Raw genomic sequence first — 55,584 nt, forward strand, 5'->3', positions numbered from 1 at the left:
GGACACCGAGGCGCAGCCGGAACTGGCGCAGGCCTTCGGTATCCAGTCGATCCCGACCCTGATGATCGTCCGCGACCAGGTCGCCGTCTTCGCCCAGCCCGGCGCCCTGCCGGAGGCCGCCCTGACGGACGTCATCGGCCAGGCCCGCAAGCTGGACATGGACGAGGTCCGCAAGAGCATCGCCGCGCAGCAGGGCAGTGCGCAGGGCGAGTGAGACCCGGTAGGCCGGGTCACAGCTGCTGACGGTCGGCGAAGGGCCGGACTCGCCGCCCGGCCGGGCGCCCCGGTGCCGGAGGCGGCGGCCCGGCCGGAGGCGGGCCACGGAGCGTCGCGCACGGCCCGGTCGCCGGAGCGGACGGTGCGGTTCGCCAGTGCGGTCGGTGCGGGGCGTCCCTACGCGCGATGCCGGTCGCCGGTACGCCCGATGCCCGCCTGAACCAGCGTCAGCTCGACTCGCGCTGCACCACCGCCGCCCCGAGCACCCGGTGCGTCTCCGGTTCGCCGCCGGGGTCGCGCACCACGCGGTCGACCAGCTCCGCGAGGTCCCGGCCGGAGGGCAGGTCGATGTGGATGGTGGAGAGCCGGGGCCGCAGCAGCCGGCCGAGCATCAGGTCGTCGGCGCCGAGCACCGCGGTGTCCTCGGGGATGCGCACGCCCTCGTCCTGGAGGGCGCGCATGAACAGCATCGCGTACTCGTCGTTGTACGCGAACACCGCATCGATCCCCAACTCCGGCCAGCGCGCGGCGAGTTCAGCCGCCGACTGCTCCGTGTAGCCGAGCGGTACCCCGGTCACCTCGGCGTCGGTGCCGCGCAGCGCCTGACGCACGCCTTCCAGACGGGGCCGGGAGTAGGTCTCCAGGCCCGCCTCCTCGGGAACGAGCACGCCGATCCGGCGCCGGCCGCGGGCGTACAGGTGACGTCCGGCGCAGTGGCCGACGGCGTCGTGGTCCATCAGCAGGGCGTGGGCGCCCTCGACGCGTTCGGGACCGAAGGTGACCACGGCACGGGCACCGGCCCGCTTGAGGACCGCGACACCCTCGGGGCCGAGTCCGGCGTCGGGAACCAGCACGGCCACCGGCCTCAACTCGGCCCAGGCGCGGGCGGCTTCGTCACCGCGCAGGCCCACGGTGCCGTACTGGACGACCGTGTAGTCGAGGCGGCTGAGGGCCCACTGGAGGTCGTTGATGAACTGCCCGTACAGCGGGCCCATCGGGATGGCCGGGGCGGGCATCAGGACCATCCGGCTGTGGCCGGCGCGCAGGCTGCGGGCGGCCGCGTGCGGGACGTACCCGAGTTCCTTCGCGGCCTCGTGGACCCGGCGGCGGGTGGGCTCGCTGATCCGGACGGCACTGGTGTTGTTGAGGACGTAGGAGACGGTCGCGCGGGACACGCCCGCCAGGCGGGCCACATCGGCGCTCGTGGGGACCGAGCGCGGGACCGGCGACGCTGCCGAGGGCGGTTTCGGGATGTGCACCATGACGTACGGCATCTTGGCAGAAGCCCGGCAAGGGGGGACCGGCGGGGCAAGGTGGTTGAGGGTTCGACGAGTTGAGCCCTCGGCCACCTCATTCGCGGCCCCGGACTCACGGCTCTGATCCACGGCTCTGATCCACGGCTCTGATCCACGGCTTGGCACACCTTGGGCGAACACGATCGTCCCGAACATGCTCGTCCAGAACTTGTTCGTAACGAACATGTTCGTTACGGTGGAGACATGCCAGCAACCCCCCGTTCCCGCCGGGAGCGTCCCGCCAAGCCCGCCCTGACCAGGGAGGGCATCGTCGCCGCCGCCGTGCGGATCCTGCGCGCCGAGGGCCTGCAGAAGGTCACCATGCGGCGCCTGGCCCAGGAGCTCGACACCGGCCCGGCCTCGCTGTACGTCTACGTCCGCAACACCGCCGAGCTGCACGCGGCGGTCCTGGACGAACTGCTCGGCACCGTGGGCCCGGCCCCGGCGGAGGGCGGCTGGCGGGAGCGGCTGGAGCGGGTGCTCGTCGCCTACACCACGATGCTCCTGGAGCATCCGAGCCTGGCCCGGTCCGCGCTGACGTCCTGGCCGAGCGGCCCGCACTACCTGAACCTGATCGAGACCCTGCTGGGCCTGCTCGACGAGGGCGGGGTGCCGCGGGAGCGCGCCGCCTGGGGCGTCGACCTGCTGCTCCAGCGCGCCACCGCGACCGCCGCCGAGCACGCGGGCGAGGCGTCCCAGGAGGACTGGGACGCCCTCGGCATGGCGCTGGGCGAGGTGTCGGACCGTACCCATCCGCACATCGCCGCCGCCTCCGGGTCGCTGCTGTCGGGCGCGCCCGAGGACCGGGTGTCCTGGGCGTTCCAGGCCCTGATCAACGGCATCGAGCACACCGCCGTACCCGAACCCCGTGACTAGGAGACCCTCATGAACCCCAGGTCCGTTCCGCACCACCCCGTAGCGATCGTCGGAGCCGGTCTCGGCGGGCTCACGCTCGCCCGGGTGCTGCGCGTGCACGGCGTCGAGGCGGCCGTCTTCGACCTCGACGACTCCCCCGCGGCCCGCACCCAGGGCGGCATGCTCGACATCCACGACGACTCCGGCCAGGTGGCGCTGCGCGCGGCCGGGCTGCACGAGGCGTTCCTGGCGCACGTCCACACGGGCGGCCAGGCGACCCGGGTGCTGGACAGGGACGCCCGGGTCGTCCTGGACCTGCCCGACGACGGCGCCGGCGGGCGGCCGGAGATCGACCGGGGCGAGCTGCGCCGGCTGCTGCTCGGCTCCCTGCCCGAGGGCGTGATCCGCTGGGGCGCGAAGGTCACCGGTGCCCGCCCGCTGGGCGGCGGCCGGCACGAGGTGACCCTCGACGACGGCGGCTCCTTCACGACCGGTCTGCTGGTCGGCGCGGACGGCGCCTGGTCCCGGGTCCGCCCGCTGGTCTCGGACGCGCGGCCCGCGTACACCGGGATCTCGTTCGTGGAGACGGACCTGCCGGACGCGGACGTACGGCATCCGGTGAGCGCCGAGGTGGTCGGCGGCGGCATGCTGTTCGCGCTCGGCGCGGGCCGCGGGTTCCTCGCCCACCGGGAGAGCGACGGCAGCCTGCATGTGTACACCGCGGTGGAGGCACCGGAGGAGTGGCTGGACGGCATCGACTTCACGGACGCCGACGCGGCCAAGCTGGCCGTGCTCGACCACTTCGCAGGCTGGGACAAGAGCCTGCGGGCGCTGGTCGCCGACGCCGAGGGCGCACTGGTGCCCCGGCGGATCCACGCCCTCCCGATCGGCCACCGCTGGGAGCGGAAGCCCGGGGTCACGCTGCTCGGCGACGCCGCGCACCTCATGTCGCCGTTCGCCGGCGAGGGCGCCAACCTGGCACTGATCGACGGTGCCGACCTGGGTCTCGCGCTCGTCGCGCACCCGGACGACACCGAGGCCGCCCTGGCCGCCTACGAGGAGAAGATGTTCGCGCGCGCCGAACGGTCCGCGGCGGACTCCGCCCAGGGCGGGGACATGCTGTTCCGCGCCGATGCGCCGCAGGGCCTGGTCGACATGTTCACCGGGGGCCCGGCGGACGTCAGCGGGGCGGCGCCGTCCGTGTGACGCGGTCGACCAGGTCGGTCCAGCCGGCCTCCAGGCGCTCCATCGGCATCCCGCACTGCCTGGTCAGATGGTGGATCTGGGCGGGGTCGAGGTAGGCGAGCAGCGTCTGGGCGAGCAGTTCGCAGTCGGCGTGCGGGTCTATCTGCCGCAGCAGCATCGTGAGGTGGGTGCGCAGCGCCTGGATCGGCGGATTGGCGTAGCGCCGGACGGGCTCGGGCTGGGCGGCCAGCTGGAGGTCCAGCTGGTCGGCCGAGCGGTAGAGGACCGCGACACCGAACGCCCGCAGCCGGTCGACCGGCGGGGCGCCTGGGCCGAGGGGCGGCGGGCCGCCCAGGAAGTCCGCCTGGAGCTGCCGCGAGGAGTGGTCGAGCAGCGCCATCAGCAGTCCGGTGCGGTCGCCGAAGCGGCGGAAGACCGTGCCCTTGCCCACCTCGGCCGCCGCGGCCACCGCCTCCATGGTCACGCCGGCCACCCCGTGCTCGGCGATCAGCCGGGCGGCGGCCTCCAGCAGCCGGGCGCGGTTGCGGGCCGCGTCGGCGCGCAGGCACGGCTCTTCGGGAGCGGGCCCGACTTCGAGCAACTGTGGGGTGTCGAAGGGCTCCTGGGGCTGCGGAAGGGGCGGCAGGACGCTGGACATGAAGACAGCGTAAAGCATCGGGAACAGAACTGGACCGAGGTCCGTTTAGAGTGTTAGAAATTAACCGGACCTCGGTCCGGATTCGTAACAGCAGTGTTTCAGCCCCCCTCTGGAGTTCCCCATGTCTGTCCGCATCCTTGCTCTCGTCGGTAGCCTCCGCGCCGGTTCGCACAACCGCCAGCTCGCCGAGGCGGCCGTCAAGCTCGCCCCCGAGGGTGCCGTGGTCGAGGTCTTCGAGGGCCTGGCCGACATCCCGTTCTACAACGAGGACATCGACGTCGCGGACAGCCTCCCGGCCGCCGCCGCGAAGCTGCGCGAGGCCGCCCAGGCCGCCGACGCGTTCCTCCTCTTCTCCCCCGAGTACAACGGCACCATCCCGGCCGTGCTGAAGAACGCCATCGACTGGCTGTCCCGCCCGTACGGCGCCAGCACCTTCGGCGGCAAGCCGGTCGCCGTCATCGGCACCGCCTACGGCCAGTACGGCGGCGTGTGGGCGCAGGACGAGGCCCGCAAGGCCGTCGGCATCGCCGGCGGCAAGGTGATCGAGGACATCAAGCTGTCCATCCCCGGTTCCGTGGTCCGCTTCGCCGAGACCCACCCGGCCGACGACTCCGAGGTCGCCGCCCAGCTGACCGAGGTCGTCGCCCGCCTGCACGGCAACGTGGGCGTGGCCGCCTGAGGCACCCCTTGAAAAGGGCCGGCACTTCCGCCGGCCCTTTTCGCGTCTCCCGGGCCCCGTCTCCCGGGCCCCTCCTCCTGGGCCCCTTCTCGCGGGTCCCTCCTCTTCGCTCCCGCCCCGTCACTCGATCCCGGCGAGCCGCTGGACGGCCGGAGCGGCGAAGGTCTCCATCCACCCCGAGGTCTCGCCCAGGCGCGGGGACAGGATGACGGTGTCGACGCCGAGCTTGGCGTAGCCCTCGATGTCCCGGGTGAAGGCGTCCAGGTCGCCCGCGGTGACCGGCTCGGCGCCGTACGCGATGGTCTTGCGGATGGTGTCGTAGTCCCGGCCGACGGTGTCGCAGTGGCCGCGCAGCACTTCGAGCTTGTGCCGCAGCTCCTCCGGCGAGGACGGGATGAGGTTGCAGGCACCGGCGTACTGGGCGACCAGGCGCAGGGTCTTCTTCTCGCCCTGGCCGCCGATCATGATCTCGGGGTGCGGGGTGCTCACCGGCGCGGGCACGCAGAGCGTCTCGGCGAGCTGGTAGTACCGGCCCTCGAAGGGGCCGTTGTTCTCCGGGTCCCACATCTGCAGGCAGATCCTGAGCGTCTCCTCCAGCCACTCGAAGCGCTCCGCGAGCGGCGGGTAGGGCACGCCGAGCCCGTGGTGCTCACGGTCGTACCAGGCGGCGCCGATGCCGAGGGTGGCGCGGCCTCCCGACACCACGTCCAGGGTGGTGGCGATCTTGGCGAGGAGTCCGGGGTGCCGGTACGTCACCCCGGTCACGAGGGCGCCGAGCCGCACGGTGGAGGTGCGGCCGGCGAGGTAGCCGAGGGTGGTGTAGGCCTCCAGCATGGGGTCCTCGGCGCCGCCGTTGAACTCCATCTGGAAGTAGTGGTCCATCACCGAGACCCAGCTGACGCCCGCCGCCTCGGCCGCGGCACCGGCCGCGGCGAGCTCGGCGCCCAGGGCGGGTCCGCCGCCGGGGTGGTTGAACCGGTTGATGTGCACGCCCACGCGCATGGCCGTTCTCCGTTCCGCGCCGATCGTCGTCCGCCTCCACGACGCTAGGTCCTGGAGCGCGCTCGAAGTCAAGCCCCGGCGCCGGCGGCCCGGCGTGTCCGGGCGGGTTTCCGGACAGGCACCCGCCGGATGGCGGGGAGCTTCCGCCGTCCGGCGGCCCCGGGGAGCGCACGACCGCGCGGATCATGGGTGCACGAGCCGCAGCGCACCACCGCGAGGAGCCGACATGACCTCCGTACCGCCCCCGTTCGACCCCGAACTCTCCGCCGCCCTGGAGCTGATCAAGGACGTGATCTCTCCGTCGTTCACGATGGCGGACATCACCACGATCCGGCAGGGCGCGGGGATACAGCTCCTCGCCGAGCTGGACCTCACGGCGGAGGGCACGTTCGAGGTCGAGGACCGCACGGTGCCCGGCCCGGCGGACGCACCGCAGATCTCGCTCCTGATCTGCCGCCCGGTCGCCCCCGCCGCCTCCGGTCCCCTCCCGGTGATCTACCACGTGCACGGCGGCGGCATGGTGCTCGGCAACAACCGGGTGGGCGTGGACGTCCCGCTGGCCTGGGCGAAGGAGCTGGGCGCGGTGGTGGTGTCGGTGGAGTACCGGCTGGCGCCGGAGCATCCGCACCCGGCGCCGGTGGAGGACGTGTACGCGGGCCTGCTGTGGACCGCGGAGCACGCCGAGGAGATCGGCGGCGACCCGGAACGGATCGTGATCGCCGGTGCCAGCGCGGGCGGCGGTCTCACCGCGGCCCTGGCCCTTCTGCTGAGGGACCGTCAGGGTCCGTCCGTGATCGGCCAGATGCTGCTCTGCCCGATGCTGGACGACCGCAACGACACCCCCTCCAGCCACCAGATGAAGGGCCTCGGCGTCTGGGACCACACCTCCAACGAAACCGGCTGGACCGCCCTGCTCGGCGAGCACCGGGGCGGCCCCGACGTCTCCCCCTACGCGGCCCCGGCCCGCGCCGCCGACCTCACGAACCTCCCCCCGGCCTTCCTCGACGTCGGCTCCGCCGAGACCTTCCGCGACGAGACCGTCACCTACGCCTCCCGCATCTGGCAGTCCGGCGGCATCGCCGAACTCCACGTCTGGCCCGGCGGCTTCCACGGCTTCGACGGCTTCGCCCCCCAGGCCGCCGTGTCCCAGTCGGCGCGCGCGGCGCACGTGGACTGGCTGCGGCGGGTGCTGGCGCGCTGAGCGGGCGTCAGCCGGCGGGCGCGGCCTGGCGTTCGGGGGTCCGCCGGGGCGTCGCCCGGTCGAGGTGAACGGCCACCGTGCCGTAGAACCGCTGCACGGCGTCGTCGACGCTGCGGATGAACCCGGTCTCGGCGTTGCCCCGGCCACTGCCCATGCCCTTCAGCAGGGAGAGCCGGAAGCCGGTGATCCGCGCGCCGTCCCCCTTCGGCAGCAGGTCGGCCGGTTCGGGCCGGAGCCGTTCGAGGGTGCCCCGCGGACCGGCCGCGTCGCCCTCCACCAGGGTCTCGACGTGCAGGTCGGCCGGCGCCTCCGCGAGGGACCGCACCAGGCGCTTGGCCCAGCTCAGCGGGTAGCCCTGCTCGGGGGCCGGCACCTCCAGGGACGTACGGAGCCTGCCGGTGCGCAGGTCGGCGGTGACCGCGAGGACGCCGGCCGCGCCCTCGATGCGCAACTCGGCCTGGAGCCGCCCGTGGCAGCACAGTTGCTCGGCGAGGAGGCCACGGCGCTCCCGTGGGTCCCGGCCGCCCCTGGAGCCCCGGACCGGGAGCACCTTCTGCCCGAGTTCGCCGCCCAGGCCCAGACAGACCTGCCGGATCAGCCGTTCCCAGCTCTCGACCACGTCGAGGGCGCGCGGGTCGCCCTGGCACAGGGTCTCGTCCTCGATGCCGTTGCGCACCGGCACCCAGGCGGGGCCCATGTTCTGGAAGCCGTGGCAGCCGGAGTTCTCGTGCTGGAGGTACCGCAGCAGTTCCTGGAGGAGCCAGGCGTGCGCCTTGTTGCCGACGCCCTCGTGGCGGATCAGCATCTGGGCCTGATGGGCGACCTCGGCCCAGGCGAGGTGCCGCAGCGCCACCTTGTGCTTGCGGCGCCCGTCGATCCTGACGTCCACGAGCGGGCTGCCTTCGAGGGCGACGTCGTTCGACAGCGTGATCACGGCCTCGTAGCCGCGCCGGGCCGCGATGTCCATGTACGCCTGTACCTGGTCGGACCTCAGGGCGTTGCCGTTGGTCTTCGTCTCGACCAGCGCCGTCCACAGCTTGCCGGCCCGCTCGACGCGGACCACCCCGTCGGGCCGCCGCGGGGTGTCGCCGTGCGGCAGGGACACCTCGGTATAGGTCTCCATGCGTCCGGCCGGGGCGCCGAAACCCGCGGTGAGCCGTCGCCCGAACTCGGGTACCTGGGCCATCACCGACAGCAGGACGGAGGTGGCGCGCGTCTCGCGGTCCCGGTCGCTCTTGAGGGCGGAGACGGGGAAGAGCCGGGCCTCCCGCCAGGACTCGTTCTCCGCGAGGGACCTCCTGGCCGCCTTCGGCAGGATGACCTTCTTCTTCGCGGTGCGGGGCCGGGCGGCCGGCTTCCTCGCCGCGGCGTCGTCCGCGGGCGGGCGCGGCGCCGGGACACCGTCCAGGCTCGGCGCCGCCTGCTCTACCGCCGGTGCGGGGTCGTCGCGTTCGTCGTCGGCGGGGCCGGCCGGCGCGTCCTGCGGCTCGGCGTCGTCGTCGACGTCCACCCCGAAGTCGGTGGCGAGACCGGCCAGACCGGCGGCGTACCCCTGGCCGACAGCCCGGAACTTCCACTCGCCCGCCCGCCGGTACAGCTCTCCGAAGATGACGGCGCTCACCGCGTCGGCGTCCTCGACCGTGAACCGGAGCAGGGGATCGCCCACCGCATCGGCCAGCGTGACCGTGAGGTTCTCCAACTCGCCGAAGCGCGCCTCCTGGTACCGGCTCGCCGCCACGACCATCCGGTCGACGTCCTGCGGTACGGCGGTCAGGTCGAAGCCGATCCGGTCCTCGTCCCCCGTCTCCGTGGGCGTCTTGCCGAGCAGTTGCACGCTGCCGTCGGACGCCACCGGGTTGTTGTAGAAGTAGAAGTCGGAGTCCCCGCGCACTTTGCCGTTCGAGCCGACCAACAGGACGGACACGTCCGCGTCGCCCTCGCCGCTCGGGCTGACCCAGCCCAGGCTGACGACCACCGAGCCCACGTTGTCACTCAGGGCCGACAACGTGACATTCGACCCCTTCGCCATTTCCTGCATGAATCCCCCCAGAAACCCCACCGTTGAGCGCGGCCAACTGTAGTGCGCACCGAGCTCGACGGTGACTTCGGTACGAAACCGACCGATTTTTTGCGATCCTGACCGATCGGGCGAGGGCGGTCGCGGGGGGCGTCGGCCGACCGTCCATGCCCGGGTGCCTTCGGTCGCCGTCCGCGCGTCGGGAGGAGGAACGGGTCCGGGGCTCAACCCCCGTTCGCCGCCGCCTTCTTGATCGCCTCCCTGATCCTGGAGTAGGTGCCGCAGCGGCAGACGTTCTCGATGGCGTCGATGTCGGCGTCCGTCGGGTGCGGGGTGCGTTTCAGGAGGGCGGCGGCCGCCATGATCTGGCCGGGCTGGCAGAAGCCGCACTGGGCCACGTCGCAGTCCAGCCAGGCCTGTTGGACGGGGTGCAGGGTGTCGCCGTCGGCAAGGCCCTCGATGGTGGTGACCGTGCGGTCCGCGCAGTCGGCGACCGGGACCGTGCACGGCTGGATCTCCGCCCCGTCCAGGTGGCTGGTGCAGGCGCGGCAGACGCCCACCCCGCAGCCGTACTTGGGGCCGGTGACGCCGAGCAGGTCGCGCAGGACCCACAGGAGGGACATGTCGGCGGGGGCCTCGACCGTCACCTGCTTGCCGTTGAGGACGAAGGAATACGAACGCATCGGTGCCTTCCGGGAGTCGGGGGTGCGCTGGGTCAGAAGTCGAGAGGGAAGCTGCGGGGCTTGCGGCCGGTGGCGCGGGCGTAGGCGTTGGCGACCGCGCCCGCCGCCGCGGGGACGCCGAGTTCGCCGGCGCCGCCCGGTTCCCCGCCGGACGGGATGATGTGCGCCTCGAACTCCAGCGGGGCGTGCCGCTGGCGGGCGTAGTGGAAGTCGGCGAAGCTGCCCTCGCGGACCGCGCCCCGGTCGATGTGCAGCCCGGCGCGCAGCACGGTGGAGATGCCGTCGACGGCGGTGCCCATGAGCTGCGCCTGGAGGCCGCGCGGGTTGACGGCCGTACCGACGTCGGCGGCCATCACCACCTTGGTGACCCGGGGGTTCTTCGGGTCGGTGGCGTCGATCTCGGCCAGGCAGGCGACGGCGGACCCGTACTCCTCGTGGACGGCGACGCCCTGGGCGGTGCCCGCGGGCATCCGGCGCCCCCAGTGCCCGGCGGCGGCCGCCTTGGCGAGGACGGCCTTCACTGCCTTGCTGCGCAGGGTGGTGCGGCGGAAGGCGACCGGGTCCCGGCCCAGTGCGCGGGCGACGTCGTCGACGACGATCTCCTCCGCCGTGCGCATGGTCCCGGAGTCCACCGAGCGCCAGGCGCCGAGCGGTACCGGCAGTTCGATGCCGCCCGAATCGCCGCCCACCCGGCCGAAGTTGTAGAGCCCGCTGTCGCTGGGCAGCGGCCGTACCGCACCGGACTTGGCGGTCAGACCCTGTTCGTCGGAGGACTCCCCCACCGAGGCCGACATGTGCTGGAAGGCCACCACCCGGCCGCCGGCGACACTGGCCCGGATCCGGTGGTGGTCGGCGGGGCGCATCCTGCCGTGCCGGATGTCGTCGTTGCGGCTCCACATCAGCTTCACCGGCCGCCGGGCCGCCTTGGAGACCAGGGCCGCCTCGATCGCCTGGTCGAAGTTGAGCCGCCGCCCGAACGAGCCGCCGCCGCGCAGCACATGGACCCGTACGGCGGTCTTCGACAGCCCCAGCAGGTCGGCGACCGCCTCGCGGGCGTCCATCGGCGTCTGGGTGGCGAACCACAGCTCGGCCCGGTCGGCGCGGACGTCGGCGACGGCCGTGAGCACCTCCATCGGGGCGTGGCTGACGAACGCGAACGCGAACTCGCCCTCGATCTGGGTCGTTCCGTGCGGCGGGGTGCCGAGCCGGGGCACCGCGGCCCGCAGCCGGGCCCGGATCTGCTGGTCGGACAGGGGCACCAGCGGGCCGTCGGCCCAGGTGATCCGGAGCGCGTCCCGGGCCTGGAAGGCGTGGTGGAAGGTGTCCGCCACCACGGCGACCCCGCCGGGGATCTTCACCACCTCGTGGATGCCGGGCAGGGCGCGGGCCGCCGCGTCGTCGAGGGAGACGAGCCTGCCCCGCAGGGTCGGCGGCCGGGCCACCACGGTCGGCTTCGCGCCCGCCACCGCCAGGTCACCGGCGTACTTCGCGGCGCCGGTGACGATGTCCCGCGCGTCGATCCTGGTCGTCGGCTTCCCGATCACCCGGTGCCGGGAGGCCGGCTTGGGCTTGCTCGACACGTCCGGGGTACGGATCCGGGCCGCGCTCGCGGTGAGGGAGCCGAAGGTGGCCGTCCGGCCGTCGGGCGCCACGACCATGGTGTGCCAGGTACGCAGGGTGCGCGCGGGAAGCCGCCAGCGGCGGGCGGCCGCGGTCACCAGCCGGGCGCGCGCGGTGGCGGCCAGCTGCCGGGCCGGGCCGTACAGCGAACTGACCGAACTGGAGCCGCCGGTGTACTGGTTGCCCTTGCTGCGGGCGTCGGCGAGCGGGATCCGGACGTCGGCGAGGCGGGCGTCCAGTTCCTCGGCGATCATCATGGCGACGGCGGTGGTGATGCCCTGGCCGACCTCGACCCGGGGCAGCCGTACGACGACCTCGTTGGCGGCGGTGACCTCCAGGACGAGCATCTCGTCGTCGGTGCCGGTGACCAGGACGTCGGACGCCGGGGTGGCGCCGTCGGCCCGTGGGGTGTCGCAGCCGAGCGGGGCGGCGACCGTGAGGGTGGCCGCGGCCACCGTGTAGACCATGAAGCCGCGGCGGGACGGTCCGGCGGCGGCCCGCGGGGGCTCGTTGCGGTCCAAGCGGGGCTCCTGTCGGTCGGTTCCTGTGCCGGCGCTGTACGCCGCCGGGTCTCGACAGTAGGAGGGGCGGGCGCCCGCGTCGGTTGCCTGCCGTGCCGGGCTCTCCTCCCCGTACCGCCGGATGGCGCATCATGGCCGTATGAAAGAGCTGGCGGGGCGGCTGGCCGCGGTGGACCCGGATGCCGGGGCCGCCGTCGCGGTCATCGCCTACTTCGACCGGCTGGCCGAGACCCGGGCCGGTCTGGAGGCGCTGGTGCGCGGGGCCGCCGTGCTCGCCGGGTGTCCGGCCCGGCTGGCCGACGAGGAGCGGCGGGTCCAGGTGCGGGTGGAGCCGGACGGCCGGCGGACGGACCTGGTGGGCGCGCCCGAGCCGGGCTGGCCGTCCACGCCGCTGGTGCCGGACGGGCCGCCGGCGCTGTGGCTGGAGCGGGCCGGCGCAGACGGTCCGAGCGTCGTGGACGCGGTGATCCTGGAACGGGCCTCGGCGGCCGTGCGATCCGTGCTCGACCGCACCCGGGGGCGGGCCCCGGGGCCGCCGGTGGACGACCCCGCGCTGGTCGAGACGGTCCTGGACGCCGGCGCCCCGCTGCCGGCCCGGCTGCACGCGGCCCGCAGGCTCGGTCTGGACACCGCCGGCCCGGCGGCCCGGTACCGGGCGGTGGCGGTGGCCGACGGGCCGCCCCGGATCGTGGCCGACGGCCGGCCGCCGGTGCTGCCGCCGGCCGGGCGCGCGGGGGTGGGAACGGCCGTGGCCGTCGCGGACCTCCCCGAATCCTGGGCGGCGGCCCGTACCGCGCTGCGGTTCACCTCCGACGGCGGCGCGCAGGACCCCGGCGGGCCGCCCGTCGCGCACGCCGACGAGCTGGGCGGGGTCGCGCTGCTCGCCGGTCTCGTCGTACCCGGTGCCGAACCGGCACCGGACGTCCGTGCCGTGCGGGCCGCCGCGGCGGACGCGCCCTGGATGCTGCGCACGCTGCACGCGGTCGCGTCGACGGCGAGCCTGCGGGCGGCGGCCGCCGACATCAACGTCCATCACTCCACGCTCCAGGACCGGTTGACGCACGCCGAGCATCTGCTGGGCTGGTCGGTGCGCACCCCGCAGGGCCGGTTCCGGCTGCAACTCGCCCTCACCATGCACCACCTGATGGAGAGTCAGTAGACGTCCCGGAGGTAACGCCGGTCGGCGGCGAGCTGCTTGACGTACGCCGTGGCCTCGTCCGCGGTCAGTCCGCCGTGCACGGTGGCGATGTCCTTCAGCGCCCGGTCGACGTCCTTGGCCATCCGGGAGGCGTCGCCGCAGACGTAGAAGTGGGCGCCGTCCTGGAGCCAGGACCACAGCAACGGGCCGTGTTCGCGCATCCGGTCCTGGACGTAGACCTTGGCGCGCTGGTCACGGGAGAAGGCGGTGTCGAGGCGGCTCAGGGTGCCCTCGGCCAGCAGGGCGGTGAGCTCCTGCTCGTAGTAGAAGTCGGTGGCCCGGTGCTGTTCGCCGAAGAAGAGCCAGTTGGGGCCGCGGTGGCCGCGCGCCCGGCGCTCCTCCAGGAAGCCGACGAACGGCGCCACACCGGTGCCGGGGCCGACCATGACCATGGGGGTCGCCGGGTCGGCGGGCGGCCGGAAGTACGGGGAGCGCTGGACGTGCACCGGGACCGGCGTGCCGGGTCCGGCGTCGGCGAGGAACGGCGAGCAGACGCCCTGCCGGGGCGTGCCGCGCAGGTTCTCGTAGCGGACGACGGAGACGGTGAGCGAGACCTGGTGGGGGTCGGTGAGCGGGCTGGACGAGATGGAGTACAGGCGCGGCTGGAGCCTGCCGAGGACGCCCGCCCACTCCTGGGCGCCGGCCCGGAGCCCGAACTCGGCGACGACGTCGACCGCCTGCCGGCCCCAGGACCACCTGGCCAGCTCGTCCTTGTTGTCGGGGCGCAGCAGCTTGCGCAACTCGCGGGGGTCCCGGGCGCGTTCGGCGGCGAAGCGGAGCAGGTCCGGGGTGACGCGGGTGATGTCCAGATGGCGGGAGAGGGCTTCGGCGAGGGGCACTTCGCCGACTCCGTCGACGGCGACGCCGGTTGCGGCGTCGAGGCCGGTGACGTCCAGCCATTCCGTGACCAGGGCGCGGGAGTTGAGGGGGCGGACGCCGAGCGCGTCGCCCGCCTCGTAGACCAGCGGGGTCTCGCTGTCGCGGGTGTCGAAGGTGAAGCGGCGGACCTCCTTGCCGGCGCCGGGCAGGCTGAGCGACCGGTTGCCGACGAGACGGGCGGTGGCGGGGGAAGGGCGAGCGGTGGCCTGGGCGGAGCGAGCGGTGGCCGGGGCGGGGCTCCGGGGGTCGGCGGGCGCGGGGTCCGGTGCCGCGGAGCCGTCGTCGAGCGCGGTCAGCACCTGGTCCAGCCAGGCCGCCGCCCGGGTCTCGTAGTCCGGTTCGCAGTCGGTGCGCGGCGCGATCCGGACCGCGCCGAGCTCGTCCATCCGGCTGTCCAGGCGCCGCCCGTGCCCGCAGAAGTCGTCGTAGCTGGAGTCGCCGAACGCCAGCACGGCGTACCGGCGGCCGTCGAGGCGCCCCGCGTCGAGGGCGGCGAGGCCGTCCCAGAAACCGGCGCCGTTGTCGGGGGCGTCGCCGTCGCCGAAGGTGCTGGTGATCAGGAGCAGGTCGGCGCCCGCGGGCAGGGCGGCCGGGTCGGCCTGGTCCATGGCGACGAGGGAGGCCGCGTGGCCGCCCGCGGTGAGGCGCTCGGCGGTGGTGGCGGCGAAGTCCTCGGCGTTGCCGGTCTGCGAGGCCCAGAGGACCACCACCTGGCGGGCGGGCGTGGGCGGCGGCGCCGGGGACGCGGCGGACCGGGAGTACATGCCGGCGAGGGTGCCGTTGACCCACAGGGCGTGCTCGGGGCTGAACGGCGCGTCCGGCGGCAGCACCGGGACGCCCGGGGCACCGACCGGGATGCCGGCCAGGAAGCCGACCAGGTACTGCCGTTCGGGTGCGGTGAGGACCGGCGGCGGGGCGGGGTCGAGGCCGAACACGGCGGCGGCGGAGACGGAGACCGCACCGGCGGCGGAGGCGGCCCCCGGCGCGACGGCGGCCGCACCGGCCCCACCGGTGGCGGTGGCGGCATCGGGTACCGCGATGGCGGCACCGGACACGAGAGCGGCGGCCGGGGTCTCCTCCGCACCGGGCACCTGCACGCTCACCGGTGTCGAAACCCTGGTCAGCGACACCGCGCACACCTTCAGCTCGGGCTGGAACGACAGGGGGTCGACCGCGTCGCTGGTCACCGCGTTGACGCTGAGGTACTCGCCGAAGCGGTCGTTCCAGTGGAACGGCGCGAAGCAGGACCCCGGCAGCACCCGGTCCGTGACGACCGCCGGCAGCACCGCCCGGCCGCGTCGTGAGGCGACCTCCACGGAGTCGCCGTCGGCGATCCCGAGTGCGGCCGCGTCCTCGGGGTGGACCTCGACGAACGGGCCGGGGTTGAGCTTGTTCAGCTTGGCGACCTTCGCCGTCTTGGTCAGGGTGTGCCACTGGTGCTGGAGGCGGCCGGTGTTCAGGACGAACGGGTAGTCGGCGTCCGGCATCTCCTCGGGATCGAGGTGCGGCCGGGCGTGGAAGACGGCGCGTCCGGAGGCGGTGGCGAAGGTGAGGGAACCGTCGGGGGCGAGGTACCGGACGGGGTTGCGGTCGGGGCCGTCGGCGGTGGCGGCCGGCCACTGGACGGGGGCGGTGCGCAGCCGGTCGTAGCTGACGCCCCGCAGGTCGTAGCCGGTCTGCGGGTTGTGGAAGGCCTTGATCTCCTCGAAGATCTCCTCCGCGCTGTCGTAGCGGAAGCCGTCCTCGTACCCCATCGCGCGGGCCACGCCGGCGATCAGCCGCCAGTCGGCGGTGGCCTCGCCGGGCGGGTCGGCGGCGGGACGGGCGAGGGTGAGGTTGCGCTCGCTGTTGACGAGGACGCCCTCGGTCTCGGTCCACAGTGCGGCGGGCAGGACGACGTCGGCGTAGGCGTTGGTCTCCGTGTCGGTGAAGACGTCCTGCGTGACGACGAACTCGGCGGCCTCCAGGCCCTCTATGACGGTCCGGCGGTTGGCTACGGAGGCGACCGGGTTGGTGCAGATGATCCAGCAGGCCCTGATCTCGCCGTCGGCCATCTTCCGGAACATCTCGACGGTGCCCTTGCCGACGCCGTCGGCGCGGATCGAACCCGGCGCCAGCCCCCACCGCTCCTCGACGAACGCGCGGTCGGCGTCGACGAGGACCGACCGCTGGCCGGGCAGCCCCGGTCCCATGTACCCCATCTCCCGGCCGCCCATGGCGTTGGGCTGGCCGGTGAGGGAGAGCGGGCCGCTGCCCGGGCGGCAGATCTTTCCGGTGGCGAGGTGCAGGTTGACCAGCGCGTTGGTGTTCCAGGTGCCGTGCGTGGACTGGTTGAGGCCCATGGTCCAGCAACTGGTCCACTCCCCCGCCTCACCGATCAGCCGGGCCGCCGCGCGCAGGTCGGCCTCCGGGATCCCGGTGATGCCGGCGACGGCGGCGGGCGGGTAGCCGGCGAGGAACTCCGGCATCGCCTCCCAGCCCTCGGTGTACGCGGCGATGAAGCCGGGGTCGGTGTGCCCGTTCTCGTGCAGCAGGTGGAGCAGGCCGTTGAGGAGGGCAAGGTCGGTACCGGGTTTGACCTGGAGGAAGAGGTCGGCCTTCGCGGCGGTGGCGGTGCGGCGCGGGTCGACGACGATCAGCTTGGCGCCGGCCTTGACCCGGTCCATCAGGCGCAGGAAGAGGATGGGGTGGCAGTCGGCCATGTTGGCGCCGATGACCAGGAAGACATCCGCCTTGTCGAGGTCCTGGTACGAGCCGGGCGGGCCGTCGGCGCCGAGGGAGAGCTTGTAGCCGGTGCCGGCGCTGGCCATGCAGAGCCGGGAGTTGGACTCGATGTTGTTGGTGCGCAGCCAGCCCTTGGTGAGCTTGTTGGCGAGGTACTGGGCCTCCAGGCTCATCTGGCCGGAGACGTAGAGGGCGACCGCGTCCGGGCCGTGTTCGTCGACGATCGCGCGCAGCCGCCGCGCGGTCTCGGCGACCGCCGCGTCCACGGCCGACGGCACCGCCTCCGCGCCCCGCTCGGGCCGCAGCAGGGCGGTGGTCAGGCGGCCGGGCGCGGCCAGCATGTCGGCGGTGGTGGCGCCCTTCGTGCACAGCCGGCCGAAGTTCGCCGGGTGCTCCTTGTCGCCGGAGGCCTTCAGGACGGTACGGCGGCCGTCCGGGCCCCTGCCGACGTCCAGGACCATGCCGCAGCCGACCCCGCAGTACGAGCAGACGGTCCGCACCCTGCCGGTGTCGGTGCTGCGCGAGTCCGGCGCGGCCACGGGCGCCCCCTGTTCCTGCTGGTCGGCTTCTTCCATCCGGCCCCGACGGTAGGTACGTCTGATTACACCGGCGTCACCGCTCCTGATCAACGAGGGTTAAGGCCGCCGCACAGCCGCGCTCCGGGCGATGTGAGCGCAAGCGCCCGGGATGCGCCGTGGCGGCACCTGGTGCACGATGAGGGCGGCCGAGGGAGGGGGCAGGCGAGGAGGACCGGGTGGACAGGGACACCTCCTCAGGACGAGCGGCCGCACCGGCGCCGCCGACCGCACGGGACACCCCCAGGACGCCGGTCGCGCCCGTCGCACGGGGCACACCGGCCTGGGCCGCCGCGGACCCGCCCCCGGCCGGCATCGGCTACATCGACATGCTGCGCGGCATCGTCGAGGACGCGGCCGTGGGTTTCGCCGTCCTCGGCACCGATCTGCGCTACCTCTACGTCAATCCGCACATGGCCCGGATGACGGGCCTGCCCGCCGCCGCCTACCTGGGCCGCACCCAGCACGAGGTGCTGCCGCACATCCAGCGGCCCGACCAGGTGCTGCTGGACGTCATCCACGACGGACGGCCGCGCGAGGCCATCGTCACCGGCCGCACCTGGGTGGACTCGCCGTACCAGGTCCGGGAGTGGCGGTGCGTGTACCACCGGCTCGTGGACAGCACCGGCAAGGTCGTGGGCGTCGCCGCGGTGGGTCTGGAGATCAGCGAGCCGCAGCAGTACGTGTACGAGCTGGAGCGCGCCCACCGGCGGCTGGCGCTGCTGGACTCGGCCGCGTCCCGGATCGGCACCGGCACCGACGTCGCCGGGACCTGCCGGGAGCTGGCGGAGTTCGTGGTACCGGAGCTGGCGGACGCGGCCGGGGTGGAGCTCAGTCCGCCGGACACCGCGTCGGCGCGGCGGGCACCGACCCGGCTGGCGGCGTACGCGACGCGTCCGGGGCTGGTCACCGGTCTCGCGGCCCTCGACGCGCGCGGCGACCTGGTCGGCTGGCCGCGTGGCACCGGGACCCGGCGGAACCTGGCGGCCGGCCGGATCTGGCGCCGCAACGCGATCTCCGCGGCGCAGTGGCGGTCGCTGATCCCGCGCTGGGCGCCCGCCCAGGCGTGCCTGACCGCCCGGGTGCACTCGGTGCTCCTCGCCCCCCTCGTCTCGGAGGGCCGGGTGCTCGGCATCCTGATGCTGGCCCGGGCCGGGGACTCCGGGCCGTTCTCGAACGAGGACGCCACGGTGGCCCGCGAGCTGGCCGCCCGCGCCGCCCGGGCCCTGGACCGCGCGGTGCGCTTCGAACGCGAGCACACCATGGCCCTGGAGCTGCAGCGGGCCCTGCTGGCGGAGCCCGGCCAGCTGCAGCAGCACGGCGGTGTGGAGACCACCGCCCGCTACCGTCCCGCCGACGACGGCTCGATGATCGGCGGCGACTGGTACGACGTCCTGGCGCTGCCCGACGGCCGCACGATGCTGGTCATCGGGGACGTGATGGGCCACGGGGTGGACGCGGCGGTGGCGATGAGCCACTACCGTTCGACACTGCGCGCCCTGGCCCTCGCCGGGCTCTCGCCGCGCCGCATCCTGCAGCACGCGGACCGCATGGTCGCGGACTCCGGCTTCGAGCGGGTGGCCACCTGCTTCCTCGCGCTCGGCGACGTGGACGTCGCCACCCTCACCTACGCCAGCGCCGGCCACCTGCCGCCGGTCTGGCTCTCCCCGCAGGGCGAGATGCGGCTGGTCCCGGTGCCGGTCGGCCCGCCGCTGGGCAGCGGGCTCGGCCGGTACGAGCAGCGGGTCACCCCGGAACGCGGCGGGGTGCTGCTCCTGTACACGGACGGTCTCGTGGAGCGGCGTGGGGAGGACATCGACCGCGGTCTGGCCCGGCTGACGGGGCTGGCGCTGTGCCCCACCGATCCGCTGGACAAGATCCTCGACACGGTCCTCGCGCGCCTCGCCGCCGGCTCCGAGGACGACATCGCGCTGCTCGCGGCCCGCGCGGTACGCGGCTGAGCGCACGGCCGTACGCCGGGCCGCGCGCCCGCAGTGCCTCCGGCAGCCTTGTGACACCGCCGCGCGTGGCTCGTTCACCGCCAGGGAGACGATCAGCAGTGAGGACCGGGTATGCGGCACGAGGAGAACGGCACGGCGGCCGCCGTGGAGCAGGCGCTGCGGGAGTGGCTGTCCCGGGACGCCGGGGGTCCGCTCACGGAGGTGCACCGCTGGGCGCTCCAACCGCCGGGCAAGCTGCTGCGGCCGGTGCTGCTGCTGGAGTCGGCGGCGGCCGTGGGCGGATCGTACGAGCGGGTCATGCCCGCGGCGGTCGGGGTGGAGCTGGTGCATGTGGCGAGCCTGTTGCACGACGACATCCTCGACGACGACCAGCTGCGCCGGGGCAAGCCGTCGGGGCATGCCAGGTTCGGGCCGGGCGCGGCCGTCCTGGGCGGGGACGCGCTGATGTTCGCGCTGTTCGAGCAGGTGGTGGAGTGCGGTCGGCGCGGGGTGCCGGAGGCGGCCGTGAACCGGGCCGTGGGCATGCTGGCACGGGCCGGCCGGCGGATGGCGCAGGGAGTGGCCCGGGAACTGGACCCGGTCCGGGCGCCGGACGCGGTCGGCGGGTACCTGGAGATGGTCCGGCTGAAGACGGCGGCGCTGCTGGGCGCGTGCTGCGAGGCGGGCGCGGTGCTGGGCGGCGGCTCGCCCGGGCAGGCGCGGGCCCTGGCCGGGTACGGCGAGGCGCTCGGGGTGGCGTTCCAGATCCGCGACGACCTGCTGCCGTACGGCCCGGAGGCCGGGCGGGAGGGCAAGCCCGCCGACAGCGATCTGCGCAACGACCGGCCCAGCCTGCCGCTGCTGCTGGCCGGGCCGGTCTCGAAGGATCCGGAGAAGGTGGAGCGGCTGCTGGTGGAGACGGGCGCGCTGGAGGAGTGCACCCGGCTGGCGCGCGCGTACGTGGAACGGGCTCGCCGGGAGCTGGAGGCGCTGCCGCAGGGCCCGCACCGGGCCGCGCTGTGCCGGACGGCCGAGGCGCTGGCGCCCGAGCCGTGGCGCGCGGGCGGTGCCGGTTGACGACGGCACGGCTGTCCGGCCATCTGGAGACGCTGCGCCCGTACGACCTGGTGGTCACCCCGGTCGTCACCGCGCTCGGCGCCGCGCTGGCCGACCCCGCGCCCGCGGTCGGGCGGCTGCTGGGGGCGGCGGCACTCGGCCTCACGGCGTGTGCCGGGGCGCTCTACACCGCCGACTACCTCACCCGGCACGAGGACGGGCGGACCAAGCCGCACCGCCCCGTCCCCTCCGGACGGCTGCGGGCCGCCACGGCACGCCGGTGCGCCGTCCTGCTGTGGCTGGGCGCGTTCGTGCTGGCCACGCTCGCGAACTGGCGCTGCCTGCTCTTCCTCGGGCTTGCGGTCCTCGCCCAGGACGCCTACGGGCGGCGGCTGAAGAGCCGGGGACTGTGGGGTGACCTGGCCGTCGGGTTCTCGGGGTGGTCGTGCCCGCTGCTCGCCGGTGCCTGCTGCACCGCGACCTGGCCGCCCGCGCAGCTGGCGGTACCGGCGCTGCTGCTGGGCGTGCAGGGCACCTTCGGCAATCTGCTGCTCGCCGTCGACGACCGTCCGCACGACCTGCGGGCCGGCTGCCGCACCCTGCCGGTACGGCACGGTCCATGCCGGGCGCGGACCGTGCTGACCGCGCTGGCGGTGACCGAGTACGCGGCGGCGCTGCTGCTCCCGGGCCGGCTCGGGCAGCGCGCCACCGCGCCGGTGTTCCTGCTGCTGGTCCTGCCGGCCGCGGCCACGGCCGCCGCGGTGCTCGTCACCGTGCGGCGGCGGCCGGACCGGGCCGTGGAGCTGCACATGTACGAGCGGGTGCTGCTGCCCGCGGCCGTGTGGGCGCTGACCGGCCGGACCGCCGTGGCCGTGGCGGTCGCGGCGGTATCGGCCGGGGTGCTGCGCCTGACGTCCCGGCCGATGCTGCGGCCCGAGCCGTACGAGGAGGGCGGCGCGGTGCGCGCGTGACGCTCAGTCGTAGGTGAGGACCATCCGGAACCGCGCGGCCCCGGTGATCATCTTCTGGTAGGCCTCGTCCGCCTGCTCCAGCGGTACGGTCTCGATCGTCGGGCGGATGCCGTGCAGGGCGCTGAACTCCATGGTGTCCTGCACGTCCTGCGCGGTGCCGGACGGGTGGCCGCGGACCTCCCGCGCGGCCGTGAGCAGCTGGAGCGGGCTGATCCCGAGCGGCTCGGGGTCGATGCCGATCACCACCAGCTCGCCCCGGGGTCCCAGCCCGTCCACGGCCGCCGAGATCGCCTGGGAGTTGCCCGCGGTGGCGAGCACGGCCTTGGCACCGCCGAGCGACTGCAGGGCCTCGGCGACCGGGGTGCCGGCCGTGGAGTCGACGTAGTGGTGGGCGCCGAGCTGCTTGGCGAAGTCCGCCTTCTCGGCGCCCCGGGCGATGGCCACCGTCTCGAAGCCCATGGCCACCGCGTACTTCACGCCGAGGTGGCCGAGTCCGCCGAGGCCGACGACGGCGACCAGGTCGCCGGGCTCGGCCGGGCTGCGCCGCAGGCCGTTGAAGGTGGTCACGCCCGCGCAGCCCAGCGGTGCCGCGTCGGCCGAGGTCAGCCCCTCGGGGATGCGGGCCAGGGCGCCGACCGGCGCGATCACCTGCTGGCCGAAGCCGCCGTCGTAGGACCAGCCGGGCACCTTCAGGTTCTCGCAGACGATGAAGTCGCCCTGCCGGCAGGGCTTGCAGTGGCCGCAGCTGCCGCCGAACCAGCCGACTCCCACGCGGTCGCCGATCTGCCAGCCCCAGTCCTCGATGCCCTCGCCGAGTTCCTCGATCCGCCCGGCGATCTCGTGGCCGGGCACCACCGGGAACGTGACACCGGGCAGTGCGGCGGTGACGAAGAAGGTGTCGCTGTGGCAGATGCCGCAGGCCTCCACGGCGATCCGGACATGGCCGGGGCCCGGCCTCGGCACCTCCCGCTCGACGATCTCGAACGGCCCGCCCAGGGCGGTCACCTGCGCGACTCGGTAGGTACTCATGCGTCTCTCCCGGAACGGGTACGACGGGTAGGGTCCGAAGCCCCCTCACCCAGCACACCAGCTCCGGGCCGAACCCGCGCGTCGAGCCCCGCACGGGTCGCAGGTGCTGCGCCTCGTTCTCGGGCGCCCGGGGTTCTCAGGCGCCCGGGACGCGGTCCAGGTCGATGTCGGTGCCGGTCACCCAGTCCGGTTCCGCCACCAGCAGGGCCAGTTCTTCCGTCCCGAGGTCGACGTCCACGGCGTGACGGTAACCGGCCGCCTCGGCGGCCGTGATCCGGCCCCGGTCGGCGGCGGGCACGGCGAGGACGGCCCGCCGGCAGTGCGGATCGGCTGCCCGGACCGCCGCCGTGAGGCTGCGCGGCAGCGCCGGGAGCAGGTCGTCCGGGCAGCCGGCGACCCGTATCTCCAGGTCGTGGGCGCCGGCCGGATACGTGTGCCGCAGCCGTCCCGCGGCACACCGTTCCAGGCGTACGTCCACCGTCACCCCGTCCCGGCGCAGGCGGAAGCCGGCCGTGGTGCGGCCGCGGGCGGTCGGTACGGCCTCCCAGCCGGGGTCCGGCACGAGTCCGGCCGGGACCGCGGGCACCGTGATCATCTCAGCTCTCCCCGTTCGCCAGCCGCCTGATGACGGCCTTGCCCAGCTTCCCGGAGGCGTTCCTCGGCACCACCGGCACGAGCGTGAGCCGCCGCCCCCGCGACCACGACCGCGCGCAGCTCGCCGAGGTCCCGGTCGCGGAAGCCCGGGACGCGGGCCGGCGCGGCGAACATCTGCGGGACGCCGAACACGGTGTTGACCCGGTGGGCGACCAGGTCGTCGAGGCACTCCTGCGGATCGAAGGAGCGGCGTACGACGACCGTGCCGCCGCGTACCAGGGTGCGCAGGGCGAAGCTGTTGAGGGCGCCGATGTGGAGGAGCGGCGCGGCCGCGTAGGTGACGTCACCGCGCCGGGTGTCCAGCCGCAGGTCGACGTTGACGGAGTTCCACCAGGCGTTGCCGTGGGTGAGCACGACTCCCTTGGAGGTCCCGGTGGTGCCGGAGGTGAACATCAGGATCGCCGGATCGTCGGCGTACTTCGGGGTGAGGACGGTGGTCGGCGGGGCGGCCGCGATCAGCGGCGACCAGGGCTCCCAGCCGTCGGCACCACTGTCGGCGGCCGGCACCTCGGGGTCGTCGTCCACCGGCAGGAGGCGCCGCAGCCGCGTCGCCCCGCGCACGGCTTCGGCCGCGGGGCGGTGGCCCTCCTCGCACACGATCGCCTCGGCACCGCTGTCCGTCAGGACCCGCTCCAGCTCGGGCTCGGCGAGCCGGAAGTTGACCGGGACGAACACGGCACCGAGCCGGAACGCGGCGAACATGGTGGCCAGGAACGCCGGGCTGTTCAGGCCGAGATAGGCGACCCGGGTGCCGTCCACGACACCGCCGTCCGCCAGCACGCTCGCCAACCGGGCTGCCCTGTCGTCGAGTTCGGCGTAGGTGAGGCCGCCGCCCGGGTAGCGGACGACCACCTCGCCGGCCTGGTGGCGGGCGTGGCGGGCCACCGCCGCGGCCGGGTTGAGGTCGACCCGGAGTCCGGAGTTGCGCGGGTGGGGACTGGACACAGTCAGCACTCCTCGTCGGGTGTCTTGGGGCGTCGGAGTCGTCAGAGGTGGTCGCCGCCGGCCGCGCGCGCGAAGCCGCGGACGCCGATGCCGCCGTCGGCGGAGATCGCGTGCCCGGTGACCGGGCCGCTCTGCTCGCGGGCGGCGAGCAGCACGTACGGTCCGGTGAAGTCGCGCGGGTCGGTGCCGGCGTCGTGCAGCGGGACGAGCGCCGGGGCGTCGGGCTCCTTCTTCGCGAAGGACGCGGAGATCGAGCGGTCGCCGAGCGCCAGTGCCTCGGGGCCGCGCAGGTCGGTGTTCATGCCGCCGCAGGCGACGCCGTCGACGCGGACCCAGGGGGCCAGTTCGTAGGCGAGTTCGCGCATGAGGCCGAGGCAGGCGTGTTTGCCGGCGGTGTAGAGGGGGCCGCCGCCGTTGACGTGGAAGGAGGCGTTGGAGAGGGTCATGACGATGCTGCCGCGGCTCTTCACCAGCTCCCGCCAGGCCGCCTCGGCCGCCGGCAGATAGCCCTTGACGTTGACGGCGAAGACCTCGTCGAAGGCGGCGTCGAGTTCCGCGGCGGCGAGCCGGGTGAGCTGCCGCTGGTAGTCCCAGACACCGGCGTTGGCGACGAGGGTGTCGAGCTTGCCGAAGCGTTCGACGGTCTCGGCGACGGCGGTGTGCAGCCGCGCGGAGTCGCGGACGTCGCCGGTGACGGCGTGTCCGGTCGGGGGCACCGGCGGCGTCCTCGTCCAACTGACCCTCGTCCCGCCCGAAGACGGTGACCGAGGCGCCCTCGGCGACGAACCGCTCGGTGACCGCGCGGCCGATGCCCGCGCCTCCGCCGGTGACCAGGGCGGCGTACCCGTCCAGCCAGCCCATCACCGCTCCCCGAGGAATCCGACGACCAACTCCTCGAACTCCTGCTGCCGTTCGAGCTGCACCCAGTGCCCGCCCCGGCCGAACACGTGCAGTTGGACGTCCCGGATCTGCCTGAGCATCAGCTGGGCGCCGTCCAGGGTGATCGTCCGGTCGTCGCGGCCCCAGAGCAGCAGGGTGGGTGCCGTGATCCGGTGCAGGTCGCGCCAGAGCGGGTCCATTCCGCCGCGCCGGGCGAAGGCCGCGTTGCAGCGGTGGTAGAAGTCGATGTGGCTCACGTCGAGGGAGGCCTCGTAGCGCGCCTTCACCACGTCCGCGCCGAACTGCCGGTGGTCGTGGACCATGGTGCGGATGAAGGCGGCCATCTTCTTCTCGCTGGGCCGTCGCCGTTGTAGTAGCGGAACATCTCCTTCTGTCCCTCGGTGGGTGTCGGGCCGAACGGCAGCCGGCCGCCGCCCGGGGCCATCAGCACCAGCCCGGTGACCCGCTCCGGGCGTTGCTGGGCCATGGCGATCGCCGCCGCTCCCCCGAGGCTGTTGCCGAGCAGGTGGAAACCGTCGATGCCGAGGGAGTCGAGGGCCTGGAACAGGGCATCGACGGTGATCGCGGTGATCGACCGGCCTTCGAGGTCGGCCTCCGTCGGGCGGTAACTGCCGCCGAAACCGGGCTGGTCGGGCAGGACGACCCGGAAGTGTGACGACCTGGCCCATGAGAACGAGCTGGTGGCCCGCAATGTCCGCCGGTTCCGGCTGGAGCATGCCATGTCACCGGGCGAGCTGGCGCGCCGGTCCGGTCTCTCGAAGCAGACGCTGTCGAAGATCGAGCAGGGCGCGGGCAACCCGACCGTCGAGACGCTCTCGCTGCTCGGCGCGGCCCTGGACGTGCCGGCCCGCCGGCTGCTCACCGAGTGGGGCACGCCGGTCTACGTCCAGCGCCACGACGAGGGGCAGTGGACGGACAGCGGCAACTGGTCGGAGCGGCTCCTCGACGAGGTGTACGGCTCGGGTTACGTACGGACGCTGGTGCTGCGCCTCGAACGCGGCGGCAGGCAGCCCGAGCCCGTCGTCCCGCACGCGGCCGGCACGCTCCACCACGTCTACGTGATCACCGGCAAGCCGCGCACCGGCCCGCTCACCGAACCGGTCGACCTGGCGGCGGGCGACTTCGCCCGGTTCCCCGGGGACATCCCCCACCGCCATGTCTGCCTCAGCGAACGCGTGGCCGCCCACATGGTCACCACGCTGCCTCAGGTGCGGCAGATCAGCCCCACGGTGCTGCAGGGCGGGCCCGGCGCCTGATCAGGAGGTGATGCCGTTGTACTGGTCCCAGGTGTAGGCGAGGTCCGGCGAGGAGGGCTTGCCGGTCCAGTTGAAGTAGTCCCAGACGAGTTCGGCGGGGTTGGTGGCGAGGTAGCCCCGGCCGGGGAGGTCGTCGCCGTCGTCCCAGGCCCAGGGCGGGTTGGCCGCGTCGGTGTCGCAGGCGCCGTTGGCCGGGCCGAGGACACCGCCGGCGCCGCACTTGGCGCCGTAGGGGTTGGAGCTGTCGTCGCCGGCGAAGTTGTTCGGCGTCGCGAAGAGCGTGGTGAGGGTGCGGTTCGCCCACATGCCGTTCGAGGCGAAGACGTCGGTCAGGGTGTACTGCACGTCACGGTCGTTGGAGCCGGAGGGCACCTCGGCGGTGGAGCCGGGGTAGTAGACGATGCCGTCGCCGCTCGCGTACTGGCTGCGCTCCTGCGAGAGGTATCCCTCGGCCCAGGCGGCGTGGGTGTTGGGCTGCTGGGTGGTGAACGGGCGGCCGTGGCCGTCGTCGTGCGGGTCGCCCTGGAGCTTCAGCGTGCCGTCGACGCTCTCCTGCCCGCTGGTGAAGTCGCTGCCGGAGGGCACCCAGGAGTAGAAGTTGCTGTGCGCGACCGTGATGGCGGCCTTCAACTGCCCGTGCGCGGAGCCGTCGTTGGCGACGACGACCAGGACGCCCTCGGCGTCGTTCTCGTGCTCGGTGAGGTCCTCCTGGTAGTTGTCGAGGACCCCGTCCGACCAGTCGCGCGGGTGGAAGTACGTGTACAGCAGGTAGGAGAAGGACGGGGTCTGGACGACCGAGTAGTAGACGTGCGCCGCGAGCGGGAACTGGCTGGTGTTCTCCCAGTTGTTGCGGCCGTTGAGGTCGCCGTCGTAGTCGTACGACGTGATGTAGTCGGACTTGCCGCCGAGCGCGGTCTCGCCGGTGGAGTCGACGTCCTGGAAGTTGACCGGGGCCCACCACTGGGCGAGGGCGGCGCGGTCGGCGGCGGCGTCCGCGCGGGCGACGGTCGGCCGGGTGAGGCCGGCAGCGCAGACGGCGGCTAGGGCGGCCGTCACGGCGAGGGATCTGCGTCGGGTCAGAGGCACACGGAAACGGTGGGTGCGGGCGGTTGCCACGGTTCCTCCGGGGGCGGCGAAAGGAACCGGCACGTCGGTGAAGTCGACGTGCCGGTACGGGAGTTGACGCATGTTCCGGTGGTGCGTGTGATGCCGCGCGTACGATACAGCGCGGCACGGGCGGCCCGGCAGGGCCTCAGCAGGTGATGGTGCCCCTGCGCAGCGCGTGACTGCTGTCGTTGCTGTCGTCGGACCACCACACGGGCTTGCTGCCGCCGCTGCACGCGTCGGAGCCGGAGACGGCGAAGCCCTCGTTGTTGTAGTTGCTCATGCCGGACGGGCGGTTGTAGACGGCGGTGGTGGCGAGGACGCCGGAGGAGTTGATCTGCAGGGTGCGGTGCTGGCCGGAGCAGGTGTCGTCGCAGACCGCCCAGAGACGGGAGGCCTGCGGTTCCCACTGGAGTTCCATGACGCCGGCCATGCCGCTGCTGACGGCCGCCACCCGGGTGTAGGTGCCGCCGTCCTTGAGGACGTAGCCGTAGATCATGCCGGTGCCCTCGACACCGACGAAGAACACCCCTCCGGTGTGCGAGCCGTAGTTCGCCGGGTTGTAGGCGGCGCCGGTCGAGGCGTCCATGAACCCGGCGGCGGTCAGGGTGGCGTCCGGGACCCAGGTGATGCCCTCCAGGCCGAGGTTGGAGCCCACCGACGGCAGGTCGGAGGTCAGGTTCCACTCGGTGGCGGCGGTGATGCTGGTGGCGGTGCCGCTGACGTCGTACCTGAGGACGGAGAGCCGGCTGGTGCCGGACGAGTCCGCGTTGCGCTCACTCGCCACGTACACGCCGCCGCTCGAACCGGCACCGGTCAGGGTGACGCCCTCGTCGTCCGGCGTGCCCGAACCGCCCGGGAACCTGAGCGTCTTGCCGGACGTCCAGCCGCCCGCGGTGTCGGCCTTCCAGGCGGTGGAGCCGTTGGGCACCAGCCGCCACAGCTTGCCGCTGTTCTGCGCCGCCCACAGCACGTTCCCCTCCTGGTAGAGGCCGCTCATGTCGGTGCCGAAGGCGTTCTTGGCGTCGGCGGTGGCGACCGAGCTGCCGCCCGGCCACGCGGTCGCCGAAATGCCGCCGGAGCCGCAGTCGTTGGCGGCGCCGAGGGTGAGCGCGGCCGAGCCGAAGGCGCCGGTGCCGTCGGGGCAGCGCGACCACGACGGGTCGGAGTGCTGGGTCCAGGCGAAGCTGTCGACCAGGGTGGTGCCGTCGGCGAGGTAGAGGCGCGCCTCGTCGTCGGAGCCCAGGCCGAAGGCGTTGTGCACGTCGAAGGCGACGAAGCCGCCGGGAGCGAGGGTGGTCCCGGCGGCTATCGCGTACTTGGAGCTGTCGTTGTCGTCCCGGAGGATCCAGCCGGAGAGATCCACCGTGGCGGTGCCCTTGTTGTAGAGCTCCACGGAGTCGTTGACGTCTCCGGTGGTCACCACCTCGTTGATCCGGATGTCGTCGGCCGCCGCCGCGTGGGCGGGCGACGCCGTCAGGGCGCCGACGGCGAGCGTCGGTCCGGCGACGGCGACGAGCAGGACACGGAGGCTGCGGCGCCACCGGCGAACGCGTGATTCGGTCACGAAATCCGTCCTGGGGTTTCGTTGTGACAGGCCGCCAGGACCTTTCCGGCGCAGCCCGAACGACCGCCTTCGCACAGGTGAGGGGGTCATGAACGATGAGCGAACCACCAAGATCGCGATCCGGGCGGCCGGCAGCGGCCGGCCCGAGTACGCCGATCGGGAGGTTGCACGGTGCGGTTCGGCGAAGGCGAGGAAGAGGGCGATTGCGCACCCGAAGCCAATGACGGCGACGGCGACGGCTGTATGTCCCCGCGACGAAAGCGGTACGGTACCGGCCGCCGTCCGGGCCCGGCGCGCTCCGCTCCGCTCCGGCGCGCTAACTTGCCCGCGACGAAGGCACGTTGACGATTTTCCGCAGGGCGTGGATGACACTGCCGAGGTGCCCGCGGGCGGCCTGCTCGGCGGCGACCGGGTCACGGCCGCAGACGGCGTCGATGATCGCGAGGTGCTCCGGGAGCGAGACGGCCGGCCGCCCCGGCTGCAGGGCGAGCCTGAACTGGTGCCGTACCGACTGGCCGCGCAGCCGCTCCAGCACTCCCCCGGCCGTGGCCTGACCGCTCAGCTCCACGAGCCGGCGGTGCAGCCGGTTGTTCAGCTCGGAGTAGGTCATGACCTCCCCGGACTCGACCGCCCCGATCATCCCCGCCCGGATCTCCCGCAGTTCGGCGATCTCCGCGTCGGTCACCCGCTGGGCGGCCTTGGCCGCACACAGGCCTTCGACCACCATCCGGACCTCGGTGATCTCGATGGCCTCGGCCAGCGGCACCGCGCGCACCCGGGCGCCGCGGTTGGGGATGCGCTCCACCAGCCCCTCGTTGCCGAGCTGGAGCAGGGCCGAGCGCACGGCGCCACGGCTGACCGCGAACCGCTCCGCGAGGTCGACCTCCACGAGCCGCTGGTCCGGCACGTACTCCCCGTGCACGATCGCCGCGCGGATGACGTCGACGACCGGGTCGGGCCCGGACGGGATGTTGGGTGCTGCCGGCACGTGGTGCCCCTTTCCGCGGCGGAACGCTCAGAACGGCAACGATATTGTCGCCAATCCTGCCCTGTGGTGACGGCCTCCGGCCAGGGACGATGAACGGGAACCGGGAGACACCTGTGAACTCCGCCGCCACGGCCGGTCCGCGGGCCGCCGCACCGGGGCGGCCGACCGCCTATGCCTGGTCCGGGCCCGGCCGACCGGTGACGTCGCCGGAGCCCGTCCCGGGTCTACTGTGCAGGACTTCGCGGGCCTGCTCGGCGGCGCGGGCGATGCTCTCGCTGACGAAGTCGAGGAAGCGGGCGATGTTCTCCAGGCGGTCGGCGGCGGGGGTGCGCGGGCCGAGGACGGCGACCCCCTGACGTGCGGTCTCGGCGACCTGGGCGGTGCCGCGCGCGCTGGCCATCATCGACTGGTACCAGACGTCGTCGTCGACGAAGTAACGCTCGCGGCGGCGTTCGTCGCGCTCCCGGCGGACCAGCCCCTGCTCTTCGAGGAACGCGACGGCCTTGGAGACGGACGCCGGGCTGACCCGGAGCCGCTGGACGAGTTCGGACGCGGTGAGACTGGCGGCGTCGCTGATGCAGAGACAGGCCAGCACCCGGGCCATCATCTTGGGCGTACCCGACTGCATGAAGACGGTGGTGAGCGTCTCCTCGTACTCGGCCACGGCCTCGGCGTCCCGTCCGTGCGGCTGCGGGACCGCCCCGGACCCCCGGGAGGAGGCGGGCCTGCGCCGGTGGGCGCGGCGCTCGGTGGCGCGGTGGGCCAGGTCGGCGTGGTAGGCGGTGGGGCCGCCGTTGCGCATCACCTCGCGCGTGACCGTCGAGGTCGGACGGTCGATACGGCGGGCGATCTCGGCGTAGGGGAGGCTGTCGGCCAGCCCCAGCGCGATCTGCCGGCGTTCCTGCTGGCTGAGCCTGCCTCCCGGCATCGCGATCTCCTAGTTGTTCCCGCAGGACGGTCCCTGGCCTCGCGAGCATAGCGTTCACTGCTCACTCATTGCAATGAACGGCGACCTCACATTGCGTTAGCTTCAGATCCATTGCAACACTTTGGATGCTCTGAACTGCATCTTTGTAAGTCTTACGCAACAAACTCGTTGTCGCGACCCGGAAAGCAACGTAGCGTTTCCATTACCAGAAACAAGGAACGCCAACGGGAGACCACGATGCAGAAGTTCGACACCCCCGCCCCGATCTCCGCCGTCCTGGACATCCCCGCCGGGCGCGTCCAGTTCATCGCCGCGGACCGCGCCGACACCACGGTCGAGACCCTGCCGGCCGACCCCGGCAAGAGCCGCGACGTCAAGGCCGCGGAGCAGACCAGCGTCTCCTACGCCGACGGGGCCCTGCGGATCACGGCCGGGACCCCCGGCAACCAGCTCTTCGGCCCCTCCGGCTCCGTGGAGGTCACCGTCCGGCTGCCCGCCGGCTCCCGGGTCGAGGTCAAGGCGGCCGGCACCGAGCTGCGTGGCGTCGGACGCCTCGGCGACGTCGTCTTCGACGGCGCCTACCGCAAGGTCAAGATCGACGAGGCCGCGAGCCTCCGCCTCACCGCGACCGACGGCGACGTCGAGGTCGGCCGGCTGGGCGGGCCCGCGGAGATCAGCACCGCACGGGGCGACATCAGGATCGGCGAGGCCACCCGCGGCACCGTCGTACTCCGCACCCAGGACGGCGACATCACGGTCGCCGCCGCCACCGGCGTCTCGGCCGCCCTGGACGCCGGCACCGGCTACGGCCGCGTCAGCAACGCCCTCAAGAACGACGGCACGACCGAACTCGACATCCGCGCGACCACGTCCCGCGGCGACATCACCGCCCGCAGCCTCTAGACAGGCCGATCGCCCGTCCTCCCCGTCAAGCCCGGCGTCCCGCACGCCGGGCCTGACGTCGGCCACTGTCATTCACACATATGAACATTGCGCACATGTGTATACGCGGGCGTCGCCGCATGCGAGACTCCTTCAACTCCCGTACTCACCAGCTCAGTTGGAGAGGAACGCACCCATGCACATGTCCCGCAGGGCCGTGCTGGCCACCGCAGGCGGCGCCGCGGCGGCGTACGCCGCCGTACCCCAGTCCGCGCAGGCGCTCACCGGCCTGGTGCCGGCGGCGACGGAGGCGGTGCTGCGTGACGCGGCCGACTACGCGGTCGCCAAGGTGCGTGCCGTCGCGCCCGGGGTGAGCGCCTTCCCGGTCGGGACGAAGTTCGAGAAGTGGGTCTACTCCCAGAACGGCGACTGGGTCGGCGGATTCTGGCCCGGCGTCCTCTGGATGAGCTGGCTGCACAGCGGCGACGACAGCCTGCGCACCCTCGCCCTCGCGTCGGCCGCCAAACTCGCCCCCCGGCAGTACGACACCGGCACGCACGACCTGGGCTTCCTGTTCACCCCGTCCTGGGTCACCGCCTGGCGGCTGACCGGCGACACGTCCTGGCGGGACGGCGCCGTACAGGCGGCGCGCTCACTGCTCCAGCGCTACAACCCCCGCGGCCGCTACCTGCGGGCCTGGGGTGCGCTCAACACCTCCGACAACGCGGGGCGCATGATCATCGACACGATGATGAACCTCGACCTGCTCGTCTTCGCCGCCCGGCAGACCGGCGACAGCGCGTTCATGGACGCGGCCGTGGGCCACGCGGAGACCACCCGGCGCCTCTTCCCGCGACCCGACGGATCCACCCCGCACGCCTACGACCTCGACCCCGCCACCGGCACCCCCGTCGGCCCGAACACCGTCCAGGGCTACAGCCCCACCTCCTGCTGGGCCCGCGGCCAGGCCTGGGGCATCTACGGCTTCACCACGATGTACCGCCGCACCGGCGACCACCGGTTCCTCGACACCGCCCGCAGCCTCGCCGACTTCGCCCTCCAGGCCCTCGGCCCGGACCACGTACCCGTCTGGGACTACCGCGCACCGCAGCAGCCGTACGACGTGAAGGACGCCTCCGCCGGGACCGTCATGGCCTGCGGGCTGCTCGACCTGGCCGCCGCCACGGGCAGCCGCCCCTACCGCACCACCGCGCTGCGCATCCTCGGCGCACTGTGCGAGACCTGCCTGACCACCCACTCCGCCCGCGCCGAGGCCGTCGTGGCCCGCTGCACCCGTAACCGCCCCGCCGAGGACGGCATCGAGATCTCCCTCCCCTACGCCGACTACTACCTCCTCGAAGCGATCCTGCGCGTCCTGCGGCCCCAGGACCTGGACCGGGCGATCGACCTGTCGACGGTCTGACGAGGCTCCGCCCGATGCTCACGTCCGCGGGCATCGGGCGCGGTGCCGTTCGGTGACGGCTCCTAGGGTGTGGCGCCCGTCGTCCCCGGTGTGTTCGACGGTGTTGCGGTGAGGGGGGACGGTGCGGGCGGGGACGCCTCCCCCGAGTCGGCCTGGACGACGAGGACGACCGCGATGACCGCGGTGGTCAGGGCAGCCATCGTGGCCAGCCACCAGATCCCGATCGCTCTCGCGTGAGCGGCCATGGCACCCTCCTTCGACGCGGAGCGTACGCCGTTGCCCGTAGACGGAACTCTCTTTTCACAGCACGCGACAGCCGGCGCCCCACCCCACCGGCCTCACCGCCACATTCTGGCCGCCTTCCGCGGTTGTCGCGCCGAATTGGGAAATCCGCAAGGCGATTGACCCGGTATCACAGGAAACAACCGATTGTCCGGGGACGGTGCCGACCGCACTCGTCGTCACCGTGCGGCTTGCTCGACGGTGCGGGCGACGCCGAGCAGCCGGCCCACCCGGGCGGGGTGGCCGACGAGTTGGAGACCGAGGGGCAGGCCGTCGGGGTCGCGGTGACCGGGCACGGTGACCACGGGCAGGCCGAGTAGCTGCCAGGGGCGGCTGAGCACGGGATTGCCGGTGGCGGCCAGGCCGTGCGGGGCGGGGCCGGGGGCGGCGGGGCCGAGGATCGCGTCGACGTGGGTGAGGAGGTCGAGGACGACGGCGCGTGCGGTGTGTGCCGTGGCGAGCGCGGCACGGTACTCGGCGTCGGTGGTCCTGCGCCCGCGTTCGAGGAGGTCGTTCAGGTGCCGGCTCAGCGACTCGGGATGCCTGGCCTCGGCGGCGAGGCTGCGGGCAGCCTCGTAGGCCATCACGACGGCGTGGGCGTCGGCCAGTTCCACGGCGCTGACGGGCAGTTCGGTGCCGTCGGCGCGCAGCTCGCGCCCGGTGTGGCGCACGGCGTCGAGCATCGACGGTGCGACGTCGGTGAGTTCGGCGCCCTGCCAGAGCGACAGCCTCACGGATGCGGCGTCTTCGGCCGTGGTGCCGTCGACGGCCTCGATCACCGTGGCCAGTTCGGCGACGGTGGGTGTGAGCAGCCCCGGGGCGTCCAGGCTCGGGCTGAGCCCGGTGATGCCCGCCGTGGACCAGGCGCCGACGGGGGCGACGTAGCCGGCGACCCCGCAGAAGGAGGCCGGCCGGGTCAGCGAACCGGCGGTCTGCGAGCCCAGGGCGAGGGGCACCACGCCGGCGGCGACGGCGGCGGCCGAGCCGCTGGACGAACCGCCCGGCGTGTGGGCGGGATTGCGCGGGTTGCGGGTCGGGCCGGGCTGGAAGTAGGCGAACTCGGTGGTGACCGTCTTGCCCAGCGGCACGGCGCCCGCCCGGCGCAGCCGGTCCACCAGCCAGGCGTCGGCGGCGGCGACCCGGCCCCGGCGCAGCACGGAGCCGCACTCGGTGGGCAGCCCGGCCACGTCGATGATGTCCTTCACCCCGAACGGCATGCCGTGCAGCGGACCTTCGGGGGCACTGAGCGCCGCCGCGCGGGCGCCTTCGGCGTCCACCCGCACCCACGCACGGATGTCCGCTTCGGTCTGCGCCTGGCGCCGTAGCGCTTCCTCGACGGCGGCGGTCACGACCGGGCGCCTTCCGGTACGAAAGGGGCCGCGTCGAGGCGATGGAAGGCGCGGTTGAAGTAGACGAGGCTCTGGCCGCCGGAGCGGGTGCGGATCTGCCCGATCTCGACGAAGAGCACGCTGTGGGAGCCCGTGGGGACCGTGTGCCGGATCGTGCCGACGGCGGTGACCAGGGCGTCCTTGAGGACGGGTACGTCCTGGGTGTGGTCCCAGATGTCCCAGGTGAAGCGTTCGGCCATGGGCACCTTGGTGGCGCCGGCGAAGTGCAGGGCGAGTTCCTGCTGGTCCCCGCCGAGGACGTTGAGGCCGACGCGTCCGTTCGCCTTGAAGACGTCGTGCATGGCGCTTGCGCGATTGACGCAGACCAGGACGGTCGGCGGGGCGTCGGTGACCGAGCAGACGGCGCTGAGCGTGATGCCGCAGCGGCCGTTCGGGCCGTCGGTGGTCAGGATGTTCACGGCGGCCGGGAGGTGCGCCATCGCCTCGCGGAACTCGCTCTGGTCGGGGGTCACGGCGGTGCCGCTCCTCTCTTGGTTCGGTTCGGACCGGCTCACCACAACTCCACCACCAGCCGCGACGACCTCGCGCGTGAGACACAGGCGGCGATCTGGTCGCCCGCCGCCTTCTCCTTGGCGGAGAGGCAGTGGTCGCGGTGGTCGGGTTCGCCCTCGATCACCCTGAGGACGCAGGTCCCGCAGATGCCCTCGCGGCAGGACGTGTCCAGCGGGACGCCGTTCTCCTCCAGCACCTCGGCGATGCTCCGGCCGGGCGGGACCGGGTAGACCTCGCCGGTGTCGAGCTCGACCTCGAAGGCGGTGTCGGCGGCCGTGTCCTGCGGGACGTCCGCCTGGAACAGCTCCGAGTGGATCCGCTCCTCCGGCAGGCCGGCGCGGGCGGCGAGTCCGCGGACGTGCGCCATGAAGTCGCGCGGTCCGCAGGTGTAGACGTGGCTGTCCCCCGCCGGCCCCGTGAGCGCGGCGGCCAGCGCGGCGCCGGAGGCCTGCCGGCCGAGCCCGAAGTGCGGGACCACCCGGTCCGCGAAGGGCGACTCCGCCAGCAGCCCGGCGAAGGCCGCCTCCGCACGGCTCCGCGCGACGTAGTGCAGCGTGAACTCGGCTTCCCTGGCGTGCAGTTCGTAGGCCATCGCCAGCAGCGGGGTGATCCCGATGCCCGCCGCCAGCAGGTGGTGCCGGGCGCCGTCCGTCGCGAGGCCGAACAGCTGCCTGGGTGCGCCGACGGTCAGCTCGGTGCCCGGTCCGGCCTTGTCGTGCAGGGCCTGGGAGCCGCCGCGGGAGTCCGCCTCCCGTTTGACGGCGATGGTGTAGGCACCGGAGTCGTCCGGCGGGCCGCACAGGGAGTACGGGCGGGTGATCCCGGTGGGTCCGGTCACGTCGATGTGCGCGCCGGCCGGGTAGGCGGCGAGGGCGACGCCGTCGGTGCGGGCGAGCCGGAGGACCTTGATCGTGTCGGTCTCGTCGTGGGTGTCGGTGACGGTGACTGTGAACATCCGTCTGCCTTCAGGTGGTTCGGGCGATTCGGGTGGTTCGGGTGCGGAGCTGACGGTGCTGTCAGCGCATGTACAGGCCGCCGTTGGCGTCCCAGCAGGCGCCGGTGACCGCGTCCGCGTGTTCGGAGGCGAGCAGGACGGCCATGTCGGCGATGAACCGCGGACGGCCCAACCGCCGTACCGGAATGGACTCTTCGATGGCCGCGAGCTGCTCCGGCGGGACCGTCTCGCGGACGACCGGCAGGTCCTGCGGGCCCGGCGAGACGGCGTTGACCGTCACCCCGGAGGGGCCGAGTTCACGGGCGAACACCTTGGTGAGGGTGGCCACTGCGCCCTTGGCCGCCGCGTAGTGCGCGCCGGTCGCGGTACCGCCGTTCTGGCCGGCGAGCGAGGCGATGTTGACGATGCGCCCGTAGCCGCGTTCGGCGAAGTAGGCGCCGAAGACCTGGCAGCCGAAGAAGGTGCCGTCGAGGTTGGTGGACACGACCTCGCCGAAGCTCTCCGGGCTGATCTCCATCAGCTTCTCGACCTTGGCTCGTCCGGCGTTGTTGACCAGGACGTGCACGGCGCCCCACCGTTCGACGAGCTGGTCGCGGGCCCGCGCGAAGGCGGCCTTGTCCCGGACGTCCAGCGCGAGTCCGACGGCGTAGCGGCCCTCCGGGTCGAGTGCGGCCGCCGCCTTCCCGGCGGCTTCCCCGTCCAGGTCGGTCAGGGCGACGCGGTAGCCGCGGTCGTAGAGGCGTGCGGCGATGCAGGCGCCGAGGCCGCGGGCCGCGCCGGTCACCAGGGCGACGTGCCTCGCGTCCTCCTCGTGCGGGCTCACAGCAGGAACCCCGACGCCGTGACCGCGTCCTCGGAGTTGACCAGCCGGACGATCTTGCGGGCGATGCGCGGGCCGTCCGGGCCGAACACGATCCGGTGGGTGACGTCGGCGGCGAGGACGAAGGTCTCCTCACGTTTGTAGCCGACCAGGATCTGTGCTGCGGACACCTCGATCGCGTCCTCCGCGTGGCCGGTCGGTCCGACCGGACCGACCGGACCTACCGGACCGGACACGACGAACCGGGACACCGTGCGGACCGTGCGGGCGGCCGCCGCGGCGGAGATGGAGAACCCGCCGGTGAGCCGCTCGACGCGCATCCGGCGCATCCGGTCGTCGTCGTAGACGAGGTTGAGCCGGTCGGCGAAGTCGGTCGCCTCGCGGTCGATGGGGACGACGTACTCGCCGCCCTCGGCCCACAGGCCGTCCCACTCCTCGTAGCGGCGGCCGTCGAGGAGGTGGGCCTCGCGCCAGATCAGGGAGACGGCGGCGAGGGCGCGCGGGTCGTCCAGCGGCAGCCCGGCAACTTCCGTACTCAGGGCCTCAGTTGCCATCGGTCATCATCCTCTTCCACATGTCGTACGCCTCCCGCATGCCGGTCTCGTCGGTCGCGTGCGAGGTGGGCTGGCCGAGGTCGTTCGGTTTCTCGCGGGCGAGGCCGCGGTTGACCAGGATCGGCATGTCGACGCCGCCGGCCACACCGCGCTGGACGCGGTTCCAGGCCTCGGCGTCGTCGGGGCTGCCGAAGCCGAACGGGCCCTGGAAGTGCTCGTGGATGCGCAGCCGTTCGCGGTTGACGATCCCGGGGCCGCCGTCCAGGCCGAGGGCCACGTGCCGGATCTCCGTCTCCGCGACCGAGATCGGGCGCAGCACCCGGAAGAAGGACATCGACATCGCCACGTTCGGGAACAGGTTGAGGTTGAACCCGGCGCCGTGCAGGGAGCGCACGATCCGCCGCACCTGCTCCGGCGGCATGTCCCTGGACAGCTCCTGGACGATGTGGCTGAAGCGGTCCTGGAGTTTCTCGGTGCCGTCGTCGACGTCCAGGTCGGCGTGTTCGGCGACGGAGACCGAGACGCTGTGGCCGTTGCCGAGGGCGTGGGTGACCGCGGTCTCGTCGGTCATGATCGACAGCATGCTCGCGGTCTCCGCGTCGACCGAGGCCATCCAGGAGCGGTGCACGATCGGGAAGTGGTACCAGTCGGTGGTGTTCTCCAGCTGGATCTTCCAGTTCCCGGCGAACCGGAACCGGTGCTCGCCCTGCACCTTGATGGGATAGCCCGCGCCCTGCTTCATGAAGCGGTCGATCCACAGCCGGGCCCCGCCGAGGAAGTCCTCCAGCGGCTCGATGTCCTCGCTGAAGCTCGCGAAGACCATCCCGGCGTACGAGCCGACCTTCAGGCGCTGCAGCGGCAGGTCCTTCTTCTCGACGACGTCCTCGTAGCCCTCGGGGTACGGGATGCCGCGCAGGCTGCCGTCCAGGCCGTACGACCAGGCGTGGTAGGGGCAGGTGAAGCCGTTGCCGTTGCCCTTGGGGGTCTCGCAGACGCTGGCGCCGCGGTGCCGGCAGCGGTTGAGCAGGACGTTGATGCCGCCCCGGCGGTCCCGGGTGACGATGACGGGACGGCGGCCCACCCAGGCCGTCTTGAAGTCGCCGGCCTTGGCGATCTCGCTCTCGTGGGCGACCCACACCCAGGTGCGGTGGAAGATGCGGTCCATCTCGCGTTCGAAGAGGGCCGGGTCGGTGTAGAGGCTGCCGGCGACGCGGTCGGACTCGACGAGGGGTGAGTTCGTCATCGGGTCACCTCCGGCTGGGGCAGCGGACGGCCGAGGCGGGCCTCGATCTTCATGTACCGCCACAGGCCGTGCTCGCCGACCTGGACGGTACGGAAGAGGTTGCAGGCGGCGGCGACGGTCGGCTGGTCGACGACGTCGGCGAGGACGTAGCAGGTCCACGGCCAGGAGTCGGACGGGCCGACCATGTGCTGGTCGTCGTCGATCGTGCCGAGGACGCTCACGCCGGGCAGTTCGTGCAGCTGGGTGAGCATGCTCAGGAAGCCGTCCCAGACCGACTTGCCCTGACCGGTGGGCAGGTCGAAGAAGTTCTGGTTGACGCCGATGCAGAACAGCACCCGCAGGGGGGATTCCGACATGGAGGGCCTGCCTTTCACAGGTAGCCGGGGAAGGGCTTCACGCCCATGAGGACCGCGCCGGCGCCGTCGTACATGCCCTCCTGGAGGAAGGCGTGCTGCGGCACGACCGAGGCGTCGCGCAGGTGGCGCTGGAGGGGGCTGCCGTCGGCGACGGCGCCGATGCCGCCGAGCTGGTAGGCGGCCCGGACGACCTCGAAGGAGGTCTTGGCGAGGTGCGCCGAGGCCAGGCGCAGCGCGCTCGCCTGGACGTCCGTCGCCGGGTCGCCCGCCGCGACGGTCGCCCAGGCCTCCTCGGTGGCCTCGTAGAAGTAGGCGCGCGCGGACCGGAGTTGGGCCTCCGCCTGGCCGACGGCGATGCGGTAGGTGGCGCGTTCGGCGGGTTTGGGGGCGCCGGTGTAGCCGGAGCGGCCGCCCTGTGCGATGACCAGGTCGAGGGCGGCGCGGGCCGCCCCGAGGCCGACGACGGCCAGGACCTGGGCGGCGTAGGGGACGGTCGGGTAGCGGTAGAGCGGTTCGTCGACGGTCGGTTCGCCGCCGCGGACGAACGTCCACTCCTCGGGTACCACGGCCCCGTCGACCACCAGGTCGTGGCTGCCGGTGCCGCGCAGGCCGATGACGTCCCAGTTCTCGGCGATCTCCACCTGCTCGGGCCGCAGCACGGCGGTCCGGGGCCGGCCGGCCCGGTCCTCGCCCGCCTTGATGCCGACACCGAGGAGGTCGGCGCCCTTGCAGCCGCTGGCGAACTTCCAGCGGCCCGTGACCCGGTAGCCGCCCTCGACGCGCTCGGCCGGCTGGACCGGGAACAGGCCGCCGGCGAAGGCGACATCGGGTCCGTCCGCGTACAGCTCGGCCTGCGTGCCGAGCGGCAGGGCGGCCAGGTAGATCGCGGACGAACCGAAGCTCGCGACCCAGCCGGCCGAGGCGTCGACCTCCGATATCCGCTCGATCAGGCGGAGGAATTCGGCGGGCGGAAGTCCGTCGCCGCCGAAGCGTTTCGGAACACCCGCCCGGTAGATTCCCGCACGCTTGAATTCAGCGATCACATCCGGCGGGACGTGCCGCTTCTCCTCGAACTCGGCCCGTCGTGCGGCCACCAGAGCCAGCAGCTGATCGAAATGCGTCATGAGGGATTCTCCTCGCATTGCCGGGCGGTTCTCTCTCCCGCCGCACCATCACGCTACGAGCGGCAACCATCCCTCCACCATCGGGAATTGGCCGCGTGCAGTAGGGGAAATCCCCTATGCGTCGACGCCCAGGATGTTCTTTCTCACCGATCCCGCCCGCGCGACCAGCACCACGTTCTCCGGCTGCCCGAGCACGGCGACGTCCCGCACGGGATCTCCGTCGACGACCACGAAATCGGCGGTTTTCCCCGCCTCCAGGGACCCCAGTTGCTCTTCGAGACCCAGGAGCCGGGCCGCGTTCAGCGTGCCGGCCGTGATCGCGTCGAGCGGATCCATCCCCAGTTCCACGAGGTACGACAGCTCCAGCAGATTGCGGGCGTGCGGGACGACCCCGGCGTCCGTGCCCAGGGCGATCGGGACACCGCGGGCGATCGCGTGCGCGATGTTCTCCTTGCTCGTCCCGGACCAGCGGCTCTTCTTGCGGAAGTGGTGCTCGGCCATGGCGGCCCGGTCGAGCGGGGCGAAGACGGTGGACAGGGTCGGGACGAGGAACGCGCCCTGTTCCAGGGCCAGGTCGCACAGCTCGTCGGTGATTCCGTAGCCGTGCTCGATGCTGGTGACGCCGGCCTGGAGGGCGTTGCGGATGCCGGCGGTGCCCTGCGCGTGCGCGGCGACCGGTTTCCCGCGGTGCCGTCTCGCCTCCTCGACGACGGCGCTCAGCTCGTCCCGGGTCAGTCCCTCGTCGTCGGGGTCGTCGTGCGGGCTGCCCATCCCGCCGGTGGCACAGACCTTGACGAGGTCCGCGCCCGCGCGCAGCATCCGCCGGGCCGCGATCCGGACCTCGTCCGGGGTGTCGGCGATCTCGCCCAGGTGGGGGGCGGCGTCGATCCCGCCGGGCAGCGTGCAGTCGGCGTGCCCGCCGGTGTGGCCGATCACCTTCACGGCGACCTGGAGCCGGGGGCCGTCGACCAGGCCCCGCTCCACGGCGGTGCGGTATCCGGCGGGCACGCCCCCGAGGTCGCGCAGGGTCGTCACGCCGGCGTGCAGGGTGGCGCGCATCCGCTCGGCGGTCTCGAACGTCGCCACCGTCGGGTCGGCGGCCAGCCCCGCGAGCAGGCCACGCCCCGGGGTCATGCACAGGTGCACGTGGCAGTCGAAGAAGCCGGGCAGCAGAGTCCGGCCGCCCAGGTCGGTCTCCGTCGCCGCCGGGGCGGCGGGCGGTGCGTGCGCCGCCGGGCCCGCGTAGCTGATGACCCCGTCGTCCTCGACGACGAGGACGGCGTCGGGGACGGGGGCGGCGCCGGTTCCGTCGATGAGCGTGGCGTGGTGGTAGCGGGCGGGCATCACGGCTCCGTGGGTGGGTGGTGGGTGGGTACGGCCGGCAGCGTGAAGCGGAAGACCGAGCCGCGCGGTTCGTTCGCGTGGACGTCGAGGGTGCCGCCGTGCCGGGCGATGATGCGGTGGCTGAGGGCGAGGCCGATGCCGCTGCCGTTCTCCTTGGCGGTGAAGACGCCTTCGAAGACGCGCTCGTCGGGCGGCGGCCCGTGGCCCCGGTCGCGGACCGCGAGTTCGGCCCGGCCGTCCCCGGTACGCCGGGTGGTGACCGTCACCGTGCGTTCGGCCTCGGGCAGGCGGGCCGTCTCGTCCACCGCGTTGGCGGCGAGGTTCATCACGACCTGCCCGATGAGCACGTTCTCGCAGCGCACCGGCAGCGGCTCGGCGGCGAGCTCGAACTCGACGGCCACCGCGTGCTCCTGGGCCCGCAGTTCCACGAAGTACGCGCAGTCCCGCACGATCGCGTTGAGGTCGGTCAGCTGCTCCGACTGCTCCAGGCGGCCGACATACTGCCGCAGGCTGGCCAGGATCCGCCGGGCCCGGTCGATCTGCCGGACGGCGTTGTCCAGCCCCCACAGCACGGACTCCTGGCCGGCGCCGAGCCGGCCGCGCGTTCCCTCGACGAAGTTGTAGGCGGCCGACAGCGGCTGGCTGACCTCGTGCGCGATCGCCATCGCCATGTCGCCCATGGCGTTGTAGCGGGCCAGGTGGTCGAGGTGCTGGGTGTCGCGCCGGTGCCGCTCCTCGGCACGGACCCGGTCGGTGATGTCGTAGAAGAGGAGCATCCGGCCGCGCAGGTCGCTCTCGATCTCGATGTGCTGGCAGGTCGCGGCATACCAGCGGGGCGTCGCGCCGGGTGCCGCGAACCGGTAGCGGCCCTCGCGCTCGGGAACGCGTCCGTCGCAGCAGTAGGTGCCGAAGTCCGCCCCGTCCAGGCCGTCGTCGAGCAGTCTGGTCGCGGACTCGCTGGCGAAGAGCACGCGGTCCGCGTCGTCGAGGACGACGATCCCCTCGGCCAGGCCGCCGAGGAAGGCGCGCAGCCGGTGCTCGGTGCGGAACAGGTCGCGCCGGACCGCCTTCTCCTCGGCGATGTCCCGGAACTGGACCATCACCGCCGTCCGCTCGGCCAGTTCGACCCGGATCGCGATCGCCTCGGTGAGGATCTCCTCGCCGCTCCTGGCGCGGTAGCACCACTCGGTGGTGCTGACGCCGTGCTGGGCCGCGCGGCCCAGCCAGCGATGGCCGAGTGTGCGGCTGTACTGGCGGGCGTTCTTGCTCATGTCCGGTGCTTTGAGGGGCCTCAGCTCGTCGACGGTCCAGCCGAGCAGCTCGCAGGCGGCCCGGTTGGCCCAGAGGATGTCGAAGGTGCGGGCGTCGTGCAGCAGGACGCAGTACTTGAGCGCGTCGGTCAGTTCGCGGAAGTCGGCCGCCGCGAGCCCCTCCCCCGGGCTCACCGGGCGTCCAGCCGGAGGACGTCCCGGACCAGGGCGGCGATGCTCTCCGCGCCGGTCTTCTCCCGGATGCGGGCCCGGTGTACGTCGACGGTCTTGGCGCTGATGCCGAGCCGGCTCGCGATCTGCTTGTTCGCGGCGCCCTCGACGGACAGGGCGAGCACGTCCCGCTCCCGTGCGGTCAGGGTGTCCAGTCCGGCGCGCAGCTCGCGGCGCCGGGCCTCGCGGTCGAAGCGTTCGCGGGCGGTGCGCCGCGCCGCCTGGACCACGTCGAGAAGGTGCTGGGGGTCGTACGGCTTCTCCAGGAAGTCGACGGCTCCGTGCTGCAGGGCGCGGACGGACATCCGGATGTCGCCGTGCGCGGAGACGAAGACGACCGGGAGCGGCGAGCCCGCCTCGTTGAGGAGCCGCTGGACGTCGAAGCCGCTGAGTTCGGGCATCCGGACGTCCAGGACCACACAGGCCGGCCGGGTGCGGTCGTAGGACCGCAGAAAGGTCCGGGCGTCGTGGAAACGCTCCGAGCGGATACCGACCGAGTCGAGGAGCCAGGCGAGCGACGCGCTCAGCTCCTCGTCGTCGTCGACGATGTACACGAGGCACATCTCAGCGGTCCCAGGCCGCCTGGGCGGTCCAGTACTCGCTGCCGTCGGCGCTCACGCCGTGCCGCCACTCGGTGGTGCGGCGCAGCGTCGGCTCGACGCGGGCGGTCGCCGCGTCGGCGCCGTGCGGGCCGACCTCGTCGACCGCCCAGTGGACCCAGTTGACCTCCCGGCCGGTGTGGTCGTGGGTGAACAGGTCGACGTGGTGCCAGCCGTAGCCGTGGGTGTCGGCGTAGCAGGTCAGGAGCATGGTGCGGCGGGTGGTCGCGGCGGTCGCGGTGGTCATCGCTCCTCCGGCAGCGGTGCGGTGAAGAGTCGTTCGGTACGGAAGGCGGAGATGCGGGGGCGGTCCCCGGTGAGCCGGAAGGTCACGTCGAGGCGCGCCACCAGCATGTCGGCGGCGCCGGAGTCGTACCGCGACAGCTGCTGCATGAGCCAGCTGCCGTGCGCGGTGCCGTCGCCGTGGTCGTCGACCGTGCCGGGGAACAGCAGGTGGACGTTGGTACGGAAGTGCCCGCTCGGCGGCAGATGGCCCGACAGCATCGAGACGATCGCCGCACGGCCCTCGGTACGGCCGAACTTATCGGCGTAGGCGGCGCCGCCGCCCTCCCACACCGCGTCCTCGGTGAACAGGTCACCCAGATCGCCCTGCGCCCGCGCGGGCACGTCGCACAGGGCGAGGTAGCGGGTCAGGGTGTCCACCACGGCGGCGCTCGTCATGAGGCGGCCAGCTTGAGGCGTTCCGCCCTGCGTTGTGCCTGACGCTCCGGGTCCGGTACCGGAGCGGCCAGCAACAGCCGCTTGGTGTAGGGGTGTTCTGGGCGCTCGGTGACCCGGGCCGCGTCGCCGGACTCCACGATCTCGCCGCGGTAGAGCACGGCCACCCGGTGGCTGATGTGCCGTACGACGGACAGGTCGTGGGTGACGAAGAGGTACGCCACGCCCGTCGTCTCCTGGATCTCGGTGAACAGGTCCAGGACCCGGGCCTGGGTGGTCAGGTCGAGGGCGCTGACCGGTTCGTCGCAGACGATCAGCCTGGGGTCGCGGCACAGGGCGCGGGCGATGGCGATGCGCTGGCGCTGGCCGCCGGAGAACTCGCGGGGCAGCCGGCGGGCCGCGTCCCGCGGGAGGTGCACGTGGTCGAGCAGTTTCTGCACCCGGCGCTCCGCCTCGGCGCGGGCCACTCCGGTCACCTGCAGCGGTTCGGCGAGGATGTCCATGACCGTCATGGCGGGGTTCAGCGAGGTGTAGGGGTCCTGGAAGACGACCTGGATGTCCTTGCTGAGTTGCCGCCGCTCCCGCTTGGCAAGGCGGGAGACCGGCCTGCCCTGGTAACGGATCTCGCCGCCGGTGACGGGGGCGAGGCCCAGGACCGCCCGCCCCAGGGTGGTCTTGCCGGAGCCGGACTCGCCGACCAGGCCGAGCGTCTCGCCGGGCGCGATGGACAGGGAGACGCCGTGCAGGACGGGGAACGGCTTTCTGCCGCGGCCCTTGCCGGGGTACTCGACGACGACGTCGTCGACTTCGAGCAGCGGAGCGGTCATGACGTCATCTCCTTGAGGGACTTGGGGGACTTGGGGGACTTAGGGGACTTGGGGGACTTGGCGGGCGCGCCCGGGGCACCCCGGGCGGGGCCGCCTTCGAGCGTCGAGTCGAGGAGCATCCGGGTGTACTCGTGGGCGGGCCTCGCGAAGATCTCCTGGACCGGGGCGGTCTCGACGATGCGCCCCTGCTGCATGACGGTGACCCGGTCGCAGATGTCGGCGACGACGCCGAAGTCGTGGGTGACCAGGATCATCCCCGTCTCCCGCTCCTGCTGGAGCGAGCGCATCAGGTCGAGCACCTCGGCCTGGACGGTGACGTCGAGCGCGGTGGTCGGTTCGTCGGCGATCAGCAGCTGCGGGTCGCAGGAGACGGCGCCGGCGATGAGGACGCGCTGGGCCATGCCGCCGGAGACCTGGTGCGGGTAGGACCTGAACACCCGCTCCGGGTCCGGGATGCCGACCCGGGCGAGGAGTTCGAGCGCCTTGGTGCGGGCGTCGGCCCGGGACAGCCCGAGGTGCTTGCGCATGGGCTCCACGAGCTGGAAGCCGATGCGGAAGCAGGGGTCCAGATTGGACATGGGCTCCTGCGGGATGTAGCCGATGCCGCGCCCGCGCAGGGCGTTGATCGCGGCGAGGTCCAGGCTCAGCAGTTCCTTCCCGTCGAAGACGAGCCGGTCGGCCGTCACGTCCGCCTCGTACGGGAGCAGTCCGAGGACGGAGAACGCGGTCTGGCTCTTGCCGGAGCCCGACTCGCCGACCAGACCGAGGACCTCGCCGCGGGAGACGGTGAGGTTCACCCCGTCGACGACGGTCCTGTCGCCGTAGCGGACCTGCAGGTTCTCCACGGTGAGCAGCCGGTCGGGCGCGGGCGCGGGGGCCGGTGCGGCCTTGCGGGCCACGGTGGTGCGGCGTGCGACCGGTCCCCGGGGTTCGCCGGTGCCGAGCGCGTCCCGGACCGCGTTGCCGAGCAGGCTGGACGACAGGATGGTCAGGCCCATGGCGAGGCCGGGCCACGCCAGCAGCATGGGCTCGTTGTAGACGTTGGTGAAGGCGTCGTTGAGCATCGCGCCCCAGCTGGCCTGGGACGCCTTGCCCAGGCCGAGGAAGGCGAGGCCGGCCTGGATGCCGATGGCCAGGGCGAACACCTGGGTGGCCTGGATGACGGACGGCGCGACGACCACCGGCAGGATGTGCCGGCGCATGATGCGCGCGTCACCGAGTCCGGAGACGCGGGCGGCGTCGACGTAGAGCTCCTCGCGGACGGCGAGCACGGAGGCGCGGATGAGGCGGAAGACCATCGGCGCCATGATCACCCCGAGCACGGCCATGGCGACGTTGAGGTCCTGGGAGACGGCCGCCATGACCACGAGCATCACGATGATCGCGGGTACGGCCATGACGACGTTGACGATCCAGCCGGCCACGGCGTCGAACGAGCCCCGGTAGAAGCCGCTGACCAGGCCGAGCGGCGCGCCCACCGCGAAGGCGACCAGGACGGCGATGCTGCCGCCGACGAGGCTGGTGCGGCCGCCGTAGAGCAGGCGGGCCAGGACGTCGCGGCCGACGCCGTCGCCGCCCAGCGGGTGGGCGCCCGACATGGGGGCGAGGGTGTCGGCGAGGACGCTGCGGGCGGGGTCGTGGCCGGTGAGCAGCGGGGCGGCGATGCTCGCCGCGACCACCAGGCCGAGGACGACCAGGCAGACGACGGCGACCGGGTCGCGCAGCACGCGACGCAGCAGGCCGTCCCGCTGCGGGAGGGCGGCCGGGGTGTCCACGGCGGTCATGAGACACGTACCTTCGGGTTGAGCCAGCCGTACGCGATGTCCAGCAGCAGGTTGACGGCGACGACGATCACGACGGTGACCACGACCGTGCCGAGCAGCACGGGGGCGTCGCCGCGGACGGCGGCCGAGTTGGCGAGGGTGCCGATGCCCGGCAGGCCGAACACCTTCTCCACGACGACGGCGCCGCCGATCAGGCCGATGAACTGCAGGGCGAGCACGGTCAGGGCGGGCGGGGCCGCGTTGCGCAGGGCGTGCCGGAACACGACGCTGCGGGTGGTCAGGCCCCTGGCCCGCAGGGTGCGGACGAAGTCGGCCCGCAGGACGTCGATCAGGGCGCCGCGCACCTGCATGGCGGTGGCCGCGGTGGCGGCGACGGCCAGGGAGAGTGCGGGCAGGGTGATGGAGCGCAGCCAGTCGGCGGGTGAGTCGCCGAGGGCGACGTAGCCGGTGGCGGGCAGCCAGCCGAGCTGCACGGCCAGGGTGACGGCGAGGACCAGGGCGATCAGGAAGCTGGGTACGGCGGTGCCGAGTACCGCGGCGAACTGCACCACGCGGTCGATCCAGCCGCCGCGCAGGGCCGCCGCGGTGCCCAGCGCCACGCTGAGCACCGCCGCGACGAGCATTCCGGCGAGGACCACGGAGAGGGTCACCGGCAGGGTGTCCGTCAGGGACTGGTTCACCGGGTCACCGCTGTACCACGAGGTGCCCAGGTTCCCCTGCGCCGCCTGTTCGATCCAGTGCCAGTAGCGCTCCACCAGGGGCTGGTCGAGGCCGAGTTGACGGCTCTTGGCGGCCACCGCCGACTGCGTGGCGGTCTCGCCGAGGATGTTGCGGGCGACGTCGGTGCCCGTGAGGCTGAGCAGCAGGAACGTCACGGTGGCCACGACGACCACCAGGACGGCGCCGGCGGCGAGGCGCCTCAACAAGAAGACGAGCACGGTCGGTTCCTCCTTCCGTGTGCCGGAACGGACCGGTGGCTACTGCCCGGCCGCCGGGGAGTAGTTGTAGAGGGGCGGGTACTGGGAGCCGGGCTGCGGGGTCACCTCGACGTCCTTGGCGGTGGCGTAGGCGTAGGTGATCACGTTCCAGGGGGCGTCCCAGGCCTGGTCGACGACGTAGGTGTTCAGCTCGCCGAAGAGCTTCTCCCGCTCGGCCCCGGTGGACTGCCCGATGCGCGAGACGAGGTCGTCGGACTTCGCGTCCCCGTACTTGAAGGGGTTCCAGGTCGACGTCTTCGTCAGCTGCAGCTGGACCTTGTCCCAGGCGTTGGCCGCGCCGAGCTTGAAGTACGACATCGCGTACTTGCCGGAGAGGATGGAGCTGAAGATCTGGTCGCCGGGCACGTTGTCCAGCTTGACCTTGATGCCGATGTCCGCCAGCGCCTGGTCGAGGGCGGCCTGCTCCTGCGGGAAGAACGAGGACAGGTCCGGCAGGGTGACCGTGAAGCCGTTCGGGTAACCGGCCTCCGCCAGCAGCTGCTTCGCCTTCGCGGGGTCGTACGAGTACGTGGTGTCCAGGTCCGCCCGGTAGCCGTCCTCGCCCTTGGCGAACAGCTGGGTGGTGGCCGTGCCCAGCCCGGTCTTGGCCGACTTGATGATGGCCTGCTTGTCGAAGGCGTGGTTCAGCGCCTGCCGGACCTTCACCTTGCCCAGGGCGGGCACCTTCTTGCCGGCCCGGTCCCAGATGAACAGGCCCTCGACGTCACCGGACTGGTAGGTGGCCACGTTCAGCCCCTTGCCCTGGACGGTCCTGACCCGGTTGAGGTTGACGGTGCCGCCCTCGACCTGGCCGGACAGCAGCGCGTTGGTGCGCGCGGTCGGGTCCGACATGTACTTGATGACGATCTTGTCGTAGGGGAACGCCTTGGTGTTCCAGTAGTCGGCGTTGCGCGTGTAGGTGTACGTCTGGCCGGCGGTGGTGGCGGAGGTGTCCAGCTTGTACGGGCCCGAACCGACCGGGGTCTTCGGGTCGGTGAGCGACCTGGGGCTGGCGATCATGCCGGAGACCTGGCCGAGCGCGGGCAGCAGCGAGGCGCTGGGATGGCTCAGCCTGACGGCCACGGTGTGGGAGTCGACGACGTCGACGCCGGTGATGTCCTTGATCTCGCCGGCGGCGGAGGCGGTGCCGCTCATGGTGTGCAGCAGGTTCTGCTTCACGGCCTGGGCGTCGAGCGCGGTGCCGTCGGTGAACTTCACGCCGCTGCGCAGCTTCAGCGTGAGGGTGGTCTGGGGCTTGTCGTACGACCACGAGGTGGCCAGGTTGGGGGTGGCGGCCCCCTTGCTGTCCAGCCGGACGAGGGTGTCGTAGACGGGCTGGTAGTACTGGGCCTCGGGGCCCATGCTGGCCTTGGCCAGGTCCCACGGCGTGGCCGTGACGGACTCCGCGAGGGTCAATGTGCTGCTGCCGCCGGAGGCCTGGGTGCCGCCGCCGCAGGCGGTCACCGACGCCGTCAGAAGTCCGGCGCCGACCAGCACCAATGTCTTGCGCATGTTCTCTCCACTTGTCTCATCCCTCAGGTTCTGCCGTGTCTCCCGGGGTCACCGCGTTGCCGGACCGCCCCGGGGCGCACCACATGCGCGCCGCGTAACCAGGTCATGGCTACGCGTGCTGCTTGACGGCCCACTCTCCGCAGAGCCGTACGCTTTCCGCCGGCGTCGGCCGGGCTCCCCGGTCGACCTCGACGACCAGCCAGCCGTCGAAGTCCTCGGGCAGCGCGCCGACGAACCCCTCGATGTCGGCGTTGCCGTGGCCCGGTTCCGACCAGAGCCCGGCCAGTACCGTCTTGCGGTAGTCCCAGCCGGACTCCCTGGCCCGTGCGGCGAGGCCGAGGTCCAGGTCCTTGATGTGCACGCTCGCGACCCGGTCCGCGTAGTCGCGCACCAGTTGGGCGGGATCCGCGCCGGCCCAGGCCAGGTGACCCATGTCCGGTCCGAACGCGAGAACCGAGGCGTCGACCGTGTCGAGGACGAAGCGGGTCTCCAGCTCGGTCTCGGCCCAGGTGCCCACGTGCGGGTGGAAGGCCGGGGTGATCCCCTCCGCCCGGACGGTGCCGGCGATCTCGGCGAGCAGGTCCCGCACCCGCTCCAGCCGGCCCTGCTCGGCGAGGTGTCCGACGGCGGGCCGGGCCACGCGCTCGGCGTCCTTGGCCATCCCCATGGCGAGGAAGACGGTGGGCACGCCGAGTTCCGCGTGCTGTGCGGCGACCCGTGCCGCCGCGTCCCGGAACCCCTGCCGCTCGCCCTCGTCGTCGGTGAGGCGCACCGGTATGTAGCCGGGCGCGGCGCTGATGCCGTACTCGGCGAGCTTCGCGGCGTACGCCTTCGGCGTCAGGTCACCGGGGACGCCGCTGTGCAGGGCGGTGATGCCCGCGTCGCGGATGACTGCCAGCTGCTCGTCGAGCGAGGGGGCCAGGGAGGGGTCGATCCAGCCGTCGGCGCTCGCGACCCACTGGAGGGGGTTGATGGCGAGGCGGTCCTGCCTGATCTTCATCGTGTGCGGTCCTCTCGGAGGGGGTCGGGGCGCCGGTCAGAGGGTGGGGCGGGGCGCGGGACGGTCGCAGCTGCTCCGCAGGGCGACGAAACGGTTCTCCCGCTGGGAGGTCTCGAAGCTCTCCAGCACCTCCAGGGTGTGGAAGGCGAACTGCGCGTTGGCGCGGTGCGGTTCGCCGTCCACGGCACCGGCGAGATCGGCGACGCCGAGTCCGCGGCGGTGCTGTTCCGGGGTGTCGACGGCGCCGAAGAGCGCGGTGACCGGGGTGAGGACCTCCCAGTCCGCGTCCCCGTGCCGCTTCAGGCGGACGTCGCCGTCGAAGAAGTTGGGGTTGGGCAGCGCGAGGGTGCCCTCGGTGCCGTAGATCTCGATGCGCGGGAGTTCGGTGTCCCAGACGTCGAAGCTCATCAGGGTGGTGCCGATGACGCCGGAGGCGAAGGTCAGGGTGGCCGAGGCGTGGGTGGGGACCTCGACGGTGACCTCGTCCAAGACCCGCCCGGGGCTGGTGACCCTGCGGACCGGCGCGCCGACGCGGGTGGCGGCGGAGACCTGGGCGACCGGGCCGAGGCAGTTGACCAGTGCGGCCAGGTAGTACGGGCCCATGTCGAGGACGGGGCCGCCGCCCGGTCCGTAGAAGGCGCGCGGGTCCGGGTGCCAGGTCTCGGAGCGGCTGGAGCGGACGAAGGCGGTGGCGCCGACGGGCTCGCCGATCCGGCGGGTGTCGATCGCGTGCCGGGCGGTCTGCACGGCGCTGCCGAGGAAGGTGTCAGGGGCCGACCCCAGCAGCGCCGTGCCACGCCCGGCCGCGTCGAGGACCTCCCGGGCCTCGGCGACCGTGGCCGCGAGCGGTTTCTCGACGTAGACGTGCTTGCCGGCCTCCAGCGCGGCGATGACGGTCTTGGCGTGGAACTGCGGCGGCGTGATGTTGACGACGATCCCGACCGAGTCGTCGGCCAGCAGTTCCTCGCCGTCGCCCCAGGCCGGGACGGCGTGCTCGGCCGCGGCCGCCCGGGCGCGGGCCGGGTCGACGTCGGCCACCCGGACCACCTCGAGCTCCGGGACGGTGCGCAGTCCCTCGACATAGCGGCCGAAGATGTTGCCGGCGCCGAGGATTCCGATGCGGTGCCGTGCCTGCTGCTGAGCCATGGGACTCCTGTGGTCCGTGACGGGTTGACGGGGTGTCGGGCGGATGGGGCCCACTCGGGCGACGCCCCTTCGGACCGGGGCACTCGCCGGGCTCCGTCCGAAGGCGACCGCGGGCTGAACGCCGCGTTGCGCATCACCATCGTTTAGTTCGCGAGCAGGGCACAAGGGGGGACATTTAATTTTCTTCTAGGCCTAAAAGCGGCTGAATCCCGGAAACATGTCCGCTTAGATCCTCAATCGTCGCCGATCGGCCCGTGACCATTGACGGACCTAAAGCAATCACATTACGTTCACGTGAATGCATAAAGATGAGAGTCGTCCGGACGAGCCGGCGGGCAGCATCGCGGTGCCCCTCGCGCTGCGGCGGGTGCTGGGGCTGGTGGTGTCCGGAGCCGCGACCAACCGGGCCGAGATCGCCCGGCGCAGCGGTCTGGCCCGGTCGACCGTGGGGCAGCAGGTGGATCATCTGGTCGGCACCGGGATCCTGGAGGAGGTCGAGTCCAGACGGTCCGTCCGCGGCCGGCCCCCTCGGGTGCTGGAGATCAGCCCGCAGGCCGGAACCGTCGCCGTCGCCGACGTCGACAGCGCGGAGTCGCAGGTGGCGATCGCCGATCTCGGCCGCCGCGTGATCGCACGGGACACCGTGGCCGTCCCGATCGGCTCCGGCCCCCGGCCGGTGCTGGACGCGGTGACCGGCAAGCTGCGGGAACTCCTGGAGAAGCACCACCGCGATCCCGCGCGGGTGCGTGAGGTGGTCGTCGGCCTGCCCGGCCCCGTCGACTTCGAGCAGGGCTGCTCGGTGCAGCCGACGGGCATGCCCGGATGGGACGGCTACCCGGTCGCCGAGCACCTGCGCGGGCAGTTCGGCGCCCCGGTCGTCGTCGACAACGACGTCAACCTGATGGCGCTCGGCGAGGTCGCGCACGCGGGCATGGAGACACCGCTGCTGTGCATCAAGATCGCCGGCGGTATCGGGTCGGGCCTCATCACGGCGAGCGGTGCCGTCTACCGGGGCGCCGACGGGGCCGCAGGGGACATCGGCCACATCCGGGCCCCGGGCGGCGGCAACGTCCTGTGCGGCTGCGGGAACGTCGGCTGCGTCGGCGCGATCGCCTCCCACCGGGCCGTGCTGCGCGGCCTCGGCATCCCCGAGTCGACCGACGACGACCCGCTGTACGGGACCCGTGAACTCGCCCGGCGCATCGCCGACAGCGACCCGACCGCGCTCCACGCAGTGCGTCAGGCCGCCACCGAGATCGGCGAGGTGGTGGCGATGCTGGTCCACATGTTCAACCCGCGCACCCTGGTTCTGGCCGGCCCGCTCAGCGAACTCCGCGACGACCTGGTCTCAGCCGTCCGGGCCGCGGTGTACCAGCGTGCCCTGCCCCTGGCCACCCGCAAACTGACGATCACCGCGACCCAGTTGAAGGGAACCTCCGGCCTGCACGGCGGCATCGCGCTCGCCACCCGGGACGTGTTCAGCCCCGCCGGAATCGCGAGGCTCCTGGGCGACGAGCCGCCGATGGAGGGTTCGCCGGGGTGACAGCGGCTCCCTGCCTCCCGCCGGGTGCCCGTCGTGGACCACGAGGTGCCGCCGGTCGCGATCCGGCCAAGCGCTCCGCCCGATGCGCCGCGCCATGCCGTCAGCCGACGGCGGCAGCGCACTTCGCCGGACCCGCTCGGCCGGACGGCCCGGCCATCAGGGCTGGACAGGCATGCTGGAGCAATTGGACGTGGTCGCCTTGCCGTTGAGCCGGTCGGTCAGCCAGGCGATCGCGTCGCTCTGGTCGGTGAGGAGCGGGGCGAAGTGGTTGAGGAGCGCGCTGAAGAGATTCGGCAGGGTGACGGCCTTGTAGGTGACGTCGCCGCCCTTGTGGCACCAGTCGACGGCGAGTTGCCGCGCCTGGGCGTGCGGAACGAGGTTGTCGCTGACGCCGGTCGCGATGCGGACGGGCCCGGACGGTTCGAGGGTGCCGATGCGCTGGCTGTCCAGGAACGACTGGAGCGCGGGCGTGCCGGCGATGATGTCGCTGATGGACCGTCCGTCGGTCGTCCACCTGGTGCTCTTGGCGTAGGCGTAGCCGAAGATCGCGTCTCCGACGCACATGGTCGACAGATCGGTGAGGGCGGCCTTGCCGGCGGCGTTGAGATGCGCCTCGGCGATCGGCTTCAGCGCGGGGTCGGACTGGAGGAAGCCGTTGAGCGACCAGCCCAGCGCACCGGCCAGTTCGCTGCCGTCGATGGCCTGGGTGACCGAGGTCAGATTCGCGGGCGGGGCGCCCGCGTAGGTGCCGGCCAGCGTGACGTCGGGGGCGTACGACGCCTGGAGTTCGGCCGCGGCGGCGGTCGCCCCGCCGCCCTGGCTGTAGCCGAACAGCCCCACCCGGGACGCCGTGGTGACGGAGGCTCCACCGAGCGAGCGGGCGGCGCGGACGGCGTCCAGCACCGCGTGCCCCTCGTCGACGCGGTTGACGTAGGTGTGCAGCCGGTCGGTCGCACCGAGGCCGACGTAGTCGGTGACGACCACGGCGATGCCCTTCGCCAGCAGACGGTAGATCGCCAGGTCCTCGTAACCGACGGAAACCGTCTGGCCGTTGACCGTCAGCGGGTGTTCGAGCCCCAGGGACGCCGCGCACTGGTCGCCCTGTCCCATGGTGCCGGGCGCCACGACGACCAGGGGGCGTGCCCCGCCGCCCCGCCATGCGGCGGTCGGTTCGATGTAGGCGCCGGTCACGGCCACCGGCTCGCCGGCCGAGTCGGTGGACTTGTACATCAGACGGGTCGCGGTACCGGGGAGCGGCCCGTCGAGGCCGGGCAGGCTGAGGGCGAGCGTGAGCGGCTCGCTGCGGATCAGGGTGCCGTCGGCGCCGGGCAGGTCGGTGGGCGGGTTGTAGAACGCGGGGACGGCCACTCCCCTGGAGACCACCTCGCCCGCCGCCGACGCGGGGGAGAGCGACAGGGCCTGGACGCCCAGGCAGGCGGCAGCGGTGACTGCGGCGGCCAGAAGTCGTCTGCGTGCGGGCATGGCAAACCTCCTGTGAAGCGGCTGGCAGTGAGGTGCACAGGGGCAGCGGCACGGGAACGCGGCCGTCCCGTGGCGCGTTCATGCCGCTCGGTGGCGGTTCGCCAGAACCTTACGCACGAGTAAGTTACTCGTGGTAGCAGTCGGTAGGTTACGGTTCAGTAATGTGACGGCCTGTCCAACGTCGCAGATCACACACGTGCGGCGGGCTCATTCGGCGACGGGTACGGACGCGGCCCCGGGCGGCATGTTCAACGGCGTGACGACCTGGATGGCCGAGGGCAGGGCCGGGCCGTCCTCCGGGAGCGCCCGGTGGGCCCGCATGACGACCTGGCAGGCGCGGCGCAGGTCCTGGCGCAGGTCGTGGTGGAGGACCGCGGACAGCCGGCGCTCGCGCAGCAGACGGGTGTTGTCGTGGTCGAGGTCGTGCGCGACGAACACCGCGCAGGCGCGGCCCAGGGCCTCGAAGGCCTCCAGGGTGGCGCGGTTGCCTCCGCCCACGGAGTACACGGCGACGATGTCCTCGTCCCGCCCGAGCGCGTCGAGCACCAGCTCGTACTGGGTGGCGTCCAGGCCGTCGCTGCCGGTGACCTCGACCAGCATCCGCTGCGGCTGGTCGACGCGCATGGCGCTGCGGAAGCCCATCTCGCGCTCCTCCTCGCCGCGGAAGGAGCCGCGGCTGATGGTGGTGAGCACGTTGCCCGGCCGGTCGCCGAGCCACTGTCCGAGGAGGTAGGCGGCGGTGGCACCGGCCGCGCGGTTGTCGATGCCGACGTAGGCGAGGCGGGCGCTGTGCGGAAGGTCCGTCACCAGGGTGACGACGGGGATCCCGGCCGCGACCAGCCGCCCGACCGCGGCGGCGATCTCCGGTACGTCGGGGGCCTTGAGGATCACGCCCTGCGTACCCCGCTTGGCGATCTTCTCCAGGGTGGCGACCAGGTCCTCCGGCGGGCAGGTCTCGCGGAAGTGGAACCGGGAGCGCACGACGGCCGGGTGCAGGGCGGGCAGTTCGGCCTCCAGTGCCTCGC

General features: G+C 72.9%; 52 protein-coding genes (2 of these 52 cut by a window edge). 13 read left to right on the forward strand and 39 right to left on the reverse strand.

Translation table 11 applies throughout. The features are described 5' to 3' along the window. Positions 1 to 214, forward strand: the 3' portion of a protein-coding gene (gene trxA, locus ACFZB3_RS37820) for a thioredoxin (RefSeq protein ID WP_217545252.1). Its footprint begins 167 nt before the window's first position; 214 of the gene's 381 nt are visible here — the last part of the coding sequence; its start codon lies beyond the left edge, outside the window; its stop codon occupies positions 212 to 214. Positions 215 to 443: 229 nt separating this feature from the next. On the opposite strand, the gene ACFZB3_RS37825 is transcribed toward trxA, so the two are convergent. Then, complete coding sequence (locus ACFZB3_RS37825; RefSeq protein ID WP_391384395.1) at positions 444 to 1,490, reverse strand: substrate-binding domain-containing protein; 1,047 nt, start codon at positions 1,488 to 1,490, stop codon at positions 444 to 446. Between the two features lie 225 nt (positions 1,491 to 1,715). On the opposite strand from ACFZB3_RS37825, the gene ACFZB3_RS37830 reads away from it, so the two are divergent. Both ACFZB3_RS37830 and ACFZB3_RS37835 read left to right on the forward strand, forming a co-directional pair. After that, complete coding sequence (locus ACFZB3_RS37830; RefSeq protein WP_391384398.1) at positions 1,716 to 2,387, forward strand: TetR/AcrR family transcriptional regulator C-terminal domain-containing protein; 672 nt, start codon at positions 1,716 to 1,718, stop codon at positions 2,385 to 2,387. 9 nt (positions 2,388 to 2,396) lie between these two features. Further along, the gene (locus tag ACFZB3_RS37835; protein ID WP_391384402.1) at positions 2,397 to 3,572 is read left to right on the forward strand and encodes an FAD-dependent monooxygenase; all 1,176 of its coding nucleotides are present in this window, start codon (positions 2,397 to 2,399) and stop codon (positions 3,570 to 3,572) included. Here ACFZB3_RS37835 and ACFZB3_RS37840 read toward each other — a convergent pair. After that, a complete protein-coding gene (locus ACFZB3_RS37840) occupies positions 3,547 to 4,227 on the reverse strand; it encodes a TetR family transcriptional regulator (RefSeq protein ID WP_391384405.1) in 681 nt (226 codons plus the stop codon). The genes ACFZB3_RS37835 and ACFZB3_RS37840 overlap by 26 nt on opposite strands. 103 nt (positions 4,228 to 4,330) lie before the next feature. Between ACFZB3_RS37840 and ACFZB3_RS37845 the strand changes: the two genes are divergently transcribed. Then, the gene (locus ACFZB3_RS37845) at positions 4,331 to 4,888 is read left to right on the forward strand and encodes an NAD(P)H-dependent oxidoreductase (RefSeq protein ID WP_391384409.1); all 558 of its coding nucleotides are present in this window, start codon (positions 4,331 to 4,333) and stop codon (positions 4,886 to 4,888) included. Positions 4,889 to 5,008: 120 nt separating this feature from the next. Here ACFZB3_RS37845 and ACFZB3_RS37850 read toward each other — a convergent pair whose 3' ends face one another. Further along, complete coding sequence (locus ACFZB3_RS37850) at positions 5,009 to 5,890, reverse strand: TIGR03560 family F420-dependent LLM class oxidoreductase (RefSeq protein ID WP_391384412.1); 882 nt, start codon at positions 5,888 to 5,890, stop codon at positions 5,009 to 5,011. A gap of 226 nt (positions 5,891 to 6,116) precedes the next feature. Here ACFZB3_RS37850 and ACFZB3_RS37855 point away from each other — a divergent pair, with 226 nt between their 5' ends. Further along, the gene (locus tag ACFZB3_RS37855; RefSeq protein WP_391384416.1) at positions 6,117 to 7,091 is read left to right on the forward strand and encodes an alpha/beta hydrolase fold domain-containing protein; all 975 of its coding nucleotides are present in this window, start codon (positions 6,117 to 6,119) and stop codon (positions 7,089 to 7,091) included. A 7-nt stretch (positions 7,092 to 7,098) separates the two neighbouring features. On the opposite strand, the gene ACFZB3_RS37860 is transcribed toward ACFZB3_RS37855, so the two are convergent. The 3 genes from ACFZB3_RS37860 to ACFZB3_RS37870 all read right to left on the reverse strand — a co-directional run bounded on the left by ACFZB3_RS37860 (position 7,099) and on the right by ACFZB3_RS37870 (position 11,878). After that, positions 7,099 to 9,129, reverse strand: a complete 2,031-nt coding sequence (locus tag ACFZB3_RS37860; protein ID WP_391384420.1) for a TerD family protein — start codon at positions 9,127 to 9,129, stop codon at positions 7,099 to 7,101. A gap of 203 nt (positions 9,130 to 9,332) precedes the next feature. Next, complete coding sequence (locus ACFZB3_RS37865) at positions 9,333 to 9,791, reverse strand: 2Fe-2S iron-sulfur cluster-binding protein (RefSeq protein ID WP_391384423.1); 459 nt, start codon at positions 9,789 to 9,791, stop codon at positions 9,333 to 9,335. Positions 9,792 to 9,823: 32 nt separating this feature from the next. Beyond that, complete coding sequence (locus ACFZB3_RS37870; protein ID WP_391384628.1) at positions 9,824 to 11,878, reverse strand: molybdopterin cofactor-binding domain-containing protein; 2,055 nt, start codon at positions 11,876 to 11,878, stop codon at positions 9,824 to 9,826. 193 nt (positions 11,879 to 12,071) lie between these two features. Here ACFZB3_RS37870 and ACFZB3_RS37875 point away from each other — a divergent pair, with 193 nt between their 5' ends. After that, positions 12,072 to 13,091 carry a helix-turn-helix domain-containing protein gene (locus ACFZB3_RS37875; protein ID WP_391384426.1) on the forward strand — a complete coding sequence of 340 codons (1,020 nt, stop codon included), beginning with the start codon at positions 12,072 to 12,074 and terminating at the stop codon, positions 13,089 to 13,091. Here the strand turns inward: ACFZB3_RS37875 and ACFZB3_RS37880 are convergent. Beyond that, the gene (locus ACFZB3_RS37880; protein ID WP_391384631.1) at positions 13,085 to 17,194 is read right to left on the reverse strand and encodes a molybdopterin-dependent oxidoreductase; all 4,110 of its coding nucleotides are present in this window, start codon (positions 17,192 to 17,194) and stop codon (positions 13,085 to 13,087) included. The genes ACFZB3_RS37875 and ACFZB3_RS37880 overlap by 7 nt on opposite strands. A 293-nt stretch (positions 17,195 to 17,487) precedes the next feature. On the opposite strand from ACFZB3_RS37880, the gene ACFZB3_RS37885 reads away from it, so the two are divergent. From ACFZB3_RS37885 to ACFZB3_RS37895, 3 genes are all read left to right on the forward strand, one after another. Next, positions 17,488 to 19,269, forward strand: a complete 1,782-nt coding sequence (locus tag ACFZB3_RS37885; RefSeq protein ID WP_391384429.1) for a SpoIIE family protein phosphatase — start codon at positions 17,488 to 17,490, stop codon at positions 19,267 to 19,269. Between the two features lie 111 nt (positions 19,270 to 19,380). Next, a complete protein-coding gene (locus ACFZB3_RS37890) occupies positions 19,381 to 20,325 on the forward strand; it encodes a polyprenyl synthetase family protein (protein ID WP_391384432.1) in 945 nt (314 codons plus the stop codon). Continuing rightward, positions 20,322 to 21,275 (forward strand): UbiA family prenyltransferase, encoded by a 954-nt coding sequence (locus tag ACFZB3_RS37895; RefSeq protein WP_391384435.1) that lies wholly within the window; start codon positions 20,322 to 20,324, stop codon positions 21,273 to 21,275. The genes ACFZB3_RS37890 and ACFZB3_RS37895 overlap by 4 nt, the downstream gene beginning before the upstream one ends. Before the next feature lie 3 nt (positions 21,276 to 21,278). Here the strand turns inward: ACFZB3_RS37895 and ACFZB3_RS37900 are convergent, their stop codons facing one another. From ACFZB3_RS37900 to ACFZB3_RS37925, 6 genes are all read right to left on the reverse strand, one after another. Next, positions 21,279 to 22,304: an alcohol dehydrogenase catalytic domain-containing protein gene (locus ACFZB3_RS37900; RefSeq protein ID WP_391384438.1), complete on the reverse strand. Its 1,026-nt coding sequence runs from the start codon at positions 22,302 to 22,304 to the stop codon at positions 21,279 to 21,281. A 136-nt stretch (positions 22,305 to 22,440) separates the two neighbouring features. Then, the gene (locus ACFZB3_RS37905) at positions 22,441 to 22,899 is read right to left on the reverse strand and encodes a hypothetical protein (RefSeq protein ID WP_391384440.1); all 459 of its coding nucleotides are present in this window, start codon (positions 22,897 to 22,899) and stop codon (positions 22,441 to 22,443) included. Then, a complete protein-coding gene (locus ACFZB3_RS37910) occupies positions 22,896 to 23,903 on the reverse strand; it encodes an AMP-binding protein (protein WP_391384443.1) in 1,008 nt (335 codons plus the stop codon). The genes ACFZB3_RS37905 and ACFZB3_RS37910 overlap by 4 nt, the downstream gene beginning before the upstream one ends. A 41-nt stretch (positions 23,904 to 23,944) precedes the next feature. Beyond that, on the reverse strand, positions 23,945 to 24,619 hold the full coding sequence (locus ACFZB3_RS37915) for an SDR family NAD(P)-dependent oxidoreductase (protein WP_391384446.1): 675 nt from the start codon (positions 24,617 to 24,619) through the stop codon (positions 23,945 to 23,947). 144 nt (positions 24,620 to 24,763) lie between these two features. Then, complete coding sequence (locus ACFZB3_RS37920; protein WP_391384451.1) at positions 24,764 to 25,126, reverse strand: alpha/beta fold hydrolase; 363 nt, start codon at positions 25,124 to 25,126, stop codon at positions 24,764 to 24,766. After that, entirely contained in the window at positions 25,066 to 25,494 is a 429-nt protein-coding gene (locus ACFZB3_RS37925; protein WP_391384454.1) for an alpha/beta fold hydrolase, read from the reverse strand. The genes ACFZB3_RS37920 and ACFZB3_RS37925 overlap by 61 nt, the downstream gene beginning before the upstream one ends. On the opposite strand from ACFZB3_RS37925, the gene ACFZB3_RS37930 reads away from it, so the two are divergent. Next, positions 25,484 to 26,059 (forward strand): helix-turn-helix domain-containing protein, encoded by a 576-nt coding sequence (locus ACFZB3_RS37930; RefSeq protein ID WP_391384457.1) that lies wholly within the window; start codon positions 25,484 to 25,486, stop codon positions 26,057 to 26,059. The two genes, ACFZB3_RS37925 and ACFZB3_RS37930, sit on opposite strands and share 11 nt — an antisense overlap. Here ACFZB3_RS37930 and ACFZB3_RS37935 read toward each other — a convergent pair whose 3' ends face one another. From ACFZB3_RS37935 to ACFZB3_RS37950, 4 genes are all read right to left on the reverse strand, one after another. Beyond that, positions 26,060 to 27,145 carry a hypothetical protein gene (locus ACFZB3_RS37935; protein WP_391384459.1) on the reverse strand — a complete coding sequence of 362 codons (1,086 nt, stop codon included), beginning with the start codon at positions 27,143 to 27,145 and terminating at the stop codon, positions 26,060 to 26,062. A 166-nt stretch (positions 27,146 to 27,311) separates the two neighbouring features. Further along, complete coding sequence (locus tag ACFZB3_RS37940; protein ID WP_391384462.1) at positions 27,312 to 28,730, reverse strand: lamin tail domain-containing protein; 1,419 nt, start codon at positions 28,728 to 28,730, stop codon at positions 27,312 to 27,314. A gap of 316 nt (positions 28,731 to 29,046) precedes the next feature. Further along, on the reverse strand, positions 29,047 to 29,718 hold the full coding sequence (locus ACFZB3_RS37945; protein ID WP_391384465.1) for an FCD domain-containing protein: 672 nt from the start codon (positions 29,716 to 29,718) through the stop codon (positions 29,047 to 29,049). A gap of 169 nt (positions 29,719 to 29,887) precedes the next feature. Beyond that, on the reverse strand, positions 29,888 to 30,646 hold the full coding sequence (locus ACFZB3_RS37950; protein WP_391384468.1) for a helix-turn-helix domain-containing protein: 759 nt from the start codon (positions 30,644 to 30,646) through the stop codon (positions 29,888 to 29,890). 237 nt (positions 30,647 to 30,883) lie between these two features. On the opposite strand from ACFZB3_RS37950, the gene ACFZB3_RS37955 reads away from it, so the two are divergent. Both ACFZB3_RS37955 and ACFZB3_RS37960 read left to right on the forward strand, forming a co-directional pair. Further along, positions 30,884 to 31,549: a DUF4097 family beta strand repeat-containing protein gene (locus tag ACFZB3_RS37955; protein ID WP_391384470.1), complete on the forward strand. Its 666-nt coding sequence runs from the start codon at positions 30,884 to 30,886 to the stop codon at positions 31,547 to 31,549. Between the two features lie 175 nt (positions 31,550 to 31,724). Further along, positions 31,725 to 32,951 carry a glucuronyl hydrolase gene (locus ACFZB3_RS37960; protein WP_391384474.1) on the forward strand — a complete coding sequence of 409 codons (1,227 nt, stop codon included), beginning with the start codon at positions 31,725 to 31,727 and terminating at the stop codon, positions 32,949 to 32,951. A gap of 62 nt (positions 32,952 to 33,013) precedes the next feature. Here the strand turns inward: ACFZB3_RS37960 and ACFZB3_RS37965 are convergent, their stop codons facing one another. From ACFZB3_RS37965 to ACFZB3_RS38060, 20 genes are all read right to left on the reverse strand, one after another. Beyond that, a complete protein-coding gene (locus tag ACFZB3_RS37965) occupies positions 33,014 to 33,196 on the reverse strand; it encodes a hypothetical protein (protein ID WP_391384476.1) in 183 nt (60 codons plus the stop codon). Positions 33,197 to 33,412: 216 nt separating this feature from the next. Then, the gene (locus ACFZB3_RS37970) at positions 33,413 to 34,582 is read right to left on the reverse strand and encodes an amidase family protein (protein WP_391384479.1); all 1,170 of its coding nucleotides are present in this window, start codon (positions 34,580 to 34,582) and stop codon (positions 33,413 to 33,415) included. Continuing rightward, a complete protein-coding gene (locus ACFZB3_RS37975) occupies positions 34,579 to 35,094 on the reverse strand; it encodes a flavin reductase (protein ID WP_391384482.1) in 516 nt (171 codons plus the stop codon). The genes ACFZB3_RS37970 and ACFZB3_RS37975 overlap by 4 nt, the downstream gene beginning before the upstream one ends. A gap of 38 nt (positions 35,095 to 35,132) precedes the next feature. After that, complete coding sequence (locus tag ACFZB3_RS37980) at positions 35,133 to 36,089, reverse strand: 2Fe-2S iron-sulfur cluster-binding protein (protein WP_391384485.1); 957 nt, start codon at positions 36,087 to 36,089, stop codon at positions 35,133 to 35,135. Between the two features lie 61 nt (positions 36,090 to 36,150). Next, positions 36,151 to 36,912, reverse strand: coding sequence for an SDR family oxidoreductase (locus tag ACFZB3_RS37985; RefSeq protein ID WP_391384489.1), 762 nt, complete (start codon positions 36,910 to 36,912; stop codon positions 36,151 to 36,153). Continuing rightward, a complete protein-coding gene (locus ACFZB3_RS37990; protein ID WP_391384492.1) occupies positions 36,909 to 37,463 on the reverse strand; it encodes an aromatic-ring-hydroxylating dioxygenase subunit beta in 555 nt (184 codons plus the stop codon). The genes ACFZB3_RS37985 and ACFZB3_RS37990 overlap by 4 nt, the downstream gene beginning before the upstream one ends. Next, entirely contained in the window at positions 37,453 to 38,706 is a 1,254-nt protein-coding gene (locus ACFZB3_RS37995) for a Rieske 2Fe-2S domain-containing protein (protein WP_391384496.1), read from the reverse strand. Before ACFZB3_RS37995 ends, ACFZB3_RS37990 begins: the two co-directional genes overlap by 11 nt. After that, positions 38,703 to 39,062 (reverse strand): hypothetical protein, encoded by a 360-nt coding sequence (locus tag ACFZB3_RS38000; RefSeq protein WP_391384500.1) that lies wholly within the window; start codon positions 39,060 to 39,062, stop codon positions 38,703 to 38,705. The genes ACFZB3_RS37995 and ACFZB3_RS38000 overlap by 4 nt, the downstream gene beginning before the upstream one ends. Before the next feature lie 14 nt (positions 39,063 to 39,076). After that, a complete protein-coding gene (locus tag ACFZB3_RS38005; protein WP_391384502.1) occupies positions 39,077 to 40,186 on the reverse strand; it encodes an acyl-CoA dehydrogenase family protein in 1,110 nt (369 codons plus the stop codon). Positions 40,187 to 40,300: 114 nt separating this feature from the next. Further along, positions 40,301 to 41,530 carry an amidohydrolase family protein gene (locus tag ACFZB3_RS38010; RefSeq protein ID WP_391384505.1) on the reverse strand — a complete coding sequence of 410 codons (1,230 nt, stop codon included), beginning with the start codon at positions 41,528 to 41,530 and terminating at the stop codon, positions 40,301 to 40,303. Next, the gene (locus tag ACFZB3_RS38015; protein WP_391384508.1) at positions 41,530 to 42,975 is read right to left on the reverse strand and encodes an ATP-binding protein; all 1,446 of its coding nucleotides are present in this window, start codon (positions 42,973 to 42,975) and stop codon (positions 41,530 to 41,532) included. The genes ACFZB3_RS38010 and ACFZB3_RS38015 overlap by 1 nt, the downstream gene beginning before the upstream one ends. Next, positions 42,972 to 43,574, reverse strand: a complete 603-nt coding sequence (locus tag ACFZB3_RS38020; RefSeq protein ID WP_391384511.1) for a response regulator — start codon at positions 43,572 to 43,574, stop codon at positions 42,972 to 42,974. Before ACFZB3_RS38020 ends, ACFZB3_RS38015 begins: the two co-directional genes overlap by 4 nt. A gap of 1 nt (position 43,575) precedes the next feature. Next, a complete protein-coding gene (locus ACFZB3_RS38025; RefSeq protein WP_391384514.1) occupies positions 43,576 to 43,857 on the reverse strand; it encodes a hypothetical protein in 282 nt (93 codons plus the stop codon). Beyond that, the gene (locus tag ACFZB3_RS38030) at positions 43,854 to 44,291 is read right to left on the reverse strand and encodes a nuclear transport factor 2 family protein (RefSeq protein WP_391384517.1); all 438 of its coding nucleotides are present in this window, start codon (positions 44,289 to 44,291) and stop codon (positions 43,854 to 43,856) included. Before ACFZB3_RS38030 ends, ACFZB3_RS38025 begins: the two co-directional genes overlap by 4 nt. Continuing rightward, positions 44,288 to 45,115, reverse strand: a complete 828-nt coding sequence (locus tag ACFZB3_RS38035; protein WP_391384519.1) for an ATP-binding cassette domain-containing protein — start codon at positions 45,113 to 45,115, stop codon at positions 44,288 to 44,290. Before ACFZB3_RS38035 ends, ACFZB3_RS38030 begins: the two co-directional genes overlap by 4 nt. Beyond that, complete coding sequence (locus ACFZB3_RS38040) at positions 45,112 to 46,899, reverse strand: ATP-binding cassette domain-containing protein (protein ID WP_391384522.1); 1,788 nt, start codon at positions 46,897 to 46,899, stop codon at positions 45,112 to 45,114. Before ACFZB3_RS38040 ends, ACFZB3_RS38035 begins: the two co-directional genes overlap by 4 nt. After that, entirely contained in the window at positions 46,896 to 47,837 is a 942-nt protein-coding gene (locus tag ACFZB3_RS38045) for an ABC transporter permease subunit (RefSeq protein WP_391384525.1), read from the reverse strand. The genes ACFZB3_RS38040 and ACFZB3_RS38045 overlap by 4 nt, the downstream gene beginning before the upstream one ends. A 39-nt stretch (positions 47,838 to 47,876) precedes the next feature. Further along, a complete protein-coding gene (locus ACFZB3_RS38050) occupies positions 47,877 to 49,388 on the reverse strand; it encodes an ABC transporter substrate-binding protein (RefSeq protein WP_391384528.1) in 1,512 nt (503 codons plus the stop codon). Between the two features lie 109 nt (positions 49,389 to 49,497). Further along, positions 49,498 to 50,388, reverse strand: a complete 891-nt coding sequence (locus ACFZB3_RS38055) for a TIM barrel protein (RefSeq protein WP_391384530.1) — start codon at positions 50,386 to 50,388, stop codon at positions 49,498 to 49,500. A 36-nt stretch (positions 50,389 to 50,424) separates the two neighbouring features. Further along, positions 50,425 to 51,534, reverse strand: a complete 1,110-nt coding sequence (locus tag ACFZB3_RS38060) for a Gfo/Idh/MocA family oxidoreductase (RefSeq protein ID WP_391384532.1) — start codon at positions 51,532 to 51,534, stop codon at positions 50,425 to 50,427. A 298-nt stretch (positions 51,535 to 51,832) separates the two neighbouring features. Between ACFZB3_RS38060 and ACFZB3_RS38065 the strand changes: the two genes are divergently transcribed. Further along, positions 51,833 to 53,077 carry an ROK family protein gene (locus tag ACFZB3_RS38065; protein ID WP_391384534.1) on the forward strand — a complete coding sequence of 415 codons (1,245 nt, stop codon included), beginning with the start codon at positions 51,833 to 51,835 and terminating at the stop codon, positions 53,075 to 53,077. A gap of 156 nt (positions 53,078 to 53,233) precedes the next feature. On the opposite strand, the gene ACFZB3_RS38070 is transcribed toward ACFZB3_RS38065, so the two are convergent. Both ACFZB3_RS38070 and ACFZB3_RS38075 read right to left on the reverse strand, forming a co-directional pair. Continuing rightward, positions 53,234 to 54,559 carry a lipase family protein gene (locus ACFZB3_RS38070; RefSeq protein ID WP_391384536.1) on the reverse strand — a complete coding sequence of 442 codons (1,326 nt, stop codon included), beginning with the start codon at positions 54,557 to 54,559 and terminating at the stop codon, positions 53,234 to 53,236. Positions 54,560 to 54,766: 207 nt separating this feature from the next. After that, positions 54,767 to 55,584 carry the 3' portion of a substrate-binding domain-containing protein gene (locus tag ACFZB3_RS38075; RefSeq protein ID WP_391384538.1) on the reverse strand. Its footprint extends 229 nt past the window's final position, so only the last 818 of its 1,047 coding nucleotides appear in the window; its start codon lies off the right edge, out of view; the stop codon is at positions 54,767 to 54,769.

The sequence above is a fragment of the Streptomyces sp. NPDC008092 genome, from assembly GCF_042957285.1.
GTDB lineage: Bacteria > Actinomycetota > Actinomycetes > Streptomycetales > Streptomycetaceae > Streptomyces.

Excerpts from the sequence above, each read along its gene's own strand:
- ACFZB3_RS37825 (WP_391384395.1), bottom strand. The coding sequence starts at position 1,490 with ATGCCGTACGTCATGGTGCACATCCCGAAACCGCCCTCGGCAGCGTCG.
- ACFZB3_RS37830 (WP_391384398.1), top strand. The coding sequence starts at position 1,716 with ATGCCAGCAACCCCCCGTTCCCGCCGGGAGCGTCCCGCCAAGCCCGCC.
- ACFZB3_RS37835 (WP_391384402.1), top strand. The coding sequence starts at position 2,397 with ATGAACCCCAGGTCCGTTCCGCACCACCCCGTAGCGATCGTCGGAGCC.
- ACFZB3_RS37840 (WP_391384405.1), bottom strand. The coding sequence starts at position 4,227 with ATGCTTTACGCTGTCTTCATGTCCAGCGTCCTGCCGCCCCTTCCGCAG.
- ACFZB3_RS37845 (WP_391384409.1), top strand. The coding sequence starts at position 4,331 with ATGTCTGTCCGCATCCTTGCTCTCGTCGGTAGCCTCCGCGCCGGTTCG.
- ACFZB3_RS37850 (WP_391384412.1), bottom strand. The coding sequence starts at position 5,890 with ATGCGCGTGGGCGTGCACATCAACCGGTTCAACCACCCCGGCGGCGGA.
- ACFZB3_RS37855 (WP_391384416.1), top strand. The coding sequence starts at position 6,117 with ATGACCTCCGTACCGCCCCCGTTCGACCCCGAACTCTCCGCCGCCCTG.
- ACFZB3_RS37860 (WP_391384420.1), bottom strand. The coding sequence starts at position 9,129 with ATGCAGGAAATGGCGAAGGGGTCGAATGTCACGTTGTCGGCCCTGAGT.
- ACFZB3_RS37865 (WP_391384423.1), bottom strand. The coding sequence starts at position 9,791 with ATGCGTTCGTATTCCTTCGTCCTCAACGGCAAGCAGGTGACGGTCGAG.
- ACFZB3_RS37870 (WP_391384628.1), bottom strand. The coding sequence starts at position 11,878 with ATGGTCTACACGGTGGCCGCGGCCACCCTCACGGTCGCCGCCCCGCTC.
- ACFZB3_RS37875 (WP_391384426.1), top strand. The coding sequence starts at position 12,072 with ATGAAAGAGCTGGCGGGGCGGCTGGCCGCGGTGGACCCGGATGCCGGG.
- ACFZB3_RS37880 (WP_391384631.1), bottom strand. The coding sequence starts at position 17,194 with ATGGTCCTGGACGTCGGCAGGGGCCCGGACGGCCGCCGTACCGTCCTG.
- ACFZB3_RS37890 (WP_391384432.1), top strand. The coding sequence starts at position 19,381 with ATGCGGCACGAGGAGAACGGCACGGCGGCCGCCGTGGAGCAGGCGCTG.
- ACFZB3_RS37900 (WP_391384438.1), bottom strand. The coding sequence starts at position 22,304 with ATGAGTACCTACCGAGTCGCGCAGGTGACCGCCCTGGGCGGGCCGTTC.
- ACFZB3_RS37905 (WP_391384440.1), bottom strand. The coding sequence starts at position 22,899 with ATGATCACGGTGCCCGCGGTCCCGGCCGGACTCGTGCCGGACCCCGGC.
- ACFZB3_RS37920 (WP_391384451.1), bottom strand. The coding sequence starts at position 25,126 with ATGGCCGCCTTCATCCGCACCATGGTCCACGACCACCGGCAGTTCGGC.
- ACFZB3_RS37950 (WP_391384468.1), bottom strand. The coding sequence starts at position 30,646 with ATGCCGGGAGGCAGGCTCAGCCAGCAGGAACGCCGGCAGATCGCGCTG.
- ACFZB3_RS37955 (WP_391384470.1), top strand. The coding sequence starts at position 30,884 with ATGCAGAAGTTCGACACCCCCGCCCCGATCTCCGCCGTCCTGGACATC.
- ACFZB3_RS37960 (WP_391384474.1), top strand. The coding sequence starts at position 31,725 with ATGCACATGTCCCGCAGGGCCGTGCTGGCCACCGCAGGCGGCGCCGCG.
- ACFZB3_RS37965 (WP_391384476.1), bottom strand. The coding sequence starts at position 33,196 with ATGGCCGCTCACGCGAGAGCGATCGGGATCTGGTGGCTGGCCACGATG.
- ACFZB3_RS37980 (WP_391384485.1), bottom strand. The coding sequence starts at position 36,089 with ATGTTCACAGTCACCGTCACCGACACCCACGACGAGACCGACACGATC.
- ACFZB3_RS37990 (WP_391384492.1), bottom strand. The coding sequence starts at position 37,463 with ATGGCAACTGAGGCCCTGAGTACGGAAGTTGCCGGGCTGCCGCTGGAC.
- ACFZB3_RS37995 (WP_391384496.1), bottom strand. The coding sequence starts at position 38,706 with ATGACGAACTCACCCCTCGTCGAGTCCGACCGCGTCGCCGGCAGCCTC.
- ACFZB3_RS38000 (WP_391384500.1), bottom strand. The coding sequence starts at position 39,062 with ATGTCGGAATCCCCCCTGCGGGTGCTGTTCTGCATCGGCGTCAACCAG.
- ACFZB3_RS38005 (WP_391384502.1), bottom strand. The coding sequence starts at position 40,186 with ATGACGCATTTCGATCAGCTGCTGGCTCTGGTGGCCGCACGACGGGCC.
- ACFZB3_RS38010 (WP_391384505.1), bottom strand. The coding sequence starts at position 41,530 with ATGCCCGCCCGCTACCACCACGCCACGCTCATCGACGGAACCGGCGCC.
- ACFZB3_RS38020 (WP_391384511.1), bottom strand. The coding sequence starts at position 43,574 with ATGTGCCTCGTGTACATCGTCGACGACGACGAGGAGCTGAGCGCGTCG.
- ACFZB3_RS38025 (WP_391384514.1), bottom strand. The coding sequence starts at position 43,857 with ATGACCACCGCGACCGCCGCGACCACCCGCCGCACCATGCTCCTGACC.
- ACFZB3_RS38030 (WP_391384517.1), bottom strand. The coding sequence starts at position 44,291 with ATGACGAGCGCCGCCGTGGTGGACACCCTGACCCGCTACCTCGCCCTG.
- ACFZB3_RS38035 (WP_391384519.1), bottom strand. The coding sequence starts at position 45,115 with ATGACCGCTCCGCTGCTCGAAGTCGACGACGTCGTCGTCGAGTACCCC.
- ACFZB3_RS38040 (WP_391384522.1), bottom strand. The coding sequence starts at position 46,899 with ATGACCGCCGTGGACACCCCGGCCGCCCTCCCGCAGCGGGACGGCCTG.
- ACFZB3_RS38050 (WP_391384528.1), bottom strand. The coding sequence starts at position 49,388 with ATGCGCAAGACATTGGTGCTGGTCGGCGCCGGACTTCTGACGGCGTCG.
- ACFZB3_RS38055 (WP_391384530.1), bottom strand. The coding sequence starts at position 50,388 with ATGAAGATCAGGCAGGACCGCCTCGCCATCAACCCCCTCCAGTGGGTC.
- ACFZB3_RS38060 (WP_391384532.1), bottom strand. The coding sequence starts at position 51,534 with ATGGCTCAGCAGCAGGCACGGCACCGCATCGGAATCCTCGGCGCCGGC.
- ACFZB3_RS38065 (WP_391384534.1), top strand. The coding sequence starts at position 51,833 with ATGCATAAAGATGAGAGTCGTCCGGACGAGCCGGCGGGCAGCATCGCG.
- ACFZB3_RS38070 (WP_391384536.1), bottom strand. The coding sequence starts at position 54,559 with ATGCCCGCACGCAGACGACTTCTGGCCGCCGCAGTCACCGCTGCCGCC.